A 54,995-nucleotide genomic window follows, 5' to 3' on the forward strand; every position below is an offset into this window, starting at 1 on the left:
CGCGATCAGCGCGTCGACGGCCTTGTCGAGCGCTTCGGCGGTCGTCAGCGCGTCTTCATATTTGGCATGGGCAATCGCCGCATAGTGTTTGACGACGGCGGCCGCATCGCTTGCCGCATGCGCCGGCTGCAAGGCCAGCGCCGACGTTGCCGTCATGAGCGCCAGCGCGGCGGCACGGATGAAATTCTTGGTCATGACCCTCTCCTTCGCTTGTCGCAAGGCCGGCGAGCACGTGGCTCGAGGCCCGGTAAAGCGCGAGTCTCATGGACCAAAAGTAAACTGGTGTCAAAGTGTATAGTTTAGAATATTTTCAAACTGCTACTTTGGCGGTGGGCTGCACAGGCTTGGCCGGCATGCATCAAGACTTCCGGCCCATCAGGCAGAAGAAGAAACCGTCGGTGCCGGTCGAGGCCGGCGTCAGCGTGACGGTCTTCATGTCGGCGGACCAGGGCTGCGGCTTGTCGGTGCCGAAAAGCGTCGCCCAGCTATCGGCGGCCGAGAGAATCTCGAACTCGGGATTGTCGTCGCAGAAACCGTAGACCTGCGATTCGTTCTCCTCCGGGAGCACGGAACAGGTGACGTAGATCAGGTATCCGCCGGGGCGGACGAACTGGGCGGCGCCGGCAAGCGCCTCCTCCTGCTGCGCCAGCCGCTCCTCGAGGTTCTTCTGCGTCAGCCGCCATTTCGTGTCCGGGCGGCGGCGCCACGTCCCGGTGCCGGTGCAGGGCGCATCGACGAGCACGCGGTCGCAGCGGCCGACGAGGGAGGCGAGCGAGTCGGCGGATTCGTGCACCTGGACATTGCGGGTGCCGGCGCGCTTTAGCCGCTCGATGATCGGCGCCAGCCGCTTGCGGTCGGCGTCATAGGCGTGCACCTGGCCCTTGTTGTTCATCGCCGCGGAGATGGCGAGCGTCTTGCCGCCGCCGCCGGCGCAATAGTCGAGCACCTGCTCGCCCTCCTGCGGATGGACGAGATCCGCGACGATCTGCGAGCCTTCGTCCTGGACCTCGAACCAGCCCTTCTGGAAGGAGATCTCGGCCGTCACGTTCGGCAGCCGCGAGGCGCCTTCGCCGGCCGGGATGCGCACGCCGTTGCGGGCGATGACCGCGGGCTCGGCGCCGCTGCGCTCGAGCGCCTTCAGCACCTTCTCGCGCGTTGCTTTCAGGGTGTTGACGCGCAGGTCGAGGGTCGGCCGGCCGGCAAGCGCCTTCGCTTCGGCAAGCCAGTCGTCCGAGAAGTTTTCCTCGAAGGAGGCCTGCGTCCATTCCGGAATATCGGCCTGGACATTGAGCGGCGCATCCTCGAGCCGGCGCTCGTGGAAAGCCTTCATCATGGTCTCGGAAGGCGCCTCAGGGGCGAACTTGTCGTCGGCGAGTTCCGCCGCGAGCGTGTCGACGGTGAAGCCCCATTGCCGGTACATGACCGCGTGGCCGAGCGCCGTGGCGCTGTCGCTGTCCATGAGATAGGAGTGGGAGAGTTTCATCCGCAGGGCATCGTAGACGATGTTGCCGATGGCGGCGCGGTCGCCGGAGCCGGCGAAGCGGTGGGAGAGACCCCAATCCTTGAGCGCGTCGGCGACCGGACGCCTTCGCTTCTCGATATCGTCAAGAACCTCGATGGCCCCCGAGAGCCTTCCGCCCAATCGCATCTTCGATGATCTCCTTTTTCGCCGTGGTAACGGCGATGGCGGCGAAGAGCAAGACGGCGGCCGGATTATGTGGCGAAGCGGGCGGACCCGAGGCAGCGTGCTGCATGTGTCCTCAGATCGGGCAGTATTTTCAGGACGCAGGCTTCAGGACGCAGACTTCAGAACAAAGGCGGCAGAGCGATCAGGAATTGATGACCTTGTAGCAGATGCTGGCGGTGCCGGAGCGGATCATGCCGATCTGGGAGGCGGCGGCCTTGGAAAGGTCGAGCACCCGGCCGCGGATGAAGGGGCCGCGATCGTTGATGCGCACGACGACGGACTTGCCGTTGCGCTTGTTGATGACCTGGACCTTGGTGCCGAACTTCAGGCTGCGGTGTGCGGCCGTCAGATGCCGGGCATTCATCCGCTCGCCGGAGGCGGTTTTGGACGACAGCGCGTACCAGGATGCCCCGCCGCAACCAGCGCCTGCTGCCTGACTATCGGATGCCGAGACCAAGCCCATCCCGACGGCAAATAGCGCTGCCGCGGCAGCAGTCTTGAGTGTCGCTGGCTTCAAGCGATGCCCCCTTCGGTTCGAAGATTTCGTCAGTTCCCTTGGTGATCGAGCTAATTGGGGCGAAAAATGGCAAAAACGTGCTTCAACCGTTTACGTTCGATTAGGAATTATTGAAAAACGGTTTCAATTTAAAATGAAAGATTGTTTGAATTAGTTTAGAAAACGAAATGAAGTTCTTTGGAATCAGTGACTAAACGTTTTTCGCAGGCCCTTGCGGCGGGCAGCGCCGCTTGCGAGGAAAAAAATCATTAAAAATTTCGACCGGAATGAAAATCCGCCGGTTTCAATCGTCAAATTTACGCGACTATCGCAATGGTTGCATAAGATGGCGGAGTATAGACGGGAACTTGGCAGAATATGGCTGTCAAGCGCAGCGAGTCGGGATCATTACTGTCGGAAGAACTCGCCCATGCTTGGCGGACTACTGCATGTCTTCTTGCGCACCCTCGATTCGAGGGCAAAGACAGGCGGCAAGCCGAAGTGCGACAGCGACCTTAGCGCGTCCGACAGGGCGTGCGACGGGGAGGACGAAGTCACAATGGCGCGGAAAGCTACTCCTGCTTCCAGGTGCCGCTCGCCCAGAGCTGCGCAAGTGAAACGCGATAATTCGGGAAGGCGAATTCGAAGCCGGCATGGCGGAGCCGCGCATTGGAGACGCGCTTGTTCTCGCCATAGAACGAGCGCGCCATCGGCGACATGTCGGCGGTTTCGAAGGGAATTTCCGGCGGCGGCTCGACGCCCATCAGGCGCGCCGCTTCGGCGACCACGTCCTGCGGCGGCCCCGGCTCGTCGTCCGTGACGTTGAATATCCCGCCGATGCCCCGGCCTGCGAGGAAGGCGGCGGCGGCGCCGATGTCCTCGACGCGGATGCGATTGAAGACCTGGTTCTGCTTTATGACGCGCCGTGCCGTGCCCTCGGCGAGGTTGCGAAGCGCGTTGCGGCCCGGTCCGTAAATACCGGCAAGCCGCAGCACCGCGACCGGAATGCCCCGCCGCGCACCGTAGTCGAGCCAGGCGTTTTCCGCCTCGACCCGCTCGCGGGAGCGCTCGGAGACCGGCTTGATCGGCGTGTCTTCCGTCACCCAGCCGCCGCCATGGTCGCCATAGACGCCGACCGTCGAAAGATAGCCGACCCATTGAAGCTTCGGCATGACCTCTTCAAGCGGCGGCGTTGCGGGGCGGAACATCGGATCGCCCTGGCGCCCGGGAGCGATCGACTGGACGAGGTGCGTCGCCCTCGCCATGGCATCGGCAAGCTCGGGGGAAATCGCGTCGCCGTCGAAGAGCAGGGGGTCGATGCCGGCGGCCTTGAGCCGCGCCAGCTTTTCCGGCGCCCGGGTCGTTCCGCTCACCGACTGGGCGGCGGGCGCGAGCGCCTTGGCGATCGCCGTGCCCGAATAGCCGGCACCAAGAATCAGGACATGCATCGGCTCACTCCTGCCATTTCCCATTCCCCAAGGACCTCGTCGTCGCTTTCCGGCCCGCGCGCCCCGGCATAGGCGGTGAACTCGGCCGGCGACATCAGCCTCGAAAGCGCCCAGACGGCCATGCCCCTGACCGTCGGCGAGGGGTCGCTCGCCAGCGCCTTGCAGGCCGGTATCAATGTCTTCTCGCCGGAATTGCCGGCCGCGATCAAGGCATTTCTGATGAAGCGAACGCGTCCGACGCGTTTCACCGGCGAGCCGGAAAAGAACGCGCGGAAGGCGGCGTCGTCGAGCGTCAGCAGTTCGGAGAGTTTCGGCTCCTTCAGCTCGTCGCGCGCCTTGAGCTTCATCTCTGAGGCCGAGTGGGCGAACTTGTTCCACGGACAGACGGCGAGACAGTCGTCGCAGCCATAGATGCGGTTGCCGATCAGCGGCCGAAGCTCGGGCGCGATCGGCCCCTTGTGCTCGATCGTCAGGTAGGAAATGCACCGCCGCGCATCGATCTGGTAGGGCGCCGGGAAGGCGTTCGTCGGGCAGATGTCGAGGCAGGCCCTGCAGGAGCCGCAATGGTCGCGCTCGGGCGCGTCGAGCTCGAGATCGGCGGTCGTGAACAGGCTGCCGAGGAAGAGCCAGGAACCGAATTCGCGGCTGACGAGATTGGTGTGCTTGCCCTGCCAGCCGATCCCGGCCTTTTCCGCGAGCGGCTTTTCCATGACCGGAGCGGTGTCGACGAAGACCTTCACGTCCTCGCCGGCGCGGGCGGCAAAGCGGGTCGCGATCTCCTTCAGCCGTCCCTTGACGACGTCGTGGTAGTCGCGGTTTTGGGCGTAGACGGAGATGGCGCCGCGGTCGCGTTTGGCGAGGATGGCAAGCGGGTCGGCCTCCGGGCCGTAGTTCATGCCGAAGAGCGCGATCGAGCGGACCTCGCTCCACAGCACGCGCGGGCCGGAGCGCCGTTCGGCGGTCTCGGCAAGCCAGTCCATGGTGCCGTGGGCGCCGGCGGCAAGGAACTGCTTGAGCCGCTCCGGCGCTTGCGGAATCGCGTCCGGATGGGTGATCCGACAGACGTCGAAGCCCTTCGACGCGGCCTCCTCCTTCAGGAAGGCGGTGAGGGTCCGTCGCTTCCTGCCCTGGGTCTCCGCGCTCACGGCGTTGCCGGGCATGGCGATGTCCTTAGAAGTCGAGATCCGCATAGTGCGAGACGGGGGTGACGCCGCGCACCCGCTCGGCGAGCAGCGGCCGGAAGGAGGGGCGGGACTTCAGCCGCTGGTACCATTCCTTGGCGGTCGGCGCATCCGACCAGTCGATCTCGCCGAGATAGTCGAGCACGGAGACCGTGGCCGCCGCTGCGAGGTCGGCATAGGAGATACGGTCGCCGGCAAGCCAGGGGCGCGATCCGGCGAGCCAGGAGAGATACTTCATGTGCTGGCGGATATTGTTGCGCGAGGTCCTGAGGACCTTCGAATCCGGCGCGCCGCCGCCCTGGTCCGGGGTCATCTGCAGCTTGAAGATGCGTTCGCGCACCAGCGGCCGCGTCACGTCGGCTTCCATCTTCTGCAGGAACCATTCGGTGAGCCGGCGGATCTCCGCCCGTTGGAACGGATCCTCGGCCAGGAGCCGCCGGTCGCGCTTCATGATGCCGCTGGTTTCGTCGAGATATTCCGAGATGATCGTCGCGCCGCAGAGCGCACGCATGCTGTCGTCGACATAGACCGGTAGCGTGCCGGCCGGGTTCAGCGCCAGAAAGTCCCGCCGGTTCTCCCAGGGCTGTTCCTCGCTCAGTTCCGTCTGATAGCCATATTCCGAGAGGATAAGGCGCACGAACCGCGAGGCTGAGGACATGGGGTGATGATACAGTGTCGGCATCGATGATCAGGTCGGAGCTGTTTTCGGGAATGTCAGCTTCGCGGCATATGCAACTGGCCACGGCTTGGTTCAACGAGCTATAGGTAGTTGCGGTGGCAAACACAAGAGAATCGACCCTTTCCTCCCAAATCGCAACATATCAGGAATATCGCATATATGGCGGATCAATCGATCATTAGCGCGCTCGTCCTCGGGCTCATCGAAGGACTGACGGAGTTCATTCCGGTGTCGTCGACGGCGCATGTGCTGCTTGCCGGACACTTCCTCGGCTTCAGGTCGCCGGGAAACACCTTCGCCGTCCTTATCCAGCTCGGCGCCATCCTGGCGATCCTGCTCGTCTATTTCCAGAAGCTCCTGTCGATCGCGCTGGCGCTCCCGACGAGCGCCACGGCACGCCGCTTCGTCGTCTCGGTGCTCGTCGCCTTCCTGCCCGCAGCGCTCATCGGCGCGGCCGCGCATGGCTTCATCAAGTCGGTGCTCTTCGAGACACCGATGCTCATCTGCATCGTGCTGATCGTCGGCGGCATCATCCTCTACGCGATCGACCGCCTGCCGCTGAAGCCGCGCTATACCGACGTCTTCGATTACCCGCCGTCGCTGGCGCTGAAGATCGGCCTGTTCCAGTGCCTGGCGATGATCCCGGGCACCTCGCGCTCCGGCGCGACGATCGCCGGCGCCCTTTTGATGGGGACGGACAAGCGTTCGGCGGCGGAGTTCTCCTTCTTCCTCGCCATGCCGACGATGCTCGGTGCCTTCACCCTCGATCTCTACAAGAACCGCGACGCGCTCTCCTTCGACGATATCGGCCTGATCGCCGTCGGCTTCCTTGCCGCATTCGTCGCCGGCATTTTCGTCGTGCGCTCGCTGCTCGACTTCGTCTCGCACCGCGGCTTCACGCCCTTTGCGATCTGGCGCATCGTCGTCGGCACCGCCGGCCTCGTCGGCCTGTGGCTCGTTGGATAGCTCCGCTCGGAGCGTGCCGCGAGTCCCCTTCGCCCCGCCTGCGGACCGCCTGCGGGGAGAAGGTGGCCGGCAGGCCGGATGAGGGGCGGCCAGAAGTCGCAGAGAAACAAAAAGCCGCATGCGTTTCTCGCGAAACGCATGCGGCCCCTGGCCCCCGCCAATAAACTTGAAATCTCCGCCCTTATCGCCGCCGCAACCCCTTCGGGGCGGCGAGGCGGTGCCGGCTCACTCGCCGGGGAATGCGATCGACGCCGTCGTGCACGGGTCGACGCCGTAGGCCGGCGTGCAGCCCTTGTTGCTGTTTGCCACGGTGGTCGGTGCCATGAATGAGCCAGCCAGAATGATCAGTGCCGCAGACGCAAAAAAGATTGCGATCGACTTGCCCATGGGAGTTTATGCCTTTCGAATGTGACGTTGGCACCGGCTGCTCCTCAGGAGCGATGGGTGCGAGCGGTGTTTATTCGGCGGATGTGTCATGATCAATATCAGGACATGCTGAATCTGCAGTAAACGACATTCGACTTTTCAACTGCGGCAGAACTGCAACGGTGTTGCATTTCCGCAACGGATGGCGCGACGGAAAAAACCACGAAAAAGCCGCCGGTCGAACCGGCGGCTTCGCGTGGAAGTGAGAAATCAGGACGCGCTTCCCCGCGCCGGGTGTCAGGCTGCGCGGCCGCTGCCCGTATATTGGCCCTGCGGGCGATAGCGCACCAGATAGGTCGGCAGGATCGATTCGAGCATCGTCGGCTTGATGCCGATGGCCGTGAGCGTACGCCCTTCGGCTTCGGCCTTTGCCGAGACGACATTGTCGGATTTCAGCAACACCACCTGGTCGGCCGTCAGCGGCGGCGTGATGAACGGCACGAGCGAGGCGACGCTGCCCATCAGCGATGCGATGCCGAAGGGAATCGACACGAAGGAGCGCTTGCGTTCGATCGTCTTCAGCATGATCTCCAGACAGTCGCGGAAGGAAAGGACCTGCGGGCCGCCGAGTTCGTAGATCGTGCCGGCTTTGAGCGCACCGTCGACCGCGCGGCCGACCGCTTCGGCGACATCCGCCACGTAGACCGGCTGGAACCTGGTATGGCCGCCGCCGATAAGCGGCAGGAACGGTGAGAAGCGGGCCATCTCGGCGAACTTGTTGAAGAAGCCGTCCTCCGGCCCGAAGATGATCGACGGCCGCAGGATGATGGCCCCGGGCAGCGTGTCGAGGATCGCCGCCTCGGCACGACCCTTGGTCCGGGCGTAGCTCGATGCCGACCGCGCATCGGCGCCGATCGCCGAAATATGGGTGAGGGTGGCGCCCGCCGCACGCGCCGCCTCGGCCACCGCGCGGGCGCCGAAATCCTGGACCGCATCGAAGGTGTTGCGGCCGCTCTCGAACAGGACGCCGACGCAATTGATCACATGATCGGCGCCCTCAACGGCGCGATCCACCGACTTGCGGTAGCGCACATTGGCCTGGACGAAGGAAATCTGGCCGACCTTGCCGAGCGGCTGCAGGTGGCCTGCGAGGTCGGGCCGGCGGACCGCGACGCGAATGCGATAGCCGCGCTTGGCGAGCACGCGCACCACATGACGGCCGACAAATCCGGACCCGCCGAAAATCGTCACCAGCGGCGGAAGGTTGGACAAGGTCATGGGAAACGCACTCCTGATGTCAATGGGAAGATTTGCTTGCTACATAGCCCAAGCGGCGGGCGAGGTGAAGGCCATTCCTCGTGGGCTCGCCGGCCGTTCGCCACCGCCGCGCCAAGGCCCCTCCCCAACCCCTGCCCACAAGGGGGAGGGGCTTCATCGCGGCGGGCGCCCCACCCAAATCGGTCGCCCCCACAAGCGGCAACGTCCCGATGCATTTCGCCCAAAATGTGCAGCAGTTTTGGAAACGACATACATGAGAACAGGAAACAGAATTTAGGTCATCTCCCGACGGGAGCCGTCCTCAGCCATGTCCCGGCGGCGCGGCATTGGAAGCCCCTCCCTCTTGTGGCAATGGGTCGGGGAGGGGTCTTGCACGCATCCCGCTCGAAGCTGGGTCGCTGTCTAAACGCCCTCGACGACGACCATCTCGGCGTCCGCGACTTCCTGGCGGATAGCCGCGGCAATCTGGTATTCCGGCGAATTGTAGCAGTCGATCGCCGCCTGCATCGACGCGAACTCGATCACGACGTTGCGGGCGCGTACGGCACCCTCCAGCCGATGGAACGCCCCGCCGCGCGCGAGGAACTTCGCGCCGTATTTCTCGAAAGCCGGCTTTGCGGCCGCCACATAGTCCTTGTAGCGTTCCGGGTCTCTTATATCGACCCGAGCGATCCAGTATCCCTTGGCCATCATGAGCTCCTCGTCCTTGCCAAAAACCTGCAGACGGGATCGTTACTTCCGGCAATTCTTGGTCGAGGTCAAGCGTGCCTGCGCGCAAGCGGGGTAAGGCGGCGCGGCGACGGGCAAGGACGGGTGCTTTTCGGAAGCGCGCTCAGCCGGCGAGCGCATCCGCCATTTCGGCGAGAATGGCGCGGCTTGCGGCGAGCGGGTCGGCGGCCTTGACGATCGGCCGGCCGACGACCAGGTGGCTCGATCCGGCGCGGATCGCCTCGGCCGGGGTCATCACCCGCTTCTGGTCGCCCTTGTCCGCACCGGCCGGCCGGATGCCGGGGGTCACCAGCGCCATGTCGGGGCCGATGATCTTGCTGACGGCGGCCGCCTCTTCCGCCGAACAGACGATGCCGCCCATGCCGGCGGCGCGCGCCTGCTCGGCCCGGCGCAGGACCAGCGTATGGGGGTCGTATTCATAGCCCGCATCGATCACGTCCTGCTCGTCCATCGAGGTCAGAACGGTAACGCCGAGCAGGCAGAGGCCGGAGCCTTTCGCCGCCTCGACGGCGGCCTTCATCGCCTTCGGATAGGCGTGCAGCGTCAGCATCGACATGCCCATCCTGGCGATGTTCTCGACGCCCTTCGCCACCGTGTTGTCGATGTCGAGCAGCTTCATGTCGAGGAAGACCTTCTTGCCGGCCCGGGCGAGGTCGCGCGCGAATTCGAGCCCGCCGGCAAAGGCGAGCTGGTAGCCGATCTTGTAGAAGACGACCTCGTCGCCGAGCGCCGAGACGATCTTTTCCGCCTCGGCGATCGTCGGAAGATCAAGGCCGACGATCAGCCGGTCGCGCGCGCTTGTGGTCATGTCGAGACGATCCCTGCCATAGTTCCGCTGTGCTGGCGTCCAGTCGCATGTGACGGCGCGATCCGCAAGCGGGAAAAGACCTCGCCTGCGGCTGCGTGAGATAGACGCCGAACAAGCGTCGCCTCAATGCGTCTTGCGGTAGACCCAGAGCTGAGCCGGCGGGATGTTGCGCACGACGAAGTCGAAATGCTCGATGCGGTAGCGGTCCGGCATGGCGACCACCGGCGACAAAGGCCCGTAGGAGATCTGCACGACGGGGCGGCCGAAGGGGATGCGCGAAAGCAGGTCCTCGATCAGTTCGACGCGGCGGTGCATCGGGAAATTGAGAAGCGGCACTGCGGAGACGACGCAGTCGAACTGCTGGTCCTTGAACGCGCCGAGGGTGCGGGAAAGATCGAAGGCATCGCCGTTGATGAAGTTCACGCCGGCGAAATGCGCCTTGAGATGGTTGAAGAACTCGGTCGAGTACTCGACGGAGACGAGCTTTTCCGGTGCGATGCCCTGTTCCAGGATCGCCTTGGTGATCACCCCGGTTCCGGGCCCGAGTTCGAGCACTGGCAGCCCTGAATGGCGGTCGACGATACTTGCCATCCGCCGCGCGGTGATCGAGGAGGTCGGCAGGATGGCGCCGACGGCGCGCGTGTTGCTCATCCAGCCCTTGAAGAAGCGGATCTCCTCGTCGAACTTCCGGCCGAACTTTTCCTTCACCTTCAAGCGCAAACTCATCGACTCCCCTCACGGTTACCTTGCAGCATGCGCTCCTAACCTGATTCGGCAGGCTGCGTTAACGTTTCTTTATAATGTGCTCCCATCTGCGGCGAAAACAAGTCTATCTGCGTCTACCGCATGCTTCCGGATTCAAGGATGAGAACATGCAGCAAATTCAAAGTGCTACAGTGACCTTGCGCGTCTGGCAGGACGCGCGGCGCTGTAGAAGCGACAGCTTATGAAGAAGGCGCGACAGCAAAGAAAAAGCCCGCCAGATGGCGGGCTGTCTGTCGGCGGCTCAGACGCGCATCGGCATCAGCACATAGAGCGCATCCTCGGCGGCGAGGTCGCGCACGAGCGTCGGCGAGCCCGGGTCCGCCAGCAGGAAGACCGCTTCGCCGCCGGTAAGCTGCGCGGTGATGTCGAGGAGATATTTGGCGTTGAAGCCGATCTCGAGCGGATCGCTCTCGTAGCCGACCGGCAGCTCTTCCGTGGCGCTGCCGGAGTCCGGGTTGTTGACGGTCAGCGTCATCTGGCCGTCGTTCAGCGCCAGCTTGACGGCGCGCCCGCGTTCGGAGGAAATCGTCGAGACGCGGTCGACGGCTTGCGCGAAGGACTGGCAATCGACGCGCAGCTCCTTGTCGTTGTTGGCCGGAATGACGCGCTGGTAGTCGGGGAAAGTGCCGTCGATCAGCTTCGACGTCATGACGATCGAGCCGATCGTCAGGCGGATCTTGGCGTCCGAGGCTTCGACGGTCACCACGAGATCGGGATTGTCGAGCAGCTTCTGCAGCTCGCTGACGGTCTTGCGCGGGATGATGATGCCGGGCATGCCCTCGGAGCCGGCCGGCGCCTCGACGTCGGCGCGCGCAAGGCGGTGGCCGTCGGTGGCGACCGCGCGCAGTTTCAATTCGCCCTTGCTCTCGACCGTGTGCATGAAGATGCCGTTCAGGTAATAGCGCGTCTCCTCCGTGGAGATCGCGAACTGCGTCCGGTCGATCAGCATCTTGAGGTCGGTCGCCTTCAGGCGGAACGAATGCGAGAAGCTGCCGGCGGTCAGGTCCGGGAAATCCGCTTGCGGCAGGCACTGCAGCGAGAACTTGGAGCGGCCGGAGGCGACCGTCATCGCGGTGCCTTCGGCATTGGTGGAGAGCAGCACCTCCGACCCGTCCGGCAGCTTGCGCACGATATCGTAGAGCAGGTGCGCCGGAACGGTCGTCGCGCCGGCCTGCTCCACCTGCGCCGGCGTTGCCTCGGTGATCTCCAGGTCGAGGTCGGTCGCCTTCATTTCCAGGCTGACGCCATCGGAGCGCAGGAGCACGTTCGAGAGGATCGGGATCGTGTTGCGCCGTTCGACCACGCGGTGGACATGGTTCAGCGATTTCAGAAGATTGGACCGCTCGAGAGTAATGCGCATGGGATGCTACCGCTTTCAACCATCGCCGGAAGGACGAGGCGCCCCCCGCGGCGTCAACTGCGTGTCCCCGACCGATCGGCCGGAAAGATGTGGACGGGCAAAATGGCAGAAAAGGAGCGGCGAAAGCAAGGCCTTTCGCGGGCGTTTCCCCAGCGCAGGCACTCGCCGCCGCCGCCTCGCCCTTGCCCTCTCCCCGCCGCTCACTCATAAAGGGCGCGAACCGGCAGGCCGGGCATGATCGGGAACTGGACCTTGGACAAGCATCAGTCGAGCGAAGCGGCGGAGAAGCACAGGCAGCGCGGCTTTCGCCTGCACGATGCGACGATCCCTGCGCGCCCGCTCGAACCCGCCCTCTATCTTGTCGCAACCCCGATCGGCAATCTCGCCGACATCACCTTGCGGGCGCTGGAGACGATCGCCGGCGCCGATGTGCTCGCCTGCGAGGACACGCGGGTGACGCGCGTGCTGCTCGACCGCTACGGCATCGTCAACCGGCCCGTCGCCTATCACGAGCACAATGCCGCCGAAGCCGGGCCGCGGCTGATCGCGGCGCTCGGCGACGGCAGGTCGGTGGCGCTCGTCTCCGATGCCGGCACGCCGCTCGTCTCCGATCCGGGCTATCGCCTGGCGCAGCACGCGATCGAGGCGGGGCACCGAGTCGTCCCGATTCCGGGGCCGTCGGCGCCGCTTGCCGCCCTCGTCGGTTCCGGCCTGCCGAGCGATGCCTTCCTCTTTGCCGGCTTCCTGCCGGTGAAGGACAAGGCGAGACGCGAGCGGCTCGCGGAATTTTCCGCCGCGCCGGCGACGCTCCTCTTCTTCGAGTCGCCGCACCGCATCGCCGCCACCATCGCCGCGGCCGCCGAGATCTTCGGCGAGGAGCGGAAGGCGGTCGTCTGCCGCGAGCTGACCAAGGCCTTCGAGGAGTTCCGCCGCGGCACGCTCGGCGAGCTCAAGGCCTTTTATGGCGACGCGGCCAATGTAAAGGGCGAGATCGTCCTGGTGATTGGCCCGCCCGAGGCGAAACCCGCCCCGCAGGCGGCGGATGTGGACGCGCTTCTGCAGGCGCTTGCCCGCGACATGCCGATGGGCAAGGCCGCGACGGAGGCCGCGCGGCGGACCGGCCTTCCGCGCAAGGAGCTCTACGACCGGCTGCTTCACCTCAAGGGTCGCGATGAAGGCTGAGCGACCGGATGCGCGGAAGCTGAAGGCCCTGAAGCGCGGGCTGCTGGCCGAATATCGCGCCGCCCTCTGCCTGGTCTTGAAAGGCTACCGCATCGTCGCGATGCGCTACCGCACGAAGCTCGGCGAGATCGACATCATCGCCCGGCGCGGCGACCTGATCGCCTGCGTCGAGGTCAAGGCCCGTTCGAGCTTCGACGGAGCGGTCTTCGCCGTCTCCGATACGGCCCAGAGGCGGATCAGGGCGGCAAGCGACCTGTGGCTTGCGCGCCAGCCCGATTTTTCCCGCCTCTCCGTCCGCTACGACATCGTCGCCGTCACGCCCTGGCGCTGGCCGCGCCACCTGCCGGATGCCTTTTGAACAAGGGGGTCGAGGAAAATACGTGCGGGTTTCCCGCCCGCCCACCCCGCGTCCACGGTCGCTTCGTACCGCAACCGTTCCCCATGCTTCTTGCGCAAGCGCGTGGCGCGTTCTACATCTTGCGGGCCTTTCCGCGCCCGCATGTGCCGGACGGGTGCAGGGCGCCGCGGCGCTCTTGAATTGGCTGTATGATCCGAACTTGAACCGAGGCCGGTCCGGGGCGATATGCGGTCGAGGATCCAATCGGGAACGGGAAGATGGCAAGAATCATGAATGTCGGGGTCCAGATGGACCATGTGGCGGGCATCACCATTGCGGGTGACTCGACCTTTGCCATGAGTCTGGAGGCGCAGGCCCGCGGCTACCGGCTGTTCCACTACACGCCCGACGAGCTGTCGCTGTGCGACGGCAAGGTCTACGCCACCGTGCAGCAGATGACGCTGCGCGACGTCAAGGGCGATCACTTCACCCTCGGCGAGCCGGAGCGGGTCGATCTTTCGACCATGGACGTCATCCTGCTTCGCCAGGACCCGCCCTTCGACATGGCCTATATCACCTCGACGCATCTGCTCGAGAGGCTGCATCCGAAGACGCTCGTCGTCAACGATCCGGCCTGGGTCCGCAACTCGCCGGAAAAGATCTTCGTCACCGAATTCCCGGACCTGATGCCGAAGACGCTGATCAGCCGCGACGTCGACGAGATCGCCCGCTTCCGCCAGGAAATGGGCGACATCATTCTGAAGCCGCTCTACGGCAACGGCGGCGCCGGCGTGTTCCACTCGACGCGCGACGACCGCAATTTCTCCTCGCTCCTGGAAATGTTCGGCCAGATGTTCCGCGAGCCCTTCATCGCCCAGCAATACCTTCCGGCGGTGAGGAAGGGCGACAAGCGCATCCTGCTCGTCGACGGCGAGGCGGTCGGCGCGATCAACCGCGTTCCGGCCGAGCACGACGCCCGCTCCAACATGCATGTCGGCGGGCGCGCCGAGGCGACGGAGCTTACCGCCCGCGAGAAGGAAATCTGCGCCCGCATCGGCCCGGCGCTGAAGGAGCGCGGCTTCCTCTTCGTCGGCATCGACGTGATCGGCGACTATCTGACCGAGATCAACGTCACCTCGCCGACCGGCATCCGCGAGGTGAAGAAATTCGGCGGCGCCGATGTCGCAAGCCTCCTCTGGGACGCGATCGAGCGGAAGCGCCGCTGACGCCCTGCCGAAATAGACGAAGCGAAAGGACGTGACCGCGTGCCGACGCGGGCCACGCTTTCCGCTCGTTTGTTCTATTATTGTTCTTGTTTTCAACCGCATTCCGTGCAAGATTTGGCGTCGCAACCGGCGGCGGTTGCGGCGGCGTTTATGGGGCCGCCTTGCTGGAGCGGACGAGTCCGGAGGCAGCGGTGGTCTCGGCGCGTTGTCGCTCCAATTTTCAGGGGGCATCATGGTCGCGCGCGTCAGCACGGTTGCGTTTCAGGGTATCGAGGGCGTGCCGGTCGAGGTCCAGGTGATGGTGGCGCCCGGCAAGATCGGCATGCAGATCGTCGGCCTGCCGGACAAGGCGGTCGCCGAAAGCCGTGAGCGCGTCCAGGCGGCGCTGCACGCCTCGGGCCTGGCGCTGCCGGCGAAGCGCGTGACCGTCAACCTGGCGCCGGCCGACCTGCCGAAGGAGGGCAGCCATTTCGATCTCGCCATCGCGCTTGGCCTGATGGCGGCGCTCGGCGCCATACCGGCGGACGCGCTTTCCGGCTATGTCGTCATCGGCGAGCTCAATCTCGACGGCACGATCGCGCCCGTTGCCGGTGCGCTGCCGGCCGCCATCGGCGCCAACGCGCTCGGCAAGGGGCTGATCTGCCCGGCGGAAAGCGGGGCGGAGGCGGCCTGGGCCGGCGCCGAGATCGATATCCTGGCGCCGCGCAGCCTGATCGCCATCGCCAACCACTTCCGCGGCACGCAGGTGCTTTCCCGTCCCGAGCCGGCGATCCGCGCCGCCGGCGCCAACCTGCCTGATCTCGCCGAGATCAAGGGCCAGGAAAGCGCCAAGCGGGCGCTGGAGGTGGCGGCCGCCGGCGGCCACAATTTGTTGATGGTCGGCCCGCCCGGTTCCGGCAAGTCGATGCTGGCGTCTCGGCTGCCGTCGATCCTGCCGCCGCTCTTGCCGGCCGAGCTGCTCGAAGTGTCGATGATCCATTCGATCGCCGGCCAATTGCCCGGCGGCAAGCTGTCCGACCGCCGGCCGTTCCGCGCGCCGCATCATTCCGCCACCATGGCGGCCTTGATCGGCGGCGGCTTGCGCGCGAAGCCCGGCGAGGCCTCGCTCGCCCATCACGGCGTGCTGTTCCTCGACGAGTTTCCGGAATTCGCGCCGCAGGTGCTCGATGCGCTGCGCCAGCCGCTCGAAACCGCGGAATGCATCATCGCCCGCGCCAATCACCGCGTCAGCTATCCCGCGGCGATCCAGCTCGTCGCGGCGATGAACCCCTGCCGCTGCGGCATGGCCGGTGAGCCGGGCCGCAGCTGCGCCCGCGGCCCGCGCTGCATGGCCGATTACCAGGCGCGCATTTCCGGGCCGCTGATGGACCGTATCGACATCCGCATCGACGTGCCCGCCGTCAGCGCCGCCGACCTCATCCGCCCCGGCACGGCCGAAACGAGCGCCGCCGTCGCCGCCCGGGTCGCCCGCGCCCGCGCGCTCCAGGCGGAACGCTTCGCCGCACTCGGCCATCCGGAATTGAGGAGCAACGCCCGCTCGTCGACGACGATGATCGAGAAGATCGCCGAACCCGACGCCGCCGGCCTCCAGCTCCTGCGGGACGCCGCGGAAAAGATGAAATTCTCGGCACGCGGCTACCATCGCGTCCTGAAGGTCGCCCGCACGCTCGCCGATCTCGACGAGGCACCGACGGTCGGCCGCATCCATCTGGCCGAGGCGATCTCCTACCGCGTCGCCGGCGAGCGGCTGCCGGTGGCGGCGTAGGTCGTCAGACTGCAGGGAAATAAGCAGCACGCAAATCTGTTACGGGGCGTCGTGGTCGGGTGAACGGCCGTCGTTCTGGCTCCTCGCTGGAACGAGCAGGTTGCGCATGAAGCGGTCCTCGCCAAGATGATCGCCGAATGACATGTTCGGGGCCGACACCAGACGGTCCCGTTTCAGCGTAAATCTGCGGTGAGCAGTCGCCCGCAGTCGACCACATCCAAAGTGAACAACGTGTTGGTCCAAGTCGCTGCGGCGTACGGCCAATGATGGCTACGGGCGTAAGAATGGTCATTCCTCCGTTTCTGCAGCCTCCTCTGGTGGTATGATCATGTCGTCAGGTTGTTTTCCTTGCTCGTAGTGGCGGATCAATCCTGTCATCGATTTTAATGCCATCGCGCGATGGGGTTCGTCCCACTCATCAAGTTTCTTCACGACGGCGGCGTAAACGCTGCGAGCCCAAGGTATCTCCTGCAACAGCGGGTCTCCGTTTCTTGCGCGGTGATAGCGGTAAGCTAGCATCTTTGAACCAGCGTTCAGAGCAGGAACGTCCCTAGCCATCAGCTCAGCCACCCGGTTCACTGGGACGTCTTTCAGGACGGGGTTCATGGACAGCTCATATTCATCATTACGCACCAGCTTGAACAATGCGTCCAAGTCACCTGCTTCGGCTTCATCCAGCACGATCTCGGCCCGAGCACGAAGCTCTGCAGCCGCGATCTCCTTTGATCTTGTGCGGATGTACTGGAGAATCTGTTGAAACTCGTCGGTGTCATGTGAGCTAAAGCCAAGACCACCGTAACCGTCGAGGATAGATGGGAAGTGATCCGGCTCGCTCCTTTCTAAGAGACGTTGGTCGGCGACTTCGTCGATGTATCTCTTGAAGAAAGCCACAACGTCCTCATTGTCGGTCAGCCTACGGTCATTCACGGCCCAATGCCTGAGCGCCAAGCCAGCAGCATGGAGGATCGGTCCTAGATGGGTATGGACACGTCGAGCGAGTTCGTCCTTGAGGTCGGCCAGAGCTTGTTCAGTCTCTGCTATCGGCCTCTCGTGACTGTACCAAAGCCTGCGCCAAGAAGGCTCGAAGTACTTCCGCCCAAACCCAAACTGCGATTTGATCCAAGTGGTGACTTCGGAATGCTCAAGCACTCCGCTCTTCTCGAATCCGGTGATGAAAGCATAATCAACCGGGGGAGCATCGACGTTAAGGAAACCGAAGGTATCCGAAAAGGCCTTAGCCTTCGTCAGTTGCGGATCCAGTGGAACATCCTGCTTGCTACGCGAGACGGATCGGAAGGCTAAAGTGGTAGCTAGGCCCGGAATCTGCCTCAGCGTTTCGGCGTCAAGGAGACCCGAACGCAACCACAGCGTCGTTGCTAGCACGACCTTCATCGTCCACACGACGTGAGATGCTGGAATTTCGTCGTCCCTGATGAGGCAATTCACGAAGGCTGTGGCATTGTGCATTGCCCAACTCAGGTTCCGAAGGTTCTCGACTTTCGAAGCACGGGCCACTTCCAAAAGGTCGTCGGCCACCTCGGTGATGTGTGTTTTTGCCGGACCGTCCGGCAATTCCTTCACCGAAGCCCGCATTACACTTTCCAGATCCGCCTCAATTCGCGCTCGCCTCCCAACGATTTTTTCGTTCTGGTCTTTCCAGATCGGATCGCCGACGAGCTCCTTGAGCTTGTCCTCGTCTGTCACCAGCAACACGCGGCGGCCGTGCTCTGCAACAAGAGCGTTTACGAGACCCATTACTTCCCCGAAAGCCGCCTTCTCCAGCCGCTCGAGGTCATCGAACACGAAGACATATTCATTCAGCCGTTTGATCGCTTTCTTTCCAAGGCGATCGACAACGCCTTTGGTCGCATCCTTCATGCGAAGGAACTCGCCGATACCGAGCGCGAAGGTCCCAGCAAGGCTACCGGCTATGGCTTCACCAGGATTGGCAGTCTTATAGATGCGCATCTCGACGTCACTGGCCGATGTGGCTCCAAAAAGGCTAACGAAGAGGAAGGGGACATGGCGGCGGCGCTCTGCCTGCATCCTTTGGATGCGGCTTGGCTCGTATACTTTCTCCAAGAAGTGCGTCTTGCCACTTCCCCATCGCCCCTCGATCAGGATGGCATGGGGAACGGCTAGTTTGTTTGCGTCGAGGTACGCATCGAGTACTTGGGTCGCATGTTCGTTCAATGGCGCGTTCGCATTCATTGTGGGATCGTCAAGTGGCGGTGCAGCCCGTCTAGCGCGTCCCGGACTGTCGTGGGAAGCAGACCTCAGACTACTTTAGTTGTGACTTCCGCTTCAAGGTGGAGGCGAACTTTGGTTCAGCGGCCGACTTGAAGGCGCACAGCGGTCGTTCGTAAAGCATCGCGGCAACGAATGGATCGGACCGTAAGCAGCCTTTGCCCTATCGATATCAGACGGGCTGCACAGGGATCGAAAACGGTCCACCCGCGAAAAAGGGGCGCCTTCGAGCGCCCCCTGAACCGCCCGGCGCAGCCTACGCCCCCAGCCCATCGAACAGCACCGTCGAGAGATACCGTTCCGCAAACGAGGGAATGATCACGACGATCGTCTTGCCGGCGTTCTCCTCGCGCTGGCCGACCTCGATCGCCGCCTGCAGCGCCGCCCCGGCGGAGATGCCGACGGGCACGCCTTCCAGTCTTGCGACGAGCCGCGCCACGTCGATCGCCTCGGCCGCGTTCACGGTGACGACCTCGTCATAGACGCCGGTGTCGAGGATCGGTGGCGCGAAGCCGGCGCCGATGCCCTGGATCTTGTGCGGGCCGGGGGCGCCGCCGGAGAGGACCGGGGATTCCTCCGGCTCGACGGCGATGACCTTGACCGAGGATTTGCGCGCCTTCAGCACCTGGCCGGCGCCGGTGATGGTGCCGCCGGTGCCGATGCCGGATACGAGGATGTCGACGGCGCCTTCGGTGTCGTTCCAGATCTCCTCGGCCGTCGTCCGGCGGTGGATCTCCGGATTGGCCGGATTTTCGAACTGCTGCGGGATGATCGCGTCCGGCAGCGTTTCGGTGAGTTCCTGCGCCTTGGCGATCGCGCCCTTCATGCCCTTGGCGCCTTCCGTCAGCACCAGTTCGGCGCCGAGCAGCGTCAGCATCTTCCGCCGTTCGACGGACATGGTCTCGGGCATCGTCAGGATCAGCCGGTATCCCTTCGCCGCCGCGACGAAGGCAAGCGCGATGCCGGTGTTGCCGGAGGTGGGTTCGACGAGCGTCGTGCGGCCGGGCGTGATCCTGCCTTGAGCCTCGAGCGCCTCGATCATCGCGACGCCGATGCGGTCCTTGACCGAGCCGATCGGGTTGAAGAATTCGAGCTTGGCGAGGAGGTTCGCCTTGACGCCCTTTTCCCTGGCGAGCTTGTCGAGCCGCACGATGGGCGTGTCGCCGATCGTTTCGGTGATCGAGGAAAAGACGCGGCCGCGGCCGGGCTTGCGCGCTTCAGGCATGTGGTTCTCCCGTCATTCTGAGTTGGTTGGCTGGAGCATAGGAAGAATAGGCGTGCCATGCCAGAGCGGAACGGGAGCGAATGGGGGACAGCCGAAGCAAAATGCCGCTCCAAAACCGCCGGCCGGGAAATCTTTTTCCAGACTTCGCCCGGAGAAAATTGCACCGGTGACAAGAACGGCGTTGAGCCGGAGCCCCAGGAGCGGGCACCTTCCGGCAAACGCCCCGAAAGGACCGCTGATGCCCGAAATCAAAAACCTCCTCGGCTTCGCCCTGATCGCGCTCGGCATGGTGCTGACACCGGGGCCGAACATGATCTATCTCATTTCCCGCTCGATCTGCCAGGGGCCGGTGGCGGGACTGATCTCGCTCGGCGGCGTGGCGCTCGGCTTCGTCTTCTACATGGTCTTCGCCGCGCTCGGCATCACCGCACTGCTTCTGGCGGTTCCCTTCGCCTATGACGCGCTGCGTTTCGCCGGCGCCCTTTATCTCCTCTACCTTGCCTGGCAGGCCGTCAGGCCCGGCGGCCGCTCGCCCTTCCAGGTGCGCGACCTGCCGAAGGACGGACCGCGCAAGCTCTTCGTGATGGGCCTCGTCACCAATCTGCTCAATCCGAAGGTTGCGGTCCTCTATCTGTCGCTGCTGCCGCAGTTCCTCCGCCCGGAAGAGGGTGACGTCCTGCTGCAGTCGCTCGCCTTCGGCAGCCTGCAGATCGCCATCAGCGTCACCGTCAACGCGTTGATCGCGGTGACGGCCGGGTCGATCGCCGCCTTCCTCGCCGGCCGCCCCTTGTTCATGCTGATGCAGCGCTGGCTGATGAGCACCGTGCTCGCGGGCCTCGCCGTCAGCATGGCGGCGGAGGCGCGCAGGTAGGGTGAAGTGCCACGGCTTGCTTCCGAGCAGCCGCTGCGCGATCCTTCCCGGCATGGCGGAGACCTGACCCATGCGCGAAAGATCGAAATCGCTGAGCTTGACCGCGGCCCATGTCGCGCGGGTCCACAGGCAGATTGCCGATGGCGGTCCGGGGCCGGGCGCGGTGCTCCACAGCGACGCGGACTACGACGGCTGGGTGGAGCGGATGCTCAGGAGCCATCCGGCTCCCGGATCGCCGACGCTGCTTTTCGCCTACGGGTCGTTGATCTGGAAGCCGGAGATCGAGCACGTCGGCGAGGAGCCCGGTCTTGCCCGCGGCTGGCACCGCTCCTTCTGCTTTCGAATGACGCGCTTCCGGGGGACGCCGGAACGGCCGGGTCTGATGATGGCGCTCGATCGCGGAGGCCAGTGCCGGGGCATCCTCTACGAGCTGCCAGACGACCACCTCGAGCGGCAGCTCGGAAGGCTTTTCCGGCGCGAGTTCACCTACAAGCCGCCGAACAGCATGCCGCGCTGGATCAAGGTCGAGGCGGCGCAGGGTCCCGTTACGGCCTTGTCCTTCGTGATCAATCGCGCTTCGCCGTTCTATGCGGGAAGCCTTTCCCTCGAGGCCGTCGCCGAAACGCTGGCGCAGGCATGCGGCCATGTCGGCTCGGGTGCGGAGTATCTGCTCAACACGGTCGCCCATCTCGAGGCCAGGGGCATTCGCGACCGCAATCTCTGGCGCCTGCAGGCGCTCGTCGCAGAGTGCATCGAGCGCAACAATGGGACGGCGCCCTCAGGCGAGGCTCATTCAAAAGAGGCTCATTCAAACACCGGGCGCATGAAGCTGCGCTCGTAGCTCAGAATGCAGCGCGTCTCCTCGGCATAGGCGAAGGCAGCGCGGCAGTCGGGATCCGCGGCCATCTTCTCGCGATAGGCCTCGTAGGCCGCAAGCGAGGGAAAGCTGAAGAGCGCGAGCGCGATGTTGTTCGCCCCTTCATGCGGCATGAAATAGCCGTGATGGGTGCCGCCGAGGCGATCGACGAGCGGAATCCAGAGCCTGGCGTAATGCTCGAATTCCTTGAGCTTGTAGGGATCGATGACGTATTTCAGATAGCAGGTGATCATGAAGCGCTCCTTTGATCCCTGATAAGGGAGACCGGACGCAGCGTCCAGCCGAGATTGGTGCCCGCGGCGGCAACGAGGATCGCGGCCGATCCGGCGATCTGCACCGGCTGCAGGGCATGGCCGAAGGCGACGCGATCGACGAGGATCGCGGCAATCGGGTAGATGAAGGAGAGCGCACCCGTCATGTGGGTCGGCAGCCTCTGGATCGCGCCATAGAGCAGGATGTACATGATGCCGGTATGGACGACGCCGACGGTGACGAGCAGCGTCCACTGGATGCCGCTCTGAGGCAGCGGCGCGGCAAGCGCGAAAGGCGCGAGCATCGCCGCCCCGGTGATCACCTGGACGAGCGCGATCAGATGCGGCGGCGTGCCCTTGAGCAGCTTGGTGACGATCGCCGCGATCGCATAGAAGAAGGCGGCTGCAAGCGCGAGCGCGATGCCGGCGAGATAGTGGCCGGGCTCGAAGGCGCCGGCCGGCTTCGCCGAGACGATCGCGATCATGCCGGCAAAGGACACGAGCAGCCAGAAGAGCTTGCTCGCGGTGATCTTCTCGCCGAGAAAGAGCGCGCCGAGGCCGAGCAGCATGAAGGGCTGGGTATTGTAGACCATCGTCGCGATCGAGATCGAGGCGCGCGAATAGGCCGCGAAGAGCAGGAGCCAGTTGACGACGATCGCGACACCGCCGAGGGCTGCGAGCGCGACGACCTTCATTCTGAGATGGCGCAGATCGATGAGCCCGAACAGCGCCGCGAGCACGGCAAGCGTGAGCGCCCCGAAAACGCAGCGCCAGAAGACGACGCCGGCTACCGGCTGGCCCGACATCAGCACGAACCAGCCGATCGTCCCCGAAATCAGCATCGCCGCCGTCATTTCCGCGCTGCCGCGCCTGATATCATTCCCCATCGTTCGGCTCCTTCTCGAAACTGAGCCGAGGATAATGAGCCGGATGACGGAAAGATACGGTATGGGATAGGTAGATGTGGCAACATACCTAACAACGGAAGGCGTTCTTGCCAAATCTCCTAATGAGGATTCCCATGCTGGACGAGCTCGACCGACGCATTCTCGAAATTCTTGCGGCCAATGCCCGCGTGTCGCTGAAGGAGCTGGCGCAGGAGGCGGGCCTCTCCTCGCCGAGCGCGGCGGAACGGTTGCGCAAGCTCGAGGAGCGCGGCGTCCTCGACGGTTTCACCATCTCCGTCAATCCGGCGCGGCTCGGCTATCCGCTGCAGGCGATCGTCCGCGTCCGCCCCATGCCCGGCATGCTCCACATCGTCGAAAGGCTGATCCAGGAAACGCCCGAGATCGTCGAATGCGACAAGGTGACGGGCGACGACTGCTTCATCGCCAAGATGCTGGTGCGCGACATGGGCGAGCTCGACACGATCCTCGACCGCATCGCCGAAAAGGCGCAGACCAACACCTCGATCGTCAAGTCCTCGCCGGTCAAGCGCCGGCTGCCGCCGCTCACTTAGAACCGGTAGAGCCGAATCCCCCGGCGCCGCGCGCGGTCGTGCTCGTGCCGTTCGCCTCGCGGATCGTGACCCGGGTGACCGGCGCGATCACCATCTGGGCGATGCGCATGCCGCGCTCGACGACAAAATCCGCTTCGCCGAGATTGATGAGCAGCACCTTCACCTCGCCGCGATAGTCGCTGTCGATGGTGCCGGGCGTGTTGAGGCAGGTGATGCCGTGCTTGAAGGCGAGGCCGGAGCGCGGCCGTACCTGGCCCTCGTAGCCCGCCGGGATCTCGAAGGTGAAGCCCGTCGGCACCAGGGCCCGGGCGCCCGGCCGGATCGTCATCGGCTGATCGGCCGGCACGGCTGCGCGCAGATCCATGCCGGCCGCCCCCGCGGTCTCGTAGGCCGGCAGGTCGAGGCCCTCCCCATGCGGCAGGCGGACGAGGGTGAGGGCAGGGTGGTTGTCGCGGGCGTTCAGGGTCATTCCGTCATAAGCAGGGCCGCGGCCGCCGCAGTCAATTGCATATTCGGCCCCGAGCCTGTAAAGGACCGGCAACTCACAGGATACTCACACCATGGCTGAAAGCATTGCCGAGGCGGTTTCCCGCCGCCGCACATTTGCGATCATTTCGCACCCGGACGCCGGTAAGACGACGCTCACCGAAAAGCTGCTGCTCTTCGGCGGCGCGATCCAGCTCGCCGGCGAGGTCAAGGCCAAGAAGGACCGCATCCAGACCCGGTCCGACTGGATGAAGATCGAGCGCGAGCGCGGCATCTCGGTCGTCACCTCGGTGATGACCTTCGAATATGACGACACGGTCTTCAACCTGCTCGACACGCCCGGCCACGAGGACTTCGCCGACGACACCTATCGCACGCTGACGGCGGTCGACGCCGCGGTCATGGTCATCGACGCCGCCAAGGGCATCGAGCCGCGGACGCTGAAACTCTTCGAGGTCTGCCGGCTGCGCGACATCCCGATCATCACCTTCGTCAACAAGATGGACCGCGAGAGCCGCGACCCGTTCGAGATCCTCGACGAGGTCGAGCACAAGCTGGCGCTCGACTGCGCGCCGGTGACCTGGCCGATCGGCCGCTCGAAAACCTTCTGCGGCACCTATCATCTCGCCACCAACGAGGTGCGCGGCGCCGACACGCAGGAGCGGCTGACCAAGGTCAACGATCCGGAAATGGCGTCCCATCGCCTGCCGGAGAACGAGCGCGACGCCTTCATCGAGGAGACGACGCTGGCGATCGAAGCCTGCAAGCCCTTCGACCGCAAGGCCTTCCTCGAGGGCCATCTGACGCCGGTATTCTTCGGCTCGGCGCTCCGCAATTTCGGCGTGCGCGACCTCATCAATGCGCTCAGCGACTTCGCGCCGCCGCCGCGCGCCCAGGTCGCCGACATCCGCACCGTCGAGGCGACGGACGACAAGATGACCGCCTTCGTCTTCAAGATCCAGGCGAACATGGACCCCAACCACCGCGACCGCATCGCCTTCGTCCGCGTCTGCTCGGGCAAGCTCGAGCGCGGCATGAAGGCGCGGCTGTCGCGCACCGGCAAGCAGATGGGGCTGACCGCGCCGCAATTCTTCTTCGCCTCGCAGCGCCAGCTCGCCGACACGGCCTTTGCCGGCGACGTCGTCGGCATCCCGAACCACGGCACGCTCCGGATCGGCGACACGCTGACCGAGGGCGAGCCGCTCGTCTTCCAGGGCGTGCCCAACTTCGCGCCGGAAATCCTCCGCCGTGTCCGGCTCGAGGACGCGATGAAGGCGAAGAAGCTGAAGGAGGCGCTGCAGCAGATGGCGGAAGAGGGCGTCGTGCAGCTCTTCTCGCCGGATGACGGCGCGCCGGCGATCGTCGGCGTCGTCGGCGCGCTGCAGCTCGACGTCCTGAAGGAGCGCCTGCAGGCGGAATACGGCCTGCCCGTCTCCTTCGAAATGTCGCGATTCTCGGTCTGCCGCTGGATCTCCGCCGACAGCCCCGCCGAGCTCGAGAAGTTCATCTCGGCACACCGCGGCGACATCGCCCGCGACCTCGACGGCGACCCGGTCTTCATGGCGCAGGACGGCTTCTCGCTGCGCTACGAGTCGGAACGCTATCCGGCGATCAAGATGGTGGCGATCAAGGAGTACCACGTCGCCAAGGCGGCTTGAGGCGATCTGTCGAACCCCGGCTTCGCGGCCGCGCGAGTTCGATCGGGTTTGCCCCTCTCCTCGGTTTAACCCGAGGAATAGCCCTCTCCCCGCAGGCGGGGACTTAGGCAGCGCGGCATACCCCTTCTCCCCGTCAGAACGGGGAGAAGGTGGCGGCAGCCGGATGAGGGGCGATCGTGACCGCCTGTGAACGCGCGAAATTCAAAAATCAAAGCGCGGCGCCGCCCGCTCCAAAATCGCACTTTTCGGATCGACGGACCAGGTCGTGCGGATCGCCTCCCCAAGCGCATCGACCAGCCTCCCGACATCAGCCCGGGCATCGGCATGCAGCGCTTCCGCGACGATGAGCACCGCCGCCGTGTCGTCGCGGACGGCCGAATAGCCGCTCTGGCGGTTGGTCCAGCGCCGCGCATGTGCCCGCCCGCCCGCATCGGCGAAGATGATTTCCTGCAGCTCGGGAAATTCCACCTCGCCGGAAAAGGCCGTGTAGATTTCATCGCCGACGGCGGGCCGGACTTCGAGGTCGCCGTCGATTTTTGCGAGGTCGAAGACGGCGATCGGAATGGCAAAGGCGAGCGAGGCGGCGTTGCAGAGGTCGATCAGCGGATGGATTTTCGGCAGCGTCCCTTCCTTGCGGAAGCGCCGGAGAAGCGCCTCGGAGGCCGAGCGATATTGCGTCGCCTTGAGTGCCATGCGCGCGAAGGCGCGGCGCCAGGCCTGGATCTCCGGCAACTCAGCCTCCGTTCTTTCGGCCAGCCGTGCCCTCGCGATTGCCTCGAAATGCGCGAGATGCGCGTTGACCGTGGCGTCGCTGCGGATGCCCGCGACGTAAAGAGCGCCGGCGGCAAGTTCCGGAAAATCGTGCCAGATATCGTCGGCGTGGCGAAAATGCATGGGGCACCTTTGTTGAAGTGGAGAAAGCGAACGGATAGAGCGGTGGCGCGTGAGCGTCTTCCCTCTAGCGGCGGGTTGGCGGCTCGGCCGCGTCGGCACTTGCCCCTTCGCCGCCTGGAAGATTGGCCGCCCGAAGGCTGAGGCTCAAGACCGCGCTCAGCACGCAGGCGATGCCGATCGTCTGATTGGCGACAATCGGTTCGCCGAGGACGGCAGGGGCGAGGAGAACGGCGGAGACCGGCGCCAGAGCGGTGTAGACCGAGGCCTCCGTGCCGCTCACCTTGGCGAGCCCGGCATACCAGAGCAGGAACCCCGCAACCGTCGGCACCAGCGCATAATAGGCGACGGCGACAAGCGCCGGCGCAGTTGCCGCGCCCGCCAAGGGCAGCTCTGCGACGGCGAAGGGGATGGCGATCGCGCCGCCGAGGCCCGCCATCAGCGTCGACAGCACGAGCGGCGGGACCTCGGCCTCGAGGCGCTTGCCGAGAAGGATGAACAGGCCTTCGCAGACGACGGCGCCGAAAATCAGCGCACTGCCGACGAGCGAGCGTGCGCCGCCGGCATCCGAGGGTACGACGATCGCGAGAACGCCCGCGGCGGCAAGCGCGATCGCCAGAAGGACGAGGCGGTCGGGCCTTTCGCCGAGCACCAGCACGGCGATGGCGGCCGACACGGCGGGAAGCGTGCCGATGATCACGCCGGCATCGGCAGCGGGCGTGAGCTTCAGTCCGGAAATGAGCAGCGTCGTATAGCCTACGCTGCCGGCGCCCGCCTGGAGGAGGAGGATGCGCCAATCGCCTTTCGCAAGCTGCGGCCAGGGTGTTGCGGTTATCCGCACCAGGAGCAGGAAGAGCGGCAAGGCGATGGCGAAGCGCAGCGCCGTTGCCGTGAACGGCGGCAGCCCGGAGGCTATGACCTTGCTTGCGACCACGGTGCTGCCGACGAGCACCATTGCGAGCGATAGTTGGAAATACCCTTGAAGCTGCTTCGTCATCGCGCCGCCGTTCCCGTGATCGATGGCGGCAGAAAACCCGATCGACGGGCGGCGATCTTGTACGGAATTGCGGGATCAGTTCACCGCGCGCGCATAGACACCGGGCGAAAAGCCGTATTTGCGCACGAAGACGCGCGTCATGTGGCTCTGGTCGACAAAACCGCCGGCAACGGCGGCTTCCGCGAGCGGCATGCCGGCGGCGATCGACCGCCGGACGATGTCGATCCGCCGCTGGAGGAGATAGGCATGAGGCGTCAGCCCGGTCGCCTTCGCGAAGCCGCGCACCACCTGGAACCGGCTCAGGCCGCTCGCGCGCGCAAGGTCGGCGAGGGTGACGGCGGCCAGCGGGTCGTCGTCGATGAAATTGACGGCCACGGCGATCGCCTTCGGCACCCTGGCCGGAGCGTCCGGCCGCGGCGCAAGCGCCATCGTCTCGGCGATGAGCGTCACGGCAAGCTCCTCCCAGCGAAGCACCGCGCCGCTACCCTCCATCGTCGCGGCGGCCGCGAAGATCGCGCGGAATCGCGCGGCGAGCTCCGCATCCTTCAACACCGGATTTGTGAATTCCGAGGTTCTTCTTCGCCCTTCGCTGATATCGTCGACCGCGGCTGCAACCAGCAAAGGCTCGAGATAGAGCATCCGCCAGGACCGGCCGCTGCCGCCGATCGGCGCCCCGTCATGGACCTCGCCGGGATTGACGGTGATCACATCGCCCGCTTCCGCTTCGACCGTGCCGCGGCCGCTCAACGAGCTCTGCGCGCCCTGATGGATCAGGCCGATCCCGAACTGTTCGTGCGTGTGGCGCGCGAACCGATGGTCGGTGGCGGCCTCCACCACGTCGACGCCGGCGATGCGGCGCGGCAGCACCCTGAAATGGCCGTTTCTCACGTTCGGTTCGTCGCTGTCCTTGGTTGAGCCGTGCTGCTGGTATAGCCTTTCCGTCGTTCCGCCGCAAAGCGCACTTGGGCGCGGCATCACGCGTGCGGATCCTGAAGGAGGAAGCGATGCTTTATACGGGGCGGGCGCTGAAGCGGTTGCGGCTTGTGAACGGCATGAAGCAGAGCCATGTGGCGGAGCTCCTGCAGGTCACGCAGGCGACCGTGTCGCGCTGGGAAACCGACGTGCTGACGCCCTCCGAAGATCAGCAGCGGGCGCTGCAGCGCCTCTTTGCACGACAGACGGCGGTCGATGCCGCGCTCAAGCGGCTGGTCGAAACATCGACGGCCCGGGTCCACCTGATCTGCGACCATTCGCACCGGCTGCTGGCGGCCTCGCCCTCACGGCGGGCGGAGTGGCGGCGGGAGATGCTCGGCATGCCGATGTTCCGCTACGCCTCGGAGGAAATCCGGAAGGCGGAAAGCGAGCTCGCAGGCATCGGCTGGCACGAGGGCCGCGTGGCTTCGCTGGTGGTCGAGACCGGCCCCAACGGGCGCGACGACGTTCCGATCGGCGCCGGCCGCGTGCTATGGGAGAAGATTCCGTTCGCCGACGGGGCGATGGGACGCCTGGTGACGACGCTGGCCTGACGCATATTTTATGCGTTGTTCCAGGCCTGTCCACCCGGCTAGCCTCGAACAAAACGAGGAGTGACGCATGACTATACTGGTGACGGGAAGCGCCGGCCATCTGGGCGAGGCGCTGATGCGGGTGCTGCACGCGGCGGGTCGCGACGTGCGCGGCATCGATGTCAAGCGCTCCGATCTCACCGACCTTGTCGGATCGATCGGCGATCGCGCCTTCGTCCGCCACGCCCTCAAGGGTGTGCGCGCCGTCATCCATGCGGCGACGCTGCACAAGCCGCATGTCGCGACGCATGGCTATTCCGATTTCGTCGAGACCAACATCGCCGGCACCCTCAACCTGCTCGAAGAGGCCGCGGAGGCGGGCGCCGGCGCCTTCGTCTTCACCAGCACCACGAGCGCCTTCGGCTCGGCGCTGACCCCGGCGCCCGGCCAGCCGGCAGCCTGGATCACCGAGGACGTGACGCCGGTCCCGCGCAACATCTACGGCGTCAGCAAGGTTGCGGCGGAAGGGTTGTGCGAGCTCTTCGCCCGCCGGCACGGGCTTGCCGCCGTCATCCTCCGCACCTCGCGCTTCTTTCCCGAACCGGACGACGATGCGGAGATCCGCAGCCGCTATGATACGGCGAATGCCCAGGCGAACGAGCTTCTCTACCGCCGCGCGGATATCGAGGATGTGGTGAGCGCGCATCTCGCGGCGCTCGACCGGGCGCAGGACATCCGCTTCGGGCGCTATATCGTTTCCGCGCCGACGCCATTTGCGCCCGACGATCTCGCCGCGTTTCGGACGGACGCGGCATCCGTGGTGTTGCGCCGCTTCCCCGAATGCGAGGCGCTCTACGCCGCGCGCGGATGGCGGCTCTTCCCGGCAATCGACCGCGTCTATGTCAGCACCCGCGCGATGGCCTCTCTCGGCTGGCGGCCGAGATATGATTTCAGTCATGTGTTGAAGTGCCTTGCACGCGGGGAGGATTTCCGAAGCCCGCTTGCGAAAGAAATCGGCTCCAAGGGCTATCACGAAACGGTGTTTGCCGATGGACCTTATCCGGTCGCGTGACCGGGGGCTCAATCCCGCGGCCGCCCCGGCAGCGCGCCGATGTCGCCGATCCAGGGGAGCGCGGAGGAGCACCAGATCTGCGATCGTGGCTTAAGTTCACGCCGCTGGTTGATGGTCCCGACGCGGATGCCGATCTTCTCGGCGTCCTCGTCCGTTCCGGTCGTATAGACCGGCGAGCCGCAATGGGGGCAGAAGAATTGCAGGCGCTTGCGGCCATTGTCGGCGATTTTGACGTAGAGCTTCGGTTCGCCGCCGGTGAGGCGGAATGCGCTTCGCGGCGCGCCCGCCGTCACCCGGTAGGCCGAGCCTGTCAGCCGCTGGCAATCGGTGCAATGACAGATCGACACGCCCTCGGGATCGATCTCCGCCTCATAGGTCACGAAGCCGCAATGGCATTGGCCGTCAATATGCATCGGGCGCTCCTCCTGTCTGCCTTCCACCAGCATACGATAGAGCGTCCGCGCCGTTCGTCGAGAGTGTTGCGCACCGGGCTCAGATGCCGGTGAACAGCCACTCGTGTTCCTTGGCGTTGTGGAACTTCCAGATCCGCTTCGGACCGGCCATGACGTTGAGATAATAGGAGTCGTAGCCGTGGACGGCCGCGACCGGGTGGTAACCCTTCGGCACCAGAGTCACGTCGCCGTCCTCCGCCGCCATCGTCTCGTCGAGCGAACGGTCGTCCGTATAGACGCGCTGCATGGCAAAGCCCTGCGGCGGGTTCAGCCGGTGGTAATAGGTTTCTTCCAGATAGCTCTCGGCCGGCAGATTGTCCTGGTCGTGCTTGTGCGGCGGATAGGACGAGGTGTGGCCGCCGGGCGTGATCACCTCGACGACCAGCAGCGACTGCGCCGAGCCGTCGTCCTCCGGCATGATATTGGTGACGTAGCGCGTGTTTGTGCCCTTGCCGCGGGTCATCTGCGGGTGCGTGCCGGGGCGGATGACCTTGGCCTTGAAACCTTCGCCGCCGGGGGCGGAGCAGATCGCAAGATCGAGATCGGTCTTCGCCTCCGCCTGCCATCTGCTGCCCTTCGGCACATAGACCGCATAGGGCTGGCCCTCGAAAGGCGTCATGCGTTCGCCGAGTTCGCCGAAACTCTCCCCATCGACCGAGACCTTCGCCTTGCCGCTGACGAGCACCAGGCAAAGTTCCTTCTCGCCCGCATCACCGCCGGTGGCTTCACCCGGCTTCAGCCGATGAAGCGCGAAACCGACATAGGTCCAGCCGGCGCTCTCCGGCGTGATCTCCTGCATCAGGCCGGATTGCGCTTTCGGTTTGACGAGCAGTTTCGACATTGTGACGGTCTCCTGACTTCTCTTCAAAGGGGTCTGCATTCGCAGCCTGCCCCTCACTCTAACCCTCTCCCCGCGCGCGGGGAGAGGGGATTCGAGGCTTGCCATCATCTCTTCCCGCTTCCCAAGGGAGAGGGGACGCGGAGGCGGCGCGGCATATCCCTTCTCCCCGCAGGCGGGGAGAAGGTGGCGGCAGCCGGATGAGGGGCCGATAGCCGATTTGGCTGCCTATTTGTCCAGCCCCGCTTCCTTCGCGAACGACTTCAGCGACTTCAGCCCGAGCGACTGGTATTCGAACGGATTGCGCACGGCCGAATCCTGCTCGGCCTCGATCACCAGCCAGCCATCATAGCCGTGTTCGGCGGCGATTTTCAGCACCGGCAGGAAGTCGACGCCGCCCTCGGAGTCGCCCGGTACCGTGAAGACGCCGCGGCGCACGCCCTCGAGGAAGGAGAGGCCTTCGCCTTCCACCACTTCGCGGACCGCCGGGCGGACGTTCTTGCAGTGGATATGGCGGACGCGATCCATGTATTTCTTCGCCACGTCCGCCGGATCCGAGCCGCCGAACCAGGCATGGCCGGTATCGAGCAGCAGCTTGGTCGCCGGGCCGGTGTTCTGCATCAACAGGTCGATCTCCTCGCCGGTCTGGACGATCGTGCCCATGTGGTGGTGATAGACGAGGTCGATGCCCTGGTCGGCGCAATACTGAGCGATGGCCTCGAGATCGGCGCCGAACTTCTTCCATTGGTCGGCCAGCAGCACCGGCTTGTCCTTGACGAGGGACTTGGAATCGTCGCCGTGGATGGCGTTCGAGGTCTCGCAGACGATCGCCACCTTGCAGCCATTGTGCTTCAGGAGATCGAGATGCGGCTGGATCGCCTTCTTCTCCGCCTCGACGCCATGGGTGAGCAGGTTAGTCGAGTGCCAGCCGGAAACGAAGACGAGGTCGTAGGAGGCGAGCTTCTGCTTCAGCGCCTCCGGATCGGACGGCATCTTGTGGCCCTTCTCGATGCCGTCGAAGCCGATCTTCTGGCAATCGGACAGGCAGTCCTCCAGCGTCAGGTGCGCGCCGATCGAGTGGTCGTCGTCATTGCTCCAGGCAATCGGGTTGGTTCCGTAGCGGATCATGTCTTTCACTTTCTGTTCGTCATTTGCTTGAAGCGGGTGATTCGTCATGTGTCAGGGCAACGCCCCTCATCCGGCTGCCGCCACCCTTCTCCCCGTGAGGGACGGGGAGAAGGGACTCGCGGCGCCTACTTCGTCCCATCCCCCGGGGCCAATGGATATGGAAAAGCGCCCGCGCGAATGCGGGCGCCCGATCGTCGACTCACCCAAACCGCTGCGTCTTGAGCGCCTTCTCATAACCTTCGCGAGCCGCCTTCACCTGCTCCCGGTCAGACACTTCCGGAACCGCGACGTCCCACCAATGGCCGCCGGCCTCCGTCGTGATCAGCGGGTCGGTATCGATGACGATGACCGTCGTGCGCTGTTCGTTGGCGGTCTCCTGGAGCGCGGCTTCGAGCTCCGGGATCGAGCCGACCTTGCGGGTGACGGCGCCCATGGCGGCGGCATGCGCGGCGAAGTCGATCTGCGGCAGCTCGACGTGATGCGTGTCCTGCAAGAGGTTGTTGAAGTTGGCGCCGCCGGTTTCCATCTGCAGACGGTTGATGCAGCCATAGCCGGCATTGTCCAAGAGAACGATGGTGAACTTGGCGCCGAGCATGATCGAGGAGGCGATCTCCGAGTTCAGCATCATGTAGCTGCCGTCGCCGACCATCACGATCACGTCGCTGTCGGGTTTGGCGAGCTTGACGCCGAGGCCGCCGGCGACCTCGTAGCCCATGGTCGAGAAGCCGTATTCCATGTGGTAGCCGCCGGGCTCTTCCGCCTGCCAGAGCTTGTGCAACTCGCCGGGCAGACCGCCGGCGGCGCAGACGAGCGTCGTCCTCTTGGCCCCCCGCGCGCGCTGGACGGCGCCGATCACCTGGGCATCGGAGGGCAGCGCCGCATTGGTCGTGGCGGTCGCCTTGTCGGCGGCCGCAAGCCACTCGGCCTTGCCGGCCTTCGCCTTCTCGGTCCAGTCCGGGTCGGCCCTGTAGCCGCCGAGACCGCCGGACAGGCGGTTGAGGCCGACGCGCGCGTCGGAAATCAGCGGCAGGCCGTTGTGCTTGCCGGCGTCGAAGGGCTGGACGTTGAGGCCGATGATCTTCAGTTCATCGTTCTTGAAGAGCGCCCAGGAGCCGGTGGTGAAATCCTGGAGCCGCGAGCCGACGGCGAGCACGAGGTCGGTCTCCTCCGCGAGCCGGTTCGAGGCGGAGGTGCCGGTGACGCCGACCGAGCCCATGTTGAGCGGATGTGAATGCGGCAGCGCCGACTTGCCGGCCTGCGTCTCGACCACCGGGATGCCGTGCTTCTCGGCGAAGTCCGCGAGCTCCGCGGTCGCCTCCGAATAGAGCACGCCGCCGCCGGCGACGATGATCGGCTTCTTCGCGGCTTTCAGCATTGCGATCGCCGCCGCGAGCTCGTCGAGATCGGGCTCGATGCGGCGCGGCACCCATACCTTCTCTTCGAAGAAGGATTCCGGATAGTCATAGGCTTCCGCCTGGACGTCCTGGCAGAGCGAAAGCGTGACCGGACCGCAATCGGCCGGATCGGTCAGCACCTGCATGGCGCGGCGAAGCGCCGGAATGATCTGCTCCGGCCGGGTGATGCGGTCGAAATAGCGCGACACCGGGCGGAAGCAGTCATTGGCCGAGACTGTGCCGTCGCCGAAGCTTTCCACCTGCTGCAGCACCGGATCGGGCCTGCGGTTGGCGAAGACGTCGCCGGGGAGCAGCAGCACCGGCAGGCGGTTGACGTGGGCGAGTGCGGCCGACGTCACCATGTTGAGCGCGCCCGGGCCGATCGAGCTCGTGCAGGCCATGAAGCGGCGGCGGAAGCTCGCCTTGGCGAAGGCGATCGCCGCATTCGCCATGCCCTGCTCGTTCTGGGCGCGGTAGGTCGGCAGGGTCTCGCGCACGGCATAGAGCGCCTCGCCGACGCCGGCGACGTTGCCATGGCCGAAGATCGCGAAGACGCCGCCGAAGATCGGCACGCGCTTGCCGTCGATGATCGTCATCTGCCGCGTCAGGAACCGCGCCACGGCTTGCGCCATGGTCAGGCGCACGGTTTTCTGGCTCATCTTACGTTTCCTCCTGGTGGCGAAGTCTGGGCTCCGCCCTTCGTTTCCAAAGCCGCGCCGGGTTTCCCTAAGCGGCTCTCGTCTCTCCGAGCTGCAGCCAGAGATCGACCAGCGCCTTGAACCTCGCCGCCATGTCGGCGACGGCCGCATCGTCGGTCATCGTGCCGCTGAGCCAGCTCTTGGCGGCATCGGCAAAGATCGTCCGGCCGACGGCGAAGCCCTTGACCGTCTTCGACGTCCTCGCCGCGGCAAACCCGTCCTTCAGCACCTCGTAGGGCGCCTCGAGGCCGAGGAGGACGACGCCCCGGCAGAGCGGGTCGCGCTTCTCGATTACCGCGTCGATGGCGGCCCAGGCGCCGCGGCTCGCCTGCGGCTCCAGCTTCCACCAATCCGGCTTCAGGCCGGCATCATAAAGCTCGTTGAGCGCGCGCGGAATGGTGTCGTCTTCGAGCGGCCCATGCTTGCCGGCGATGATCTCGATCAGGATCTCGCGGCCGACCTTGCGCGCCGCCTCGAAGGCGGAGCGAAGCTTGGCGATCTGCGCGGCCTTGAGCTCGGCCGGATCGTCCGGGTGATAGAAGGAGAGCACCTTGATGCAATGGTCGACCGGCCAGTCGATGAGGCGGCTGCCGAGGTCCTGGCTGAACTCGAACTGGAGCGGCCGCGAGCCCGGAAGCTCGATCGGCTTGGCGATCCAGAAGTCGCGATAGGCGCCCGCCGCATAGAGCGCGTCGCGACCGTATTTGTCGTCGATCAGCATGCCGAAGCCGGAGCGGCCCGCGGCGACTTCGGCCGCCGCCTTGACGGCCAGCGCCTTGAAGGCCGGAATGCGCGCCAGCAGTTCCGGATTGCCTTCGGCAATGTCTTCGAGCTGGCTGCGATGGTCGATCGCGAGCGCCATCAGAAGCGGGATGTCGCGGCGGCGGGTCGTCGCCCAATGGACGTGGTTGATCGCCTCGTCCTTGCGCAGCGCCTTCTCCTTGCTGCCGTTTCCGAGGAAGAACTGCAGCTCGGTCCAGGTCGGGATTTCCGGTGCGCAGAGCAGGCGCGAGACGGCAAAGGCGCCGCAGGCGTTCGCCCAGGTCGCCGATGTCGCATGCGGCTCGCCCGTGAGCCAGCCGCGCAGGAAGCCGGACATGAAGGCGTCGCCCGCGCCGAGCACGTTGTAGACCTCGATCGGGAAGCCCTTGCCGACGATGCCGTCTTCGAGATCGTCCGAGATCGGCCCGTCATAGACGATGCAGCCCATCGGCCCGCGCTTGAGCACGATCGTCGCATCGGAGAGCGCGCGGATGGTCTTCAGCGCCTGGAGCAGGTCGCTCTCGCCGGAGGCGATCAGCACCTCTTCCTCGGTGCCGACGATCAGGTCGCAGTCGCCTAGCACGGTCTTCAGATGCCCCGAGACGCGGTCGGAGGCGATATAGCGGCTCTCGCCCGCGTCATGGCCGGCAAGGCCCCAGAGGTTCGGGCGATAGTCGATGTCGAAGACGACCTTTGCGCCGCTTTCCTTGGCGATCCGGATCGCCTTGCGCTGGGCGGCGTCCGTGTTCGGCTTGGAGAAATGCGTGCCGGTGACGAGGACGGCGCGGGACGAGCGGATAAAGTTCTCCGCGATATCGTCCTCGCAGAGCGCGTTGTCGGCGCAATTGTCGCGGTAGAAGAGCAGCGGGAAGGATTTCTCGTTCTCGACCGCGAGGATCGCGAGTGCGGTCAGCCGCTCCGGATCGGTGACTATGCCGCGGGTCTCGACCCCTTCGCGCTGAAGCTGCTCGCGGATGAAACGGCCCATCTGCTCGTTGCCGACGCGCGTCAGCAGGGCCGATTTGAGCCCGAGGCGCGCCGTGCCGACCGAAATGTTGCAAGGGCAGCCGCCGACCGACTTGGCGAAGCTCGCCACGTCTTCGAGCCGGGTGCCGATCTGCTGGCCGTAGAGGTCGACCGAGGCTCTGCCGATCGTGATGATGTCGAGGGGTTTGGCTCCCTTTGGCGTTTCAGCCGATGGAATCTGGTTCACTGCTTCCTCCCCGCGGACGCCGGGCCGGCGTCGACAATTATGTACCTGCATGCCTTCGTAAATCGACCTCGATTTACGGACGAAGACATGCAGTGATTCAAAGCGCTGCAGCGACCCTTGCGCGCTAGGTGAGACGCGCGGCGCTGCAGGTCATGGGCGATGCCGGTATGAAACATAAATTCCGCGACTTCGTCAATATGGAATTTTCGTTCTATATGGAATGCCCGTCCTCCGTGCGCCGCCGTTTCTCAGCGATGGCGACGGTCAGCGCCATGGCGAAGGCCATGCTGGCGGAAAGCGAGCGGAAGCCGGCGTGATCGGCCTCGACGAGCTCGAACCAGACCTTGGAGGACTCGGCAAGCGGCGAGAAGGCGGAATCGGTGAGCGACACCACCGGCACCTTGCGGTTCGCGAGGAGGCGCGCCTGGGCCGCGCTTTCGGAGGCATAGGGCGAAAAGCTCACAGCGAAGGCGGCGTCACGGCTGGTCGCCATCGCCAGCATGTCGTCGTCGATGCCGGCGGCCGTGCCGACATGCTGGTACTTCACCTTGAGCTTGCCGAAGGCATAGGCCATGTAGCTGGAGATGGGATAGGACCGCCGCTTGGCGATGAGGTAGATCGTGTCGGCCTTGGCCAGGATGTTGACGGCGCGCTCGAACGCTTCCGGATCGACGGATGTCGCGATGTTGTCGAGCGAGCGATGGGCGGCGGCGACGAAGCCGTTGAAGATCGAGCCGCTTTCGAGCTTGCTGTGGTCGTTGCCGCGCAGCGCCTTCAACCGTTCCTCGTAGCCGGGGGTGCGCTCCCGGAGCCGGGCGCGAAAAATCTGCTGCAGGCTCGAAAAGCCCTCGAAGCCGAAGTGCTGGGCGAAGCGCACGAGCGTCGAGGGCTGGACGTCGGCGGAGGTGGCGATGCTCGCGGCGGTGCCGAAGGCGATCTCGTCGGGATTGTCGAGCGAATAGGCGGCCACCTGCTTCAGCCGCTTCGGCAATTGCGCCTTGCGTTCAAGGATGACGGCCTTCAGCGTCTCGAAATCCTGCGGGACATCCGTGGTCGTCTCCGGCGCTGGCATCGTTCGGCATCTCCCAGACTGCTCGCATGATTTCCTGTCGATGATTTGAGGAAAACCATGCGGCCCTTCAAAGTCCTACGGCAACCTTTGCGCGCCTGATCGGGCGCGCGGCGCAGTAGTGCGTTCCAATTGCCCTACTTTAATCGATTGATAACGTCGAGGATAGAACGGGCGTTCCATTTTCCCGTTCTTTGCGTCGGGCGTCTTTCCGGAGGGTACGCCCCTCGTCCGGCTGCCCGCCACCGTCTCCCCGCACTGCGGGGTGACTGCCGGAGAGGGTTAGGGTGAGGGGCAGATTTCGAGGTTTCCCAAGCCTCCACCCCCTCAACCGATCTCCACCCATTCGTTCGTCCGGGCGGAGTGATAGGTGGCCGAAAGCACCTTCTGCACCTCGTAGCCCTCGCGGAAATCGGTCGAAGGCCTGCCGCCCGAGGCGATCGCCTCCAGGAATTCGTTGACCTCGATCGCCTTCAGGTCGTTGAAGCCGATCTGGTGGCCCGGCGCCACGCAGAAGGCGCCGTAGGGCGGGTGCTCCGGTCCCGCCCAGATGGTGCGGAAGCCGCGGCTCCTGACGTCGTCGCCGGCGTAGTAGACCCTGATCTCGTTCAGTCGTTCCTGGGTGAAGACGATGCTGCCCTTCGAGCCGTAGATCTCGAAATCGTGCTGCATCTTGCGGCCGGTGGCGATCCAGTTGGCCTCGAAGCTGCCGCTCGCGCCGCTCTCGAAACGGACGAACGCGCGCGCGATATCGTCGACTTCGACCGGCCGCATCTCCGCCGCGCCGCGGGAAACCGGGCGCTCGGCGATGTGGACGACGGTCTCGGCGAGCACGGACCTGATCGGGCCGACGAGGTGGCGCATGCAGGCGATGATGTGGCTGCCGATATCGGCGAGCGCGCCGCCGCCGCTCCTCGGATCGAGCCGCCAGGCCCACGGAATGCCGGCGTCGGCCATGAAGTCTTCCGCATGGATGCCGCGGAACGACCGGATCTCGCCGATCTCGCCGCTTTCGATGATGTCCCTGGCAAGGAAGATCAACGGGTTCTTGAGATAGTTGAAGCCGACCTGGGTGACGACGCCCGCCTTTTCCGCCGCGGCCACCATCTCGGCACAATCGGCAACGGTCGGCGCCAGCGGCTTTTCGCAATAGACGTGCTTGCCATGGGCGATGGCCGCGAGCGCCATCTCCTTGTGCAGGAGGTTGGGCGTGGTGATGTCGATGATGTCGATGTCGGGATCGGTCAGGAGATCGCGCCAGTCCGCGGTCGCCTTGCGGAAGCCGAGCCGGGCGCGGGCAGCCTCGGCACTCTCCTCGGTCACGTCTGCGACCGATACCAGGTCCAGTTCGAAGGGCAGGTCGAAGACCCGTGCTGCAATGGTGAAGCCGAGGGCATGGGCCTTGCCCATGAACCCCGTGCCGATCAGGCCGACCCCCAGTCTGCGCTTGCCGCTCATGTCGTTCCTCCCGGCCGAAGCTGCCAAATATTGGACGAAATGAAATGAAGCGAGCGAAATTTGTCAATATGGAATATTTATTTCGAAATGCGTGCCCGTCACGAACCCGTCGCGCACCATGTCACGCGCTGATGTCACAAGGGAAACAGCGCCGGAAAGGGTGCCCCGCTACCGTACCGGAACAAGCAGTGCGAAAAGTGTTAACGCATTTTTACCATGTTCCGTTGAAACATCGGCGTGACGACGGTGAACGAATCGCCTTTTATCAACGCGCAGGACCGGAGTGATTGACGCATGTGCCGTTGGGCAGCCTATCGTGGAGAGCCGCTCTATCTCGAGGAACTCGTCTCGTCGCCGGCCCATTCGCTGATCGAGCAATCCCATTGCGCGACGCGTGCCAAGACCGCGACCAATGGCGACGGCTTCGGCATCGCCTGGTACGGCGATCGGCCGGAGCCCGGCCGCTATCGCGACATTCTGCCCGCCTGGTCCGATTGCAACCTGAAAAGCATCGCGCGCCAGATCCGCTCGCGGCTCTTCCTCGCCCATGTGCGCGCCGCGACCGGCGGCGGCACGCGGCGTGACAATTGCCATCCATTCGTCCATGGCCGCTGGGCCTTCATGCACAACGGCCAGATCGGCGACTTCGAGCACCTGCGCCGGCCGATGGAGAACATGCTCGACGACGAACTCTATGCCGCGCGCACCGGCACCACGGATTCCGAGCTGCTTTTCCTGCTGGCTCTGCAGTTCGGCCTCGAAAGCAATCCGCTCGGAGCGGTCGCGGAGGCGCTCGGCTTCGTCGAGCGGCTGGCCGGGCAACTCGGTCGCCGCGTTCTCGTTCGCTTCACGGCCGCCTTCTCCAATGGTCACGACCTCTTCGCCGTGCGCTACGCCTCCGACCGCAAGGCGCCGACGCTCTACGCCGCGCCGATGGGGGCGGACGGCGGCTATTGCCTGGTTTCCGAACCCCTGAACGACGACAATGCCTGGGCCGAAATCCCGGACGGTTCCGCGGTGATCGTCGGTGAAAACGGCGTCGACGTGCGCCTGTTCGGCGCGGCCGACGTAGCGATCCCGGAGCGTGCCGCCGCCTCCGTGCTTCCTTTGGCGGCAAGCGACCTCGCCTGACCCGACTGTATTTGCTGCATCCGTGCGACGTCGGGTGATTCCACCCGACTGCCGAATGCTCTGGGCCTATGCGGAAAGCTTTGCGGCGATCAGTGCCGCGAGTTTCGCGGCGACTTCGTCCTTGTCCATTTCCGGCCAGTCCTCGCTGCCCTCGCGGCCGATCAGCTTCACCCGGTTGCGGTCGCCGCCCATGATGCCGGTCGCCGGCGAGACGTCGTTTGCCAGAATGTAATCGGCGCCTTTCCTTTCGAGCTTCGCCCGGCCGTTGTCGGCGACGTTTTCCGTCTCGGCGGCAAAGCCGATCACCAGCTTCGGGCGGGCCCCATGGTGACCGACCGTCTTCAGGATGTCCGGGTTCTCGGCAAGCTGCAGGGGCGGCGGGGCCTCGCCCGGCCGCTTCTTGATCTTGTTGCCGGCGGCGGACGCGACGCGCCAGTCCGCGACCGCCGCCACCATCACCGCCACGTCGGCGGGGAGGGCGGCGAGCACCGCGTCGCGCATCTCCTCGGCGCGCTCCACCCGGACGACGCTGACGCCGGCGGGATCGGGGATCGTCACCGGCCCGGAGACGAGGGTGACCTCGGCGCCGAGGCGGGCGAGCGCCGCGGCAATCGCGTGGCCCTGCTTGCCGGACGAGCGGTTGGCGATGTAGCGCACCGGATCGATCGGCTCGTGTGTCGGTCCGGAGGTGACGATGGCCTTTTTCCCGGCGAGCGGCCGCGGCTCGCCCAGCAATCCCTCGATCGCGGAGACGATCTCCAGCGGCTCGGCCATCCGGCCTTCGCCCGCTTCGCCGCTCTCGGCCATCTCGCCGGCCGCCGGGCCGACGAAGCGGACGCCGTCACCGGAAAGCGTCGCGCGATTGCGGCGCGTCGCCGGATGCATCCACATCTTCGGGTTCATCGCCGGCGCGACGAGCACCGGGCGGTCCGTCGCGATGAGCACCGTCGAGGCGAGGTCGTCGGCGTGGCCGTTCGCCATCTTCGCCATCAGATCGGCCGTCGCCGGCGCCACCACGACGAGGTCGCAGTGGCGCGCGAGCCGGATATGGCCGACATCCTGCTCGTCCTCGCGCGAAAAGAGATCGGTGAACACATGCGAGGCCGAAAGCGCGCCGACGGCAAGCGGCGTCACGAATTCTTGCGCCGCCGCCGTCATCACCGGCCGCACCTCCGCGCCGCGCTCACGCAGCCGGCGAATGAGGTCGAGGCTCTTATAGGCGGCGATGCCGCCGGAGATGATGAGAAGAATGCGCTTGCCCGACAATACCATCCGGTTTCGGCCTTCCTTGTCCACGATGTTTTTTGGTCGGACCGACCGAAACATCATGAACGCGATCGATTCTGAAGCGTTAGAGCGGGATGCGACTGCAAGACCGCGCTCCTCTTTCGATCGGAACCCTACTCGACCGCAGGCAATTGCCGCAAGAGAGGTGATCGCGACGACGCGAGATGAAGGATTACTCATGGCCATTGATGTAGCGATCGTGGGCGGCAGCTATGCCGGGCTTTCGGCGGGACTGCTATTGGCGAGAGCGAGGCGCTCGGTCGTTGTGATCGATGCCCGGCTCCCGCGGAACCGTTTTGCGGAAGCCTCTCACGGATTTCTCACCCGTGACGGAGAGGCGGCCGCGGCTATCGCCGACAGCGGTCGGCTGCAATTGCTCGCCTATACCAATGTGCGATTTGTCGAAGGAACGGCCGAGGCCGCGGCGCGGGAGGGAGCCCATTTCGTGGTCTCGCTGGGGAACGAAAAGATCACGGCGCGCCGTCTGATTCTGGCCACGGGAGTGGTGGACGAATTGCCCGCGATACCCGGCCTTCAGGAAGGCTGGGGCCGCACCGTCTTCCATTGCCCCTATTGCCACGGCTATGAGCTCGGGCTGGGGCGCATAGGCCTTCTGGCGACGGGCGAGGACAGCTTGCACCAGGCCATGATGCTGCCGGATTGGGGACCGACCACATTTTTCTTGAATGACGCCTTCGAACCCGACGCCGCACAGGAGGCGATGCTCAGAGCGCGTGGCGTGGAAATCGAAAGAGAATGGGTCCTGGCCGTGGAGGGCGAAAGGCCGACCGTCATTCTGGACGGTGGCCGGGCGATACCCCTCGAGGGCCTGTTCGTCGCTCCGCGCACGCGCATGGCCTCTGACCTGCCCGCCGCACTTGGCTGCGCCTTCGCGGAAGGACCGCTCGGCCCCCATATCCGGACGAATGAGGCAAAGGAGACGAGCGTCCCGGGCGTCTATGCCTGCGGCGACGCCGCGCGGGAAGCGGGCTCCGTCTCGCACGCGGTCGGCGACGGTGTCACGGCAGCCATTGCTGCGCACCGATCGCTGATCTTCGATGTGCATTGAGGGCATTATGCGGGAAAACGGGGGGCTTCTTGTGAGGGCGGCGGCCGACACGCCGGCCGCCTGTTCAGCCAAGCTGCCACGCAATGTAAAGAAGCGTTGCGGCGATCACCCAGAGCGCGATGCGGCCGGAGCGGTTGTGCCGTGCCTCGGCCCTGCCGATCGCCTCCGCGGTTTCCGCGTCGAAGCGCAGGCCGTTCTCGCTCATTGCCACGATTTCCGCCGAAAAACGCTCCGTCCGGGCGGCGATTTCCGGCGCCGCCTCGGCGATCCGGAGCGCCGCATGCAGGCCGTCGCGCAGGTCCGCGACGATGCGCTTCGGGCCGAGATTGTCGCGGATCCATTTGCCGACCACCGGTTCGGACGCCTTCCACATGTTGAAGCGCGGGTTGAGCGTGCGCGCCACGCCCTCGACGACGACCATCGTCTTCTGCAGCATGACGAGCTCGGGGCGCGTCTGCATGTCGAAGAGTTCGGTCACCTCGAAGAGCAGCGTCAGCAGTTTCGCCATCGAGATCGTCTCCGCCGGCTGGCCGTGGATCGGCTCGCCGATGGCGCGGATCGCCTGGGCGAAGCTCGCGGCATCGTGGTGGGAGGGGACGTAGCCCGCCTCGAAATGCACGTCGGCGACGCGCTGGTAGTCGCGCATGATGAAGCCGTAGAGGATCTCCGCGAGAAAGCGGCGTTCCTTCCGGCCGAGCCGGCCGACGATGCCCATGTCGACGGCGACGATATGGCCGGCCTCGTCGACGAAGAGGTTGCCCTGGTGCATGTCCGCATGGAAGAAGCCGTCGCGAAGCGTGTGGCGCAGGAACGACTGGATCAGCGTTTCGGCAAGCCTGTTGAGGTCGTGTCCGGCCCGCTTCAGGCCTTCGATGTCCGACATCTTCACGCCGTCGATCCATTCCATGGTCACGACGTCGCGCCCCGTGCGTTCCCAGTCGACCCTGGGGACGCGAAAACCGGAATCTTCCTTGATGTTTGCCGCGAGCTCGGAAAGTGCCGCCGCCTCGAGCCTCAGATCCATCTCGATCTTGGTCGTCTGCTCGAGCGTCTTCGTGACCTCCACCGGCTTCAGCCGGCGCGTATAGGGCAGGAAGCGCTCCTGCATGCGCGAAACCAGGTACATAGCCTCAATGTCGGCGGCGAAGCGCTGGCGCACGCCAGGGCGGATGACCTTGACTGCAACCTTCTCGCGGCGGCCGTCGCGCATGACCACGGCGGGATGCACCTGCGCGATCGATGCCGCCGCCATCGGCTCGGAGAATTCGGCGAAGAGCGCCTCGACCGAGCGGCCGAGCGAGCCTTCGATGGCGGCCTTGGCCTCATGCTGCGGAAAGGTCGCCATGCGGTCCTGCAGGAGCGACAGGTCGGCGGCAAGCTCGGCGCCGACGACATCGGGCCGTGTCGCCAGGAACTGGCCGATCTTGACATAGGAGGGGCCGAGCCGCTCGACGGCGCGGGCGAGTCGGCCGCTCCTCGCCTCGAGCCGCGCCTTGCGGCGGGCAAGCAGCTTGGCGAGCCTCTGCACGAAGCGTGCGAGCGGCGGAAGGTGTTCGGAAGGCACCGCCGAAAAGGCGTCCTCGCGCGCAAGCACCCAGCCGATCCGCACCAGACGGAAATATGCTCCGGGCGTACTCATGCGGTCAGATTTTCCAGCCGGAATGGAGGGCCGCGATGCCGCCGGTATAGTTGGTGAAGGAAACGCGGGCGAAGCCGGCATTGCGGATCATGGCGGCGAAATCGCGCTGGTTGGGGAACTTCCGGATCGACTCGACGAGATACTGATAGGGCGCGTCGTCGCCGGTGATGAGCTTGCCGAACTTCGGGATCGCGTTGAAGGACCAGGCGTCGTAGAAGCGATCGAGAAGCGGCATCTCGACTTCGGAGAATTCGAGCACCAGCAGCCGGCCGCCGCGCTTAAGCACGCGGTAGGCCTCCTTGAGCGCCACCTCGATGCGCGGCACGTTCCGAATGCCGAAGGCGATCGTATAGGCGTCGAAGGAATTCGCCGCGAAGGGCAGGTCCTCGGCATTCGCTTCGACGAAATCGAGATTGTCGACGAGCCCCCTCTTGCGGGCGCGTTCCGCGCCGACGGCGAGCATCGAGCCGTTGATGTCGAGGACGGTCGCGTGCGCCTTGCGGCCCGAGGCCTCGATGATGCGGAAGGCGATGTCGCCGGTGCCGCCGGCGACGTCGAGCACCCGGAAATCGTCTCGCCGCGGCGGGTTGAGCGCCGCGACCATCGCGTCCTTCCAGACGCGGTGAAGGCCCGCAGACATCACGTCGTTCATGATGTCGTAGCGCTTGGCGACCTTGTGGAAGACGTCGTTGACGAGCGGTTGCTTCTCGCCCGCGCCGACTTCCCGGAAACCGAAGGAGGTCTCCATTCCGCCATCCGCCGATACGCGCTCATCCGCCATCCCGAGACTCCACTTCAACGAAATTTGCCGGCACCATAGCGAAATCCTCCCCCACGCGCTATCTCAGCGGCGGTGAACGGCCCCGGCCTTCGCGGCTATGCGTCTTTCGGACGCACGAAGGTCGCGGTAACACTTTGAATTGCGACACCCTATAGGGCATCAATCCCGCGATGGGAATGCGTCTCATGGGGACGGAATGAAGAAAGAACAAGGGAAAGACGGCCGATGCCGGAATTGCCTGAGGTAGAGACGGTCAAGCGCGGATTGGCGCCGACGATGGAAGGGGCGCTTCTGGTCAGGGCCGAATTGCGCCGGCCGGACCTGCGCTTTCCGTTCCCCGAGAATTTCGCCGCCGCGGTTTCCGGCCGCCGCATCGTCGCGCTGTCGCGGCGCGCCAAATATCTGATGATCGATCTCGAGGGCGGCGACGTGATCATCGCGCATCTCGGCATGTCCGGCTCGTTCCGCATCGAGGCCGGCGCCGAACCGGCCACGCCCGGCGCCTTCCACCACCCGCGCCGCAAGGACGAGAAGCACGACCACGTGATCTTCCATCTGGACGCGCCGGCCGGCCCGGCGCGGGTGATCTACAACGATCCGCGCCGCTTCGGCTTCATGGATCTGGCGCGGCGCGACAGGATTGCCGAGCATGTCTTCTTCCGCGATCTGGGCGAGGAGCCGACCGGCAACGCCCTCGATGCCGCCTATCTCGCCGCCCGCTTCGCCGGCAAGGCGCAGCCGCTGAAGGCCGCCCTTCTCGACCAGAAGACGATCGCCGGGCTCGGCAACATCTATGTCTGCGAGGCGCTTTGGCGCTCCGGCCTGTCGCCCCAAAGGCCGGCCGGCTCTGTCGTAGACGGCAAGGGGCGTCCGAAACGGGCACTTTCCGCGCTGACGGAGGCCATTCGCGCGGTCATTGCCGATGCGATCGCTGCCGGCGGGTCGTCCTTGAAGGACCACATCCAGGCGGATGGCAGCCTCGGCTATTTCCAGCACAGCTTCTCCGTCTACGACCGGGAAGGCGAGGCTTGCCGCACGCCCGGCTGTCGCGGTACGGTCGCCCGCATCGTCCAGGCCGGGCGCTCGACCTTCCATTGCCCGCGCTGCCAGAAATAGCCCTGCTGCATGTTTCCTTAAATCGATGCGGATCTAAGAATAGGAACATGCAGCAGTTCAAAGTGCTGCAGCGACCCTTGCCCGTCTGACAGGGACGCGCGGCGCCGCAGAAGTATCAATCGAAGTGGAGGAGAAGAGGATGAGTTACGAGACGCTGTTGGTCGAAACGCGCGGGCGCGTGGGGCTGATCACGCTCAACCGGCCGCAGGCGCTGAACGCGCTGAATTCGGTCGTGATGCGCGAGCTCGACGCGGCGCTCAAGGCCTTCGATGCCGACAAGGCGGTCGGCGCGATCGTCATCACCGGCTCCGAGAAGGCCTTTGCCGCGGGCGCCGACATCAAGGAGATGCAATCGCTCGATTTCGTCGGCAGCTATCTTGGCGATTTCCTCGGCGGCTGGGAGCATGTCGCCGGTGCCCGCAAGCCGATGATCGCAGCCGTTTCGGGCTTTGCGCTCGGCGGCGGCTGCGAGCTCGCCATGATGTGCGACTTCATCATCGCGTCGGAGACGGCGAAGTTCGGCCAGCCGGAGATCACCCTCGCCGTCATTCCCGGCATGGGCGGCTCGCAGCGACTGACCCGCGCCGTCGGCAAGGCGAAGGCGATGGACCTTATTCTCACCGGCCGTATGATGGACGCGGCCGAGGCCGAGCGTTCGGGGCTAGTCGCGCGGGTGGTGGCGCCGGAGAAGCTTCTCGACGAGGCGCTCGGCGCGGCCGAGAAGATTGCCTCCTTCTCGCTGCCGGCGGTGATGATGGCCAAGGAGGCGGTCAACCGCTCGCTGGAGGTCACCCTCGCCGAGGGCCTGCGCTTCGAGCGGCGGCTGTTCCAGTCGCTTTTCGCGACCGCCGACCAGAAGGAGGGGATGGCCGCCTTCGTCGAAAAGCGCAAGGCGGACTTCAAGCACCGGTGAGCGGCCACGAGGGATATTTGCCGGCGGGTTTTCGCAAAATGCGCGTTGACGCCAGCACGGTTTCCCGCTATACGCCGCCCTCAGTCAGGAACGCCCCCAAGCGAGGCTTTCCGATAATGCTCCCGAATTGCTTTGATGACAGGTCGCAGTGACCCGGCACGGCGAAGGCGGAGTTCATGTCAGTTTTCGTAGAGAGGCATCGATGGCCAATACAACTTCGGCGAAAAAGGCGACCCGCAAGATCGCTCGCCGCACTGCAGTGAACAAGGCTCGCCGTTCGCGCGTCCGCAGCTTCGTCCGCAAGGTTGAAGAGGCGCTCGCCTCCGGCGATCAGGCAGCCGCCGCCGCCGCCCTTAAGGCGGCACAGCCGGAACTGATGCGCGCCGCCACCAAGGGCGTGCTGCATGCCAACACGGCATCGCGCAAAGTTTCGCGTCTGGCCCAGCGCGTGAAGGCACTTTCGGCCTAATCCGGCTAAATAAAAAATGGTTGAAGAAAAGCCCGGCGCTCGCGCCGGGCTTTTCGGATTCATCCCGTTGTCGCCGCCGCGGTGAATTTCCCGACCGGTAATTGTGTCATGGTGATGACAAGTTTTATGCAATGATTTCAATCGGTTGCGGGAGGTGGTTGCGGTGCGCGCCGTCTCTCTGCGCGCCAGACTCGCGTCCGAAGTGAGTCAAGCGAATTTTTATTTTTTTTCTTTTTTGCCAGCTAAGCAAGAAGCCAAAAAACAAAACCCTTGATTCGACAGCGATTCTCGATGGACTCGGGAGGGGCATGCAAAACGCGCCGCGAGAGTCAACTGTCGGCGTCCAGCGACGGGCAAAAAACCCGATTGATCTTGCCGGGCGATCCTGCCTAAATGGCTCCCACAGGGGACGCGGATCATATCTGTACGAGGAAGTTTGAAGGTCATCTCAACGGGATGGCTTCGGGCTTTCCGTTCTCTGTGGCGGGGACACTCCACGTCGTCAATCAGACAAGTTCGAGATGATAAAGCCGGGCGAGGCTTCGTTCCGGAACGAGGAATTTCGTCTTGTGGTTGCGGTGCGCGAGTCTCCGTCGACCGTGTCGCGTTGGAGGAGGAAGGAGCGCCTGGCCGTCCGCTTCGTACGAGGGTGCGGGTCGGCCGATCACGAGGAAAATGGTTCCGTGCGGGGCTTGAAAGCAGCCGGACGGAATCGGTAAGGCGAGGCGCGAGGGGACATCTGCCTGGAGACCAGGCGGGTGCGCGCAGCACGCACCGCGGCGGAGTATGAGGAGTCCGGCTCGGTGCGAATGGGCGTTCGTTGGGCGCGGCATGGCTTCGAGGCGGCCGTGGCAGGCGGGCATAAGAGATGAGGCCGGCAGCGATGACGGCATCGGAGAATGATATTGGAAGGCGGCAACATGCAGATGAATTTGGCGACGGCACCTGAAGGTTTTCAGGCCGGAAGCAATCAGTCTCAGGCGGCGGGGGAAAAACACGACATGCGGCATGACGCACTTTTTGAGCGGGTAAGTGCGCGTTTGAAAGCCCAGGTCGGTCCGGATGTCTTCGCAAGCTGGTTTGGACGCCTCAAGCTCCATTCTGTGTCGAAGAGCGTCGTGCGCCTCTCGGTGCCGACGACGTTTCTGAAGTCCTGGATCAACAACCGCTATCTCGATCTGATCACCACGCTGTTCCAGCAGGAGGACGGCGAGATCCTGAAGGTGGAGATCCTCGTGCGCACCGCGACGCGCGGCCACCGTCCGGCAGTCCACGAAGAGGCGGTTCCCGCGGCAGCCGAGCCGGCGCCCGCCGCAGCGCCCCGCCGCCCGCAATCGCCCCAGCCGGTGGCGAGCGCCGTCGCCGCAACGGTCGCGGCCGCGGCGGCAAAGCCCGCGCAGGCGCCGCTTTTCGGCTCGCCGCTCGACCAGCGCTACACCTTCGACAGTTTCGTCGAGGGCTCGTCGAACCGGGTGGCGCTCGCCGCCGCCCGCACGATCGCCGAGGCCGGTGCCGGCGCCGTGCGCTTCAATCCGCTGTTCATCCATTCGAGCGTCGGCCTCGGCAAGACGCATCTTTTGCAGGCGATCGCCCTTGCCGCGCTCCAGTCCGCCCGGGCGCCGCGCGTCGTCTATTTGACGGCCGAATATTTCATGTGGCGCTTCGCAACGGCGATCCGCGACAATGACGCGCTGTCGCTCAAGGAGTCGCTGCGCAACATCGACCTGCTCATCATCGACGACATGCAGTTCCTGCAGGGCAAGTCGATCCAGCACGAGTTCTGCCATCTCCTGAACATGCTGCTCGACTCCGCGAGGCAGGTCGTCGTCGCGGCCGACCGGGCCCCGTGGGAGCTCGAGTCGCTCGACAGCCGCGTCCGCTCGCGGCTTCAGGGCGGTGTGGCGATCGAGATGGAAGGGCCCGACTACGACATGCGCCTCGAGATGCTGAAGCGCCGGCTCGAGGCCGCCCGCCAGGACGACGGATCGCTGGAGATTCCGCAGGAGATCCTGTGCCACGTCGCCCGCAACGTGACGGCAAGCGGCCGAGAGCTGGAGGGGGCATTCAACCAGCTTCTCTTCCGCCGTTCCTTCGAGCCGCAGCTTTCGATCGAGCGGGTCGACGAACTGCTCGGCCATCTGGTCAATGCCGGCGAGCCGCGCCGCGTGCGCATCGAGGACATCCAGCGCGTCGTCGCCAAGCACTACAACGTCTCGCGCCAGGAACTGGTCTCGAACCGCCGCACGCGCGTCATCGTCAAGCCGCGCCAGATCGCCATGTATCTGTCGAAGACGCTGACGCCGCGCTCCTTCCCGGAGATCGGCCGCCGCTTCGGCGGGCGCGACCACACCACCGTGCTGCACGCCGTGCGCAAGATCGAGGAATTGATCGCCGCCGACACCAAGCTCAGCCACGAGATCGAGCTGCTGAAGCGGCTGATCAACGAATAAGGCAACAACAGGTAAGCAGTGACTTACAAGAGGCCCGGCTCCGCCGGGCCTCTTCGTTGCGCCATGCGTGTGCGTGCCGTGCGCGACGGCGGCGCATCACATTGCCGCCGCTTCGGCGAATTTCACACGCGATGCACCCGAGCGTTTTTTTCGCCGCGCTTGTCGGCTATCACTTGCTTCAATCGTCTTCAGATCAGAGCGGGAGAAGTCTCAATGCTTTACGCGGTGCTTTGCTACAATGATGAAAGCGTCACCAGTGCCTGGAGCAAGGAGGAGGACGAGCGCGTCATGCGTGACCTTACCGCCGTCCAGCGCAAGTATGTGGAGGCCGGCAAGCTGGGGCCGGTCGCGCGGCTGTTGCCGACGACCGCCGCCACGACGCTGCGCCACAGGGTCGGCGAGACGATCGTCATCGACGGGCCCTTCGCCGAAACCAAGGAGCAACTGCTCGGCTTCTACCTGATCGATTGCGGATCGCTCGACGAGGCCCTCGACTTCGCCCGCGACTTGAGCACCGCCAATCCGAGCGCCGGCTCCTACGAGGTTCGCCCGCTTGCTCTCTATAAACCCGGTGAGCTTGCCCCATGACCGACACGGCCTGGATCGACCTCGCCCTGGTTTCGGCGCGCCCGCAGGCGATGGGGGCGCTGCTGCGCTACTTCCGCAATCTCGATCTGGCGGAGGAAGCCTTCCAGGAGGCTTGCATCCGGGCACTGAAGACCTGGCCGAAGAACGGTCCGCCGCGCGACCCGGCCGCCTGGCTGATTTTCGTCGGCCGCAACAGCGGCATCGACAGGGTCCGGCGGCAAGCGCGCGAGACGGCGCTGCCGCCGGAAGAGCTGCTTTCCGATCTCGAAGACCGCGAAAGCGAACTCGCCGACCGGCTCGACGGCTCCCATTACCGCGACGACATCCTGCGGCTGCTCTTCGTGTGCAGCAACCCGGTGCTGCCGGCGACCCAGCAGATCGCGCTGGCGCTGCGGATCGTCTCCGGCCTGTCGGTCAGCCAGATCGCCCGCGCCTTCCTGGTGAGCGAAGCGGCGATGGAGCAGCGCATCACCCGCGCCAAGGCGCGCGTGGCGGCGGCCGGCATTCCCTTCGAGACGCCGGACGCCGGCGACCGCGCCGAACGCCTCGCGGCCGTCGCGACGATGATCTATCTCGTCTTCAACGAAGGCTATTCGGCGATGAACGGCCCGGACGGCGTATCCGCCGATCTTTGCGACGAGGCGATCCGGCTCGCCCGGCTGCTCCTCAGGCTGTTTCCGGCCGAACCGGAAATCATGGGGCTGACGGCGCTCCTGCTCCTGCAGCATTCGCGCGCCCGCGCCCGCTTCGACGCGAGGGGCGCCATCGTCCTGCTCGAGGATCAGGACCGGCGATTGTGGAACCGGCCGATGATCAACGAGGCGCTGGCGATGATCGACAAGGCGATGCGCCATCGCCGCCCGGGCCCCTACCAGATCCAGGCAGCGATCGCCGCGCTCCATGCGCGCGCCGGACGCCCGGAAGAGACGGACTGGACGGAGATCGACCTCCTCTACCAGGCGCTCGAGCGCCTGCAGCCGTCACCGGTCATCACGCTCAACCGCGCTGTCGCCGTCTCGAAGCGCGAAGGGCCGGAAGCTGCGCTGGCGATGGTCGAGCCGCTCGGCGACAGGCTCTCGGGCTATTTCTACTACCACGGCCTGCGCGGCGGGCTGCTCAAGCAGATGGGCCGGGCACGCGAGGCGCGGATCGCCTTCGACCGGGCGATCGCCCTGGCGACCAATGCGGCGGAGGCGGCCTATATCCGCTTGCAGCTCGATCACCTCGAAGCCGAGGCGGCGGCGCCCGCGCAGGAAGAAAAGCGATAGAAAATTCGCGGGGCTGTCGGGCGCCGGCCTCCTCCTTCGTCCTTGGATCGACACCAACATGGAGGAATTGAAAATGACTGCAGCGACCGAGACCAGGCCCGCCGGCGAACGCGAACTGGTTCTGACCCGCCTGATCGATGCCCCGCGCGAAAAGGTCTATCGCGCCTTCACCGACCCGGAGCTCCTGAAGCAATGGTTCGCGCCCCTGCCGTGGACGATCACGGAAGCCGAGCTCGATGTCAGGCCGGGCGGCACCAATCGCTTCGTCATGCGCTCGCCGGAAGGCGAGCTCTATCCCAATCAGGGCGTCTATCTGGAGGTCGTACCGAACGAGAAGATCGTCGTCACCGATGCCTATAGCGAGGCCTGGAAGCCGTCGGAGAAACCGTTCATGACCGCGATCATGACCTTCGAGGACGAGGGCGGCAGGACCCGCTACACGGCCCGCGCCCTGCACTGGAGCGTCGAGGACCGACAAGCGCATGAGAAGATGGGATTCCATGAGGGCTGGGGCCAATGCGCCGATCAGCTTGCGGCACTCGTCGCAAAACTCTGAGAGGAGGATCATCATGTCCACCACCGAAAGCGCAAACGCCGCGGAGATCCGGGCGGCGATCGACGGCTGGGCGGAGGCGATGCGGCAGAAGGATGCGAGCCGCGTCCTCTCATACGGCACGCAGGATTGCCTCGTCTATTCGCTGGCGCCACCGCTCAAGGCTTCGGACGCCGATGCCGAGGGCCTGAGGCAATGGTTTTCGACCTGGAAAGGTCCGCTCGGCTACCGACTTCAGGACCTCGAAATAACGTCGAGCGGTGATGTCGGCTTCGCGACGGCGCTGGCGCATCTCTCCGGCGAAAAGCAGGACGGTGCGAAAGTCGCCTTGTGGTACCGCCAGACACTGGGCCTGAAGCGTACGGACGGCGGATGGAAGATCGCCCACCAGCACGAGTCCGTGCCCTTCTACATGGACGGCAGCTTCAAGGCGGCGATCGATCTCGATCCGGCGTCGAAGGCCGACTGGAACGCGCCCTCGCATCCGCCGATGGCCGGCGTCATCGCCTATCTCAACGTCGAGGATGCGAATGCCACGGCCGAGTTCTACGGTCGCGCCTTCGGCGCCAGCGAGGTGACCCGCAAATACGCCGAGGACGGCCAGCGCCTCATGCACTGCCACCTGACGATCAACGGCGGCGCGCTGATGCTCAGCGATCCCTTCCCGGAATTCGGCTATCCCTGGAAGCCGCCGGAAGGCTTCGTCCTGCATCTCGTCGTCGACGACGCCGATTTCTGGTGGAAGCGGGCGGTCGAGGCGGGTGCCGAGGTGACGATGCCGCTCGAGATCGCCTTCTGGGGCGACTATTACGGCCAGCTGCGCGACCCCTTCGGCATCACCTGGGCGATCGTCGCGCCGGTGAAGAAGGAAGCGTGAGCCGTCCCTTCCGCCTGCCGGCACCTTCTCCCCGCATCCTCTGCCGCCGCGCGTGAAACAAACTTGCGCGGCGGCCGGCGAAACAGAGCGCACTTCTCGCGGCTGATTGCCTATCTTCGCGGCGTGTCGATTGCGGCTCCGCGAGGTTGATATGATCCTCTACTATCAGACCCACTCACCCTTTGCCCGAAAGGCGCTCGTCTTTGCCCACGAGGCCGGGATAGCGGACCGGCTGGAGGTCATCCACCAGGAGACGAGTCCGACCTTGCGCAACGACCGGGTTTACGCCGAGAATCCGCTCGGCAAGGTGCCCGTGCTGCTCCGTTCGGGACGGCCGCCGATCTTCGATTCCGATGTGATCTGCGCCTATCTCGACACGATCCACGACGGCAGGAAGCTCATTCCGGAAGGCGGAGAGGCGCGCTGGCAGGCATTGACGTTGCAAGCTGCCGCGCAAGGCCTCGCCGAGATAGGGATTGCGCTGCGCTGGGAAACGGTGCGGCGCCCGGAAGCGCTGCGCAATGAAGCGCTTCGCGACGGCTATGCCGACAAGATCGCGGCCACCTATGACTGGCTGGATGCCGGACAGGACTTCGAAGCACCGCTCCATGTCGGCCATATTGCCCTGGCGACGGCGCTTTCCTGGATGGCGTTCCGGGGCCTGCCGTCCTTTCGCGACCGGCCGAAGCTGACCCGGTGGTTCGATGCATTCGAAGAGCGCCCTTCGATGCGCGCAACGCCGCTCTCCGGCGAGACGCACGATTGAGCGGCCCGGCAAGCGACGGTGTCAGCAGGCGAGGTCGGCGACCACGGCGTCGAGGATCAGCATGCCGGCCGGCGTGCAGCGCAGCCGCGAATTGCCGATCCGCTCGATGAAGCCGTGCTCGATCAGGAATTCTTCCCGCTCCGGGTCCGGGTCGCGGCCCGAGAGGCTCTGCCAGCGGGCAAGGTCCACCCCTTCGCGCAGCCTGAGCCCCATCAGCAGCAGTTCGTCCGCCTGTGCCTCGAGGTCGAGCGCTTCCCGTTCGGCAATGCCGTCGCCACGCTCCTCGACGAGGCGGAGCCACGCTTCCGGGTTGCGCTCGGTCGCGGTCGCGATCTTGCCGGCACCGACGGTCAGCCGTCCGTGCGCGCCGGGGCCGATGCCCGCATAGTCGCCATAGCGCCAATAGGTGAGGTTGTGCCGGCTTTCCGCCCCCGGCCGGGCATGGTTGGAGACCTCGTAGGCCGGCATGCCGATCGCGGCGGTGATCTCCTGCGTCGCCTCATAGAGCACTGCCGACTGTTCGCCGTCCGGCACGATGAGCTTGCCCGCCTTGTGCAGCCCGTAGAACGGCGTGCCCTCCTCGATGGTGAGCTGGTAGAGCGACAGATGGTCGACCGCATAGGAGACGGCCTCCTTCAATTCGCGTTCCCACTCCCCGACCGTCTGGTTCGGCCGGGCATAGATCAGGTCGAAGGACATGCGCGGAAAGATCTCGCGCGCGAGCCTGACCGCCTTCAGGGCATCCTCGACATTGTGCAGGCGGCCGAGGAATTTGAGGTCGCGATCGTTCAGCGCCTGGACGCCGAGCGAGACGCGGTTGACGCCGGCCGCTCGATAGCCGCGGAAGCGCGTCGCCTCGACGCTCGACGGGTTCGCCTCCATGGTGATCTCGATGCCGTCCGGCACATGCCAATGCCTGGCGATGCCGTCGAGGATCGCCGCCACGGTCTCCGGATCCATCAGCGAGGGGGTGCCGCCGCCCATGAAGATGCTGGTTACGGTTCTTGGGCCGGAGAGTGCGCGCACCGCGGTCATCTCTTCGAGAAACGCGGCGACGAAGCGCGGCTGGTCCACCGGCTGGTGGCGGACATGGCTGTTGAAGTCGCAATAGGGGCACTTGGCCGCGCAGAACGGCCAGTGCACATAGACCCCGAAGCCGGGGTCCATGCCGTCACCGATCGCCGAAAGCGGGGCCGTTTGCATCGTCATGAGTCTCAGGCGCCGAGGCAGGTCTCGGCGAACAGCTTGAAGGCGCGGGCGCGGT

General features: G+C 65.1%; 54 protein-coding genes (2 of these 54 cut by a window edge). 22 read left to right on the forward strand and 32 right to left on the reverse strand.

From position 1 onward, the window contains the following. From ATB98_RS10260 to ATB98_RS10285, 6 genes are all read right to left on the reverse strand, one after another. Nucleotides 1–195 carry the 5' portion of an imelysin family protein gene (locus tag ATB98_RS10260; RefSeq protein WP_066872963.1) on the reverse strand. It extends 1,086 nt beyond the left edge of the window, so the window shows 195 of its 1,281 coding nt (coding positions 1–195); it begins with the start codon at nt 193–195; the stop codon falls past the left edge of the window. A gap of 163 nt (nt 196–358) precedes the next feature. Continuing rightward, nucleotides 359–1,648 carry an RsmB/NOP family class I SAM-dependent RNA methyltransferase gene (locus ATB98_RS10265; RefSeq protein WP_066872966.1) on the reverse strand — a complete coding sequence of 430 codons (1,290 nt, stop codon included), beginning with the start codon at nt 1,646–1,648 and terminating at the stop codon, nt 359–361. Nucleotides 1,649–1,829: 181 nt separating this feature from the next. Further along, nucleotides 1,830–2,204: a septal ring lytic transglycosylase RlpA family protein gene (locus tag ATB98_RS10270; RefSeq protein ID WP_084435415.1), complete on the reverse strand. Its 375-nt coding sequence runs from the start codon at nt 2,202–2,204 to the stop codon at nt 1,830–1,832. 551 nt (nt 2,205–2,755) lie between these two features. Beyond that, a complete protein-coding gene (locus ATB98_RS10275; RefSeq protein WP_066872977.1) occupies nt 2,756–3,631 on the reverse strand; it encodes an SDR family oxidoreductase in 876 nt (291 codons plus the stop codon). After that, entirely contained in the window at nt 3,619–4,791 is a 1,173-nt protein-coding gene (gene queG, locus ATB98_RS10280) for a tRNA epoxyqueuosine(34) reductase QueG (RefSeq protein WP_066872980.1), read from the reverse strand. The genes ATB98_RS10275 and queG overlap by 13 nt, the downstream gene beginning before the upstream one ends. Nucleotides 4,792–4,801: 10 nt before the next feature. Then, complete coding sequence (locus ATB98_RS10285; protein ID WP_066872984.1) at nt 4,802–5,494, reverse strand: glutathione S-transferase family protein; 693 nt, start codon at nt 5,492–5,494, stop codon at nt 4,802–4,804. 156 nt (nt 5,495–5,650) lie between these two features. On the opposite strand from ATB98_RS10285, the gene ATB98_RS10290 reads away from it, so the two are divergent. Further along, the gene (locus ATB98_RS10290; protein ID WP_066872986.1) at nt 5,651–6,457 is read left to right on the forward strand and encodes an undecaprenyl-diphosphate phosphatase; all 807 of its coding nucleotides are present in this window, start codon (nt 5,651–5,653) and stop codon (nt 6,455–6,457) included. A gap of 225 nt (nt 6,458–6,682) precedes the next feature. Here ATB98_RS10290 and ATB98_RS28875 read toward each other — a convergent pair whose 3' ends face one another. From ATB98_RS28875 to dnaN, 6 genes are all read right to left on the reverse strand, one after another. Then, nucleotides 6,683–6,844, reverse strand: coding sequence for a hypothetical protein (locus ATB98_RS28875; RefSeq protein WP_153435400.1), 162 nt, complete (start codon nt 6,842–6,844; stop codon nt 6,683–6,685). A 276-nt stretch (nt 6,845–7,120) separates the two neighbouring features. After that, a complete protein-coding gene (locus tag ATB98_RS10295) occupies nt 7,121–8,101 on the reverse strand; it encodes a complex I NDUFA9 subunit family protein (protein WP_066872989.1) in 981 nt (326 codons plus the stop codon). 402 nt (nt 8,102–8,503) lie between these two features. Then, the gene (locus ATB98_RS10300) at nt 8,504–8,791 is read right to left on the reverse strand and encodes a DUF1330 domain-containing protein (protein ID WP_066873174.1); all 288 of its coding nucleotides are present in this window, start codon (nt 8,789–8,791) and stop codon (nt 8,504–8,506) included. Between the two features lie 142 nt (nt 8,792–8,933). Continuing rightward, nucleotides 8,934–9,638, reverse strand: a complete 705-nt coding sequence (pyrF, locus tag ATB98_RS10305; protein WP_066872992.1) for an orotidine-5'-phosphate decarboxylase — start codon at nt 9,636–9,638, stop codon at nt 8,934–8,936. 123 nt (nt 9,639–9,761) lie between these two features. After that, nucleotides 9,762–10,364 carry a phospholipid N-methyltransferase PmtA gene (pmtA, locus tag ATB98_RS10310; protein WP_066872995.1) on the reverse strand — a complete coding sequence of 201 codons (603 nt, stop codon included), beginning with the start codon at nt 10,362–10,364 and terminating at the stop codon, nt 9,762–9,764. A 280-nt stretch (nt 10,365–10,644) separates the two neighbouring features. Then, on the reverse strand, nt 10,645–11,763 hold the full coding sequence (dnaN, locus tag ATB98_RS10315; RefSeq protein ID WP_066872998.1) for a DNA polymerase III subunit beta: 1,119 nt from the start codon (nt 11,761–11,763) through the stop codon (nt 10,645–10,647). A gap of 234 nt (nt 11,764–11,997) precedes the next feature. Between dnaN and rsmI the strand changes: the two genes are divergently transcribed. The 4 genes from rsmI (at nt 11,998) to ATB98_RS10335 (ending at nt 16,273) form a co-directional block, all read left to right on the forward strand. Continuing rightward, the gene (gene rsmI / locus ATB98_RS10320; RefSeq protein WP_066873001.1) at nt 11,998–12,945 is read left to right on the forward strand and encodes a 16S rRNA (cytidine(1402)-2'-O)-methyltransferase; all 948 of its coding nucleotides are present in this window, start codon (nt 11,998–12,000) and stop codon (nt 12,943–12,945) included. Continuing rightward, nucleotides 12,935–13,303, forward strand: a complete 369-nt coding sequence (locus tag ATB98_RS10325; RefSeq protein WP_066873004.1) for a YraN family protein — start codon at nt 12,935–12,937, stop codon at nt 13,301–13,303. The genes rsmI and ATB98_RS10325 overlap by 11 nt, the downstream gene beginning before the upstream one ends. Nucleotides 13,304–13,560: 257 nt before the next feature. Continuing rightward, a complete protein-coding gene (gene gshB, locus ATB98_RS10330) occupies nt 13,561–14,508 on the forward strand; it encodes a glutathione synthase (protein ID WP_066873007.1) in 948 nt (315 codons plus the stop codon). A 232-nt stretch (nt 14,509–14,740) separates the two neighbouring features. Continuing rightward, nucleotides 14,741–16,273 (forward strand): YifB family Mg chelatase-like AAA ATPase, encoded by a 1,533-nt coding sequence (locus ATB98_RS10335; RefSeq protein ID WP_066873176.1) that lies wholly within the window; start codon nt 14,741–14,743, stop codon nt 16,271–16,273. A 288-nt stretch (nt 16,274–16,561) separates the two neighbouring features. On the opposite strand, the gene ATB98_RS10340 is transcribed toward ATB98_RS10335, so the two are convergent. Both ATB98_RS10340 and cysK read right to left on the reverse strand, forming a co-directional pair. Next, nucleotides 16,562–18,484 carry a P-loop NTPase fold protein gene (locus tag ATB98_RS10340; protein WP_084435417.1) on the reverse strand — a complete coding sequence of 641 codons (1,923 nt, stop codon included), beginning with the start codon at nt 18,482–18,484 and terminating at the stop codon, nt 16,562–16,564. Nucleotides 18,485–18,776: 292 nt separating this feature from the next. Then, nucleotides 18,777–19,745 carry a cysteine synthase A gene (gene cysK, locus ATB98_RS10345; protein WP_066873010.1) on the reverse strand — a complete coding sequence of 323 codons (969 nt, stop codon included), beginning with the start codon at nt 19,743–19,745 and terminating at the stop codon, nt 18,777–18,779. Between the two features lie 238 nt (nt 19,746–19,983). Here cysK and ATB98_RS10350 point away from each other — a divergent pair, with 238 nt between their 5' ends. Together ATB98_RS10350 and ATB98_RS10355 are read left to right on the forward strand one after the other, a co-directional pair. Further along, nucleotides 19,984–20,616, forward strand: coding sequence for a LysE family translocator (locus ATB98_RS10350; RefSeq protein ID WP_066873013.1), 633 nt, complete (start codon nt 19,984–19,986; stop codon nt 20,614–20,616). Between the two features lie 70 nt (nt 20,617–20,686). Then, nucleotides 20,687–21,457, forward strand: coding sequence for a gamma-glutamylcyclotransferase (locus ATB98_RS10355; RefSeq protein WP_084435419.1), 771 nt, complete (start codon nt 20,687–20,689; stop codon nt 21,455–21,457). Here ATB98_RS10355 and ATB98_RS10360 read toward each other — a convergent pair. Together ATB98_RS10360 and ATB98_RS10365 are read right to left on the reverse strand one after the other, a co-directional pair. Continuing rightward, nucleotides 21,421–21,726: an NIPSNAP family protein gene (locus ATB98_RS10360; protein WP_066873016.1), complete on the reverse strand. Its 306-nt coding sequence runs from the start codon at nt 21,724–21,726 to the stop codon at nt 21,421–21,423. The genes ATB98_RS10355 and ATB98_RS10360 overlap by 37 nt on opposite strands. Beyond that, nucleotides 21,723–22,631 carry a DMT family transporter gene (locus ATB98_RS10365; protein ID WP_066873019.1) on the reverse strand — a complete coding sequence of 303 codons (909 nt, stop codon included), beginning with the start codon at nt 22,629–22,631 and terminating at the stop codon, nt 21,723–21,725. The genes ATB98_RS10360 and ATB98_RS10365 overlap by 4 nt, the downstream gene beginning before the upstream one ends. 134 nt (nt 22,632–22,765) lie before the next feature. Here ATB98_RS10365 and ATB98_RS10370 point away from each other — a divergent pair, with 134 nt between their 5' ends. After that, nucleotides 22,766–23,203 carry an Lrp/AsnC family transcriptional regulator gene (locus tag ATB98_RS10370; protein WP_066873022.1) on the forward strand — a complete coding sequence of 146 codons (438 nt, stop codon included), beginning with the start codon at nt 22,766–22,768 and terminating at the stop codon, nt 23,201–23,203. Here the strand turns inward: ATB98_RS10370 and dut are convergent. Further along, on the reverse strand, nt 23,196–23,672 hold the full coding sequence (gene dut / locus ATB98_RS10375; RefSeq protein ID WP_066873180.1) for a dUTP diphosphatase: 477 nt from the start codon (nt 23,670–23,672) through the stop codon (nt 23,196–23,198). The genes ATB98_RS10370 and dut overlap by 8 nt on opposite strands. 91 nt (nt 23,673–23,763) lie before the next feature. Between dut and ATB98_RS10380 the strand changes: the two genes are divergently transcribed. Further along, nucleotides 23,764–25,347 (forward strand): peptide chain release factor 3, encoded by a 1,584-nt coding sequence (locus tag ATB98_RS10380; protein ID WP_066873025.1) that lies wholly within the window; start codon nt 23,764–23,766, stop codon nt 25,345–25,347. Nucleotides 25,348–25,548: 201 nt separating this feature from the next. Here the strand turns inward: ATB98_RS10380 and ATB98_RS10385 are convergent, their stop codons facing one another. The 3 genes from ATB98_RS10385 to ATB98_RS10395 form a co-directional block, all read right to left on the reverse strand. Continuing rightward, a complete protein-coding gene (locus ATB98_RS10385; protein ID WP_066873027.1) occupies nt 25,549–26,241 on the reverse strand; it encodes a B3/B4 domain-containing protein in 693 nt (230 codons plus the stop codon). A gap of 64 nt (nt 26,242–26,305) precedes the next feature. Next, complete coding sequence (locus ATB98_RS10390) at nt 26,306–27,235, reverse strand: DMT family transporter (RefSeq protein WP_066873030.1); 930 nt, start codon at nt 27,233–27,235, stop codon at nt 26,306–26,308. Between the two features lie 75 nt (nt 27,236–27,310). Continuing rightward, nucleotides 27,311–28,123, reverse strand: a complete 813-nt coding sequence (locus tag ATB98_RS10395) for an AraC family transcriptional regulator (protein WP_066873182.1) — start codon at nt 28,121–28,123, stop codon at nt 27,311–27,313. A gap of 116 nt (nt 28,124–28,239) precedes the next feature. Between ATB98_RS10395 and ATB98_RS10400 the strand changes: the two genes are divergently transcribed. Further along, a complete protein-coding gene (locus ATB98_RS10400) occupies nt 28,240–28,761 on the forward strand; it encodes a helix-turn-helix transcriptional regulator (protein ID WP_066873185.1) in 522 nt (173 codons plus the stop codon). Nucleotides 28,762–28,828: 67 nt separating this feature from the next. Next, entirely contained in the window at nt 28,829–29,812 is a 984-nt protein-coding gene (locus tag ATB98_RS10405) for an NAD-dependent epimerase/dehydratase family protein (RefSeq protein WP_066873033.1), read from the forward strand. Between the two features lie 8 nt (nt 29,813–29,820). Here the strand turns inward: ATB98_RS10405 and ATB98_RS10410 are convergent, their stop codons facing one another. The 7 genes from ATB98_RS10410 to ATB98_RS10440 form a co-directional block, all read right to left on the reverse strand. Beyond that, a complete protein-coding gene (locus ATB98_RS10410; protein ID WP_066873036.1) occupies nt 29,821–30,225 on the reverse strand; it encodes a GFA family protein in 405 nt (134 codons plus the stop codon). A gap of 79 nt (nt 30,226–30,304) precedes the next feature. Beyond that, entirely contained in the window at nt 30,305–31,105 is an 801-nt protein-coding gene (gene iolB, locus ATB98_RS10415; protein ID WP_066873039.1) for a 5-deoxy-glucuronate isomerase, read from the reverse strand. A 225-nt stretch (nt 31,106–31,330) separates the two neighbouring features. Beyond that, a complete protein-coding gene (gene iolE / locus ATB98_RS10420; RefSeq protein ID WP_066873187.1) occupies nt 31,331–32,230 on the reverse strand; it encodes a myo-inosose-2 dehydratase in 900 nt (299 codons plus the stop codon). A 199-nt stretch (nt 32,231–32,429) separates the two neighbouring features. Further along, complete coding sequence (gene iolD, locus ATB98_RS10425) at nt 32,430–34,283, reverse strand: 3D-(3,5/4)-trihydroxycyclohexane-1,2-dione acylhydrolase (decyclizing) (protein WP_066873041.1); 1,854 nt, start codon at nt 34,281–34,283, stop codon at nt 32,430–32,432. Nucleotides 34,284–34,350: 67 nt separating this feature from the next. Continuing rightward, entirely contained in the window at nt 34,351–36,297 is a 1,947-nt protein-coding gene (locus tag ATB98_RS10430; protein ID WP_066873044.1) for a bifunctional 5-dehydro-2-deoxygluconokinase/5-dehydro-2-deoxyphosphogluconate aldolase, read from the reverse strand. A gap of 211 nt (nt 36,298–36,508) precedes the next feature. Next, entirely contained in the window at nt 36,509–37,369 is an 861-nt protein-coding gene (locus ATB98_RS10435; RefSeq protein ID WP_066873047.1) for a MurR/RpiR family transcriptional regulator, read from the reverse strand. A gap of 324 nt (nt 37,370–37,693) precedes the next feature. Beyond that, nucleotides 37,694–38,824 (reverse strand): Gfo/Idh/MocA family protein, encoded by a 1,131-nt coding sequence (locus ATB98_RS10440; protein ID WP_066873050.1) that lies wholly within the window; start codon nt 38,822–38,824, stop codon nt 37,694–37,696. 294 nt (nt 38,825–39,118) lie between these two features. Between ATB98_RS10440 and ATB98_RS10445 the strand changes: the two genes are divergently transcribed. Next, nucleotides 39,119–39,955, forward strand: coding sequence for a class II glutamine amidotransferase (locus ATB98_RS10445; protein WP_066873054.1), 837 nt, complete (start codon nt 39,119–39,121; stop codon nt 39,953–39,955). A 66-nt stretch (nt 39,956–40,021) separates the two neighbouring features. Here ATB98_RS10445 and coaBC read toward each other — a convergent pair whose 3' ends face one another. Beyond that, the gene (coaBC, locus tag ATB98_RS10450) at nt 40,022–41,227 is read right to left on the reverse strand and encodes a bifunctional phosphopantothenoylcysteine decarboxylase/phosphopantothenate--cysteine ligase CoaBC (protein ID WP_066873057.1); all 1,206 of its coding nucleotides are present in this window, start codon (nt 41,225–41,227) and stop codon (nt 40,022–40,024) included. Between the two features lie 193 nt (nt 41,228–41,420). On the opposite strand from coaBC, the gene ATB98_RS10455 reads away from it, so the two are divergent. Continuing rightward, complete coding sequence (locus tag ATB98_RS10455) at nt 41,421–42,311, forward strand: NAD(P)/FAD-dependent oxidoreductase (RefSeq protein ID WP_066873060.1); 891 nt, start codon at nt 41,421–41,423, stop codon at nt 42,309–42,311. Nucleotides 42,312–42,375: 64 nt separating this feature from the next. Here the strand turns inward: ATB98_RS10455 and ubiB are convergent, their stop codons facing one another. Beyond that, complete coding sequence (ubiB, locus tag ATB98_RS10460; RefSeq protein ID WP_066873063.1) at nt 42,376–43,950, reverse strand: 2-polyprenylphenol 6-hydroxylase; 1,575 nt, start codon at nt 43,948–43,950, stop codon at nt 42,376–42,378. Nucleotides 43,951–43,954: 4 nt separating this feature from the next. Beyond that, nucleotides 43,955–44,731 (reverse strand): bifunctional demethylmenaquinone methyltransferase/2-methoxy-6-polyprenyl-1,4-benzoquinol methylase UbiE, encoded by a 777-nt coding sequence (gene ubiE / locus ATB98_RS10465; protein WP_066873065.1) that lies wholly within the window; start codon nt 44,729–44,731, stop codon nt 43,955–43,957. 225 nt (nt 44,732–44,956) lie between these two features. Here ubiE and mutM point away from each other — a divergent pair, with 225 nt between their 5' ends. From mutM to ATB98_RS10510, 9 genes are all read left to right on the forward strand, one after another. Next, complete coding sequence (gene mutM, locus ATB98_RS10470; protein WP_066873068.1) at nt 44,957–45,847, forward strand: bifunctional DNA-formamidopyrimidine glycosylase/DNA-(apurinic or apyrimidinic site) lyase; 891 nt, start codon at nt 44,957–44,959, stop codon at nt 45,845–45,847. A 139-nt stretch (nt 45,848–45,986) separates the two neighbouring features. Next, nucleotides 45,987–46,760 (forward strand): enoyl-CoA hydratase, encoded by a 774-nt coding sequence (locus tag ATB98_RS10475; RefSeq protein WP_066873071.1) that lies wholly within the window; start codon nt 45,987–45,989, stop codon nt 46,758–46,760. 202 nt (nt 46,761–46,962) lie between these two features. Then, a complete protein-coding gene (rpsT, locus tag ATB98_RS10480) occupies nt 46,963–47,229 on the forward strand; it encodes a 30S ribosomal protein S20 (RefSeq protein ID WP_066873073.1) in 267 nt (88 codons plus the stop codon). 1,001 nt (nt 47,230–48,230) lie between these two features. Beyond that, nucleotides 48,231–49,679, forward strand: a complete 1,449-nt coding sequence (gene dnaA / locus ATB98_RS10485; protein ID WP_066873190.1) for a chromosomal replication initiator protein DnaA — start codon at nt 48,231–48,233, stop codon at nt 49,677–49,679. A gap of 213 nt (nt 49,680–49,892) precedes the next feature. Next, complete coding sequence (locus tag ATB98_RS10490) at nt 49,893–50,267, forward strand: YciI family protein (RefSeq protein ID WP_066873075.1); 375 nt, start codon at nt 49,893–49,895, stop codon at nt 50,265–50,267. Then, nucleotides 50,264–51,535: an RNA polymerase sigma factor gene (locus ATB98_RS10495; protein ID WP_066873077.1), complete on the forward strand. Its 1,272-nt coding sequence runs from the start codon at nt 50,264–50,266 to the stop codon at nt 51,533–51,535. The genes ATB98_RS10490 and ATB98_RS10495 overlap by 4 nt, the downstream gene beginning before the upstream one ends. 73 nt (nt 51,536–51,608) lie before the next feature. After that, nucleotides 51,609–52,091, forward strand: coding sequence for an SRPBCC family protein (locus ATB98_RS10500; RefSeq protein ID WP_066873080.1), 483 nt, complete (start codon nt 51,609–51,611; stop codon nt 52,089–52,091). Between the two features lie 13 nt (nt 52,092–52,104). Further along, the gene (locus tag ATB98_RS10505) at nt 52,105–52,965 is read left to right on the forward strand and encodes a nuclear transport factor 2 family protein (RefSeq protein ID WP_066873083.1); all 861 of its coding nucleotides are present in this window, start codon (nt 52,105–52,107) and stop codon (nt 52,963–52,965) included. A 151-nt stretch (nt 52,966–53,116) separates the two neighbouring features. Then, entirely contained in the window at nt 53,117–53,731 is a 615-nt protein-coding gene (locus ATB98_RS10510) for a glutathione S-transferase family protein (protein WP_066873086.1), read from the forward strand. Between the two features lie 21 nt (nt 53,732–53,752). Here the strand turns inward: ATB98_RS10510 and hemW are convergent, their stop codons facing one another. Both hemW and rdgB read right to left on the reverse strand, forming a co-directional pair. Further along, nucleotides 53,753–54,934: a radical SAM family heme chaperone HemW gene (hemW, locus tag ATB98_RS10515; RefSeq protein ID WP_066873193.1), complete on the reverse strand. Its 1,182-nt coding sequence runs from the start codon at nt 54,932–54,934 to the stop codon at nt 53,753–53,755. Nucleotides 54,935–54,945: 11 nt separating this feature from the next. After that, nucleotides 54,946–54,995 carry the 3' portion of an RdgB/HAM1 family non-canonical purine NTP pyrophosphatase gene (gene rdgB / locus ATB98_RS10520; RefSeq protein ID WP_066873088.1) on the reverse strand. It continues 595 nt past the right edge of the window, so 50 of the gene's 645 nt are visible here — the last part of the coding sequence; the start codon falls outside the window, past its right edge; the stop codon is at nt 54,946–54,948.

The sequence above is a fragment of the Sinorhizobium saheli genome (assembly GCF_001651875.1).
Lineage (GTDB): Bacteria > Pseudomonadota > Alphaproteobacteria > Rhizobiales > Rhizobiaceae > Sinorhizobium > Sinorhizobium saheli.

Excerpts from the sequence above, each read along its gene's own strand:
- ATB98_RS10265 (WP_066872966.1), bottom strand. The coding sequence starts at position 1,648 with ATGCGATTGGGCGGAAGGCTCTCGGGGGCCATCGAGGTTCTTGACGAT.
- ATB98_RS10275 (WP_066872977.1), bottom strand. The coding sequence starts at position 3,631 with ATGCATGTCCTGATTCTTGGTGCCGGCTATTCGGGCACGGCGATCGCC.
- queG (WP_066872980.1), bottom strand. The coding sequence starts at position 4,791 with ATGCCCGGCAACGCCGTGAGCGCGGAGACCCAGGGCAGGAAGCGACGG.
- ATB98_RS10285 (WP_066872984.1), bottom strand. The coding sequence starts at position 5,494 with ATGCCGACACTGTATCATCACCCCATGTCCTCAGCCTCGCGGTTCGTG.
- ATB98_RS10290 (WP_066872986.1), top strand. The coding sequence starts at position 5,651 with ATGGCGGATCAATCGATCATTAGCGCGCTCGTCCTCGGGCTCATCGAA.
- ATB98_RS28875 (WP_153435400.1), bottom strand. The coding sequence starts at position 6,844 with ATGGGCAAGTCGATCGCAATCTTTTTTGCGTCTGCGGCACTGATCATT.
- ATB98_RS10295 (WP_066872989.1), bottom strand. The coding sequence starts at position 8,101 with ATGACCTTGTCCAACCTTCCGCCGCTGGTGACGATTTTCGGCGGGTCC.
- ATB98_RS10300 (WP_066873174.1), bottom strand. The coding sequence starts at position 8,791 with ATGGCCAAGGGATACTGGATCGCTCGGGTCGATATAAGAGACCCGGAA.
- pyrF (WP_066872992.1), bottom strand. The coding sequence starts at position 9,638 with ATGACCACAAGCGCGCGCGACCGGCTGATCGTCGGCCTTGATCTTCCG.
- pmtA (WP_066872995.1), bottom strand. The coding sequence starts at position 10,364 with ATGAGTTTGCGCTTGAAGGTGAAGGAAAAGTTCGGCCGGAAGTTCGAC.
- dnaN (WP_066872998.1), bottom strand. The coding sequence starts at position 11,763 with ATGCGCATTACTCTCGAGCGGTCCAATCTTCTGAAATCGCTGAACCAT.
- rsmI (WP_066873001.1), top strand. The coding sequence starts at position 11,998 with ATGATCGGGAACTGGACCTTGGACAAGCATCAGTCGAGCGAAGCGGCG.
- ATB98_RS10325 (WP_066873004.1), top strand. The coding sequence starts at position 12,935 with ATGAAGGCTGAGCGACCGGATGCGCGGAAGCTGAAGGCCCTGAAGCGC.
- gshB (WP_066873007.1), top strand. The coding sequence starts at position 13,561 with ATGGCAAGAATCATGAATGTCGGGGTCCAGATGGACCATGTGGCGGGC.
- ATB98_RS10335 (WP_066873176.1), top strand. The coding sequence starts at position 14,741 with ATGGTCGCGCGCGTCAGCACGGTTGCGTTTCAGGGTATCGAGGGCGTG.
- ATB98_RS10340 (WP_084435417.1), bottom strand. The coding sequence starts at position 18,484 with ATGAATGCGAACGCGCCATTGAACGAACATGCGACCCAAGTACTCGAT.
- cysK (WP_066873010.1), bottom strand. The coding sequence starts at position 19,745 with ATGCCTGAAGCGCGCAAGCCCGGCCGCGGCCGCGTCTTTTCCTCGATC.
- ATB98_RS10350 (WP_066873013.1), top strand. The coding sequence starts at position 19,984 with ATGCCCGAAATCAAAAACCTCCTCGGCTTCGCCCTGATCGCGCTCGGC.
- ATB98_RS10355 (WP_084435419.1), top strand. The coding sequence starts at position 20,687 with ATGCGCGAAAGATCGAAATCGCTGAGCTTGACCGCGGCCCATGTCGCG.
- ATB98_RS10360 (WP_066873016.1), bottom strand. The coding sequence starts at position 21,726 with ATGATCACCTGCTATCTGAAATACGTCATCGATCCCTACAAGCTCAAG.
- ATB98_RS10365 (WP_066873019.1), bottom strand. The coding sequence starts at position 22,631 with ATGGGGAATGATATCAGGCGCGGCAGCGCGGAAATGACGGCGGCGATG.
- ATB98_RS10370 (WP_066873022.1), top strand. The coding sequence starts at position 22,766 with ATGCTGGACGAGCTCGACCGACGCATTCTCGAAATTCTTGCGGCCAAT.
- dut (WP_066873180.1), bottom strand. The coding sequence starts at position 23,672 with ATGACCCTGAACGCCCGCGACAACCACCCTGCCCTCACCCTCGTCCGC.
- ATB98_RS10380 (WP_066873025.1), top strand. The coding sequence starts at position 23,764 with ATGGCTGAAAGCATTGCCGAGGCGGTTTCCCGCCGCCGCACATTTGCG.
- ATB98_RS10385 (WP_066873027.1), bottom strand. The coding sequence starts at position 26,241 with ATGCATTTTCGCCACGCCGACGATATCTGGCACGATTTTCCGGAACTT.
- ATB98_RS10390 (WP_066873030.1), bottom strand. The coding sequence starts at position 27,235 with ATGACGAAGCAGCTTCAAGGGTATTTCCAACTATCGCTCGCAATGGTG.
- ATB98_RS10400 (WP_066873185.1), top strand. The coding sequence starts at position 28,240 with ATGCTTTATACGGGGCGGGCGCTGAAGCGGTTGCGGCTTGTGAACGGC.
- ATB98_RS10405 (WP_066873033.1), top strand. The coding sequence starts at position 28,829 with ATGACTATACTGGTGACGGGAAGCGCCGGCCATCTGGGCGAGGCGCTG.
- ATB98_RS10410 (WP_066873036.1), bottom strand. The coding sequence starts at position 30,225 with ATGCATATTGACGGCCAATGCCATTGCGGCTTCGTGACCTATGAGGCG.
- iolB (WP_066873039.1), bottom strand. The coding sequence starts at position 31,105 with ATGTCGAAACTGCTCGTCAAACCGAAAGCGCAATCCGGCCTGATGCAG.
- iolE (WP_066873187.1), bottom strand. The coding sequence starts at position 32,230 with ATGATCCGCTACGGAACCAACCCGATTGCCTGGAGCAATGACGACGAC.
- iolD (WP_066873041.1), bottom strand. The coding sequence starts at position 34,283 with ATGAGCCAGAAAACCGTGCGCCTGACCATGGCGCAAGCCGTGGCGCGG.
- ATB98_RS10435 (WP_066873047.1), bottom strand. The coding sequence starts at position 37,369 with ATGCCAGCGCCGGAGACGACCACGGATGTCCCGCAGGATTTCGAGACG.
- ATB98_RS10440 (WP_066873050.1), bottom strand. The coding sequence starts at position 38,824 with ATGAGCGGCAAGCGCAGACTGGGGGTCGGCCTGATCGGCACGGGGTTC.
- ATB98_RS10445 (WP_066873054.1), top strand. The coding sequence starts at position 39,119 with ATGTGCCGTTGGGCAGCCTATCGTGGAGAGCCGCTCTATCTCGAGGAA.
- coaBC (WP_066873057.1), bottom strand. The coding sequence starts at position 41,227 with ATGGTATTGTCGGGCAAGCGCATTCTTCTCATCATCTCCGGCGGCATC.
- ATB98_RS10455 (WP_066873060.1), top strand. The coding sequence starts at position 41,421 with ATGGCCATTGATGTAGCGATCGTGGGCGGCAGCTATGCCGGGCTTTCG.
- ubiB (WP_066873063.1), bottom strand. The coding sequence starts at position 43,950 with ATGAGTACGCCCGGAGCATATTTCCGTCTGGTGCGGATCGGCTGGGTG.
- ubiE (WP_066873065.1), bottom strand. The coding sequence starts at position 44,731 with ATGGCGGATGAGCGCGTATCGGCGGATGGCGGAATGGAGACCTCCTTC.
- mutM (WP_066873068.1), top strand. The coding sequence starts at position 44,957 with ATGCCGGAATTGCCTGAGGTAGAGACGGTCAAGCGCGGATTGGCGCCG.
- ATB98_RS10475 (WP_066873071.1), top strand. The coding sequence starts at position 45,987 with ATGAGTTACGAGACGCTGTTGGTCGAAACGCGCGGGCGCGTGGGGCTG.
- rpsT (WP_066873073.1), top strand. The coding sequence starts at position 46,963 with ATGGCCAATACAACTTCGGCGAAAAAGGCGACCCGCAAGATCGCTCGC.
- dnaA (WP_066873190.1), top strand. The coding sequence starts at position 48,231 with ATGCGGCATGACGCACTTTTTGAGCGGGTAAGTGCGCGTTTGAAAGCC.
- ATB98_RS10490 (WP_066873075.1), top strand. The coding sequence starts at position 49,893 with ATGCTTTACGCGGTGCTTTGCTACAATGATGAAAGCGTCACCAGTGCC.
- ATB98_RS10495 (WP_066873077.1), top strand. The coding sequence starts at position 50,264 with ATGACCGACACGGCCTGGATCGACCTCGCCCTGGTTTCGGCGCGCCCG.
- ATB98_RS10500 (WP_066873080.1), top strand. The coding sequence starts at position 51,609 with ATGACTGCAGCGACCGAGACCAGGCCCGCCGGCGAACGCGAACTGGTT.
- ATB98_RS10505 (WP_066873083.1), top strand. The coding sequence starts at position 52,105 with ATGTCCACCACCGAAAGCGCAAACGCCGCGGAGATCCGGGCGGCGATC.
- ATB98_RS10510 (WP_066873086.1), top strand. The coding sequence starts at position 53,117 with ATGATCCTCTACTATCAGACCCACTCACCCTTTGCCCGAAAGGCGCTC.
- hemW (WP_066873193.1), bottom strand. The coding sequence starts at position 54,934 with ATGCAAACGGCCCCGCTTTCGGCGATCGGTGACGGCATGGACCCCGGC.